Raw genomic sequence first — 57,671 nt, forward strand, 5'->3', positions numbered from 1 at the left:
GCCGTGGCCAGCACGCCGAGCACCAGCTCGATGCCGATCATGGTTAGAAGGTTGGGCGATAGGTTCAGCAGTATGAACAGCGGAACGCCGAGCATGAGGGTTCCGGCGGCGGCCCAGGTCATCACTCTGGCCGGCCCTACCCGGTCGGCAAGCTTACCGATGAATGGCGAGCCGACGCTCATGATCACGCCGAACACCAGCGTGGAGACGAATGCCGCCGCGGTGGGCATGCCCAGATTCACGATGGCGTAGGTGGGCATGAACAGTGCGGTGTACACACCCACCGACCCGAGCGCTACGACACCCACCATCGTCCAGAGGCGTCCGGCGTTCGCGATGAAGGTCTCCTTCAGCGGTGACGTCGACGGCGTCATGGTCAGAAATTCCGGGGTGTCCTGCATCTTTGAGCGGATGTACCAACCCACCGGCCCGATCAGGAGCGCGAAGATGAACGGCACCCGCCAGCCCCAGCTTTCGAGGCTCTGCTGGCTCAGGTAGTTGTTCAGAACGAAACCGAACAGCCCGGCCAGCAGTATCGCGGCGCCCTGCGTGGCCACCTGCCAGCTTCCATAGAACGCCTTGCGGTGCGGTGCGTACTCGATGAGGAACGCGGTGGCGGTGCCGAATTCCCCGCCGGCGGCGAAGCCGGTCAGCAACCGGGCCACGAGAATGATCGCGGCCGCGGTCACCCCGATCATTGCGGCCGTGGGTGCCAGCACGATCAAGAGCGTGCCGACGAACATCACTGAGATGGACACGAGCATGCCCGCCTTGCGCCCGGCGCGGTCGGCGTAGCGTCCAATCAGGATTCCGCCGAGCGGCCGCATGATGAAGGAAACGCCGAACGACGCGAAGGCGAGCAGCAGCGACGCCGTCTCGTCGGCCGTCGGAAAGAACAGCTTCGCGATGGTCACGGCGAAGGTGCCGTAGACGATCACGTCGAACCATTCCAGCCCGTTGCCAATGGATGCGGCCACGACCGCCTTGCGGGCCTGTCGCCGCTTCTCGGCGAGGGCAGGGCCATCCGTTTGGGACGTGCCGGTAACGGCGGGGACTGCTGACGCGTTGCTCATGGGTTTCTTTCTGTGCGAGGAGGGGTGCGATCAGGTCAATGCTGGTGCGCGAGATGCCCAGCGAGTGCGCGCATGAAATCTTCACAGGCACTGACTTGCGCCAGGTCGATGTACTCGTTCGCGGTGTGACCCTGGCGGATACTGCCCGGACCACAGACCACGGTGTCAATGCCGGCCAGCTGAAACAGGCCACCCTCGGTGCCGTAGCCGACAGTCCCTTCAGAGCTTGTTCCGGTGAGCTCGTGCACCAGCTGCAGCGCGGCGCCGGTTCCGGCCGCGCTCAGGGCGGGAACGGCGCCGATCGGGGCGAACGACACGTCGGCGGTTGCATGTTCGGCCCGCATCGCGGGGCGTAGTTCCCCGAGTACGAAGTCTTCGATGCGGGAGAAGATCGCGGAGGAGGACACTCCCGGGATCGCGCGAAATTCGAATTCGAAATCGCATCGCTCGGCGACCGTGTTCACGGCCGCCCCGCCCGAAATCGTGCCCACGTTAATGGTTGTGTACGGTACCTCGAAGCTTGTATCGAAGGGCCCGTTCACTCGGTGCTCGTCGGCGATCGAGCGTATGAACGCTATGGCCCGGGCCGCGTACTCGATAGCGTTGACGCCATTGGGTGTGTTGGAGGAGTGCGAGGCGAGCCCGGTGAAACTCACCCGATACAGGTGGCTGCTCTTATGCGCCGAGACCGCCCGCATGCTGGTCGGCTCCCCCACTATGCAGATCTCCGGTCGGATGCCCCGCGCGGCCAGGTCGGCCAGCAGGGTGATGGCCCCGTGACATCCCACCTCTTCGTCATAGGTCCACGCGAGGTGCAGCGGTGTGGCAAGCGGCCGTGACACAAGCTCGGGCAACAACGCCAGGATGACACCGCTGAACGCCTTCATGTCGGCGGCGCCCCGGCCATACAGCCGGTTGTCGCGCACCTCGGCGGTGAACGGGTCGCTGCTCCACGCCTGCCCGTCCACGGGAACCACATCGGTGTGGCCAGCGAGCATCACGCCGCCCGTCGTGGACCCATCGTGAGCCGGGATCGTGACCACGAGGTTGGCCTTCGTACCATCGGAGTTCGGCACGAGCACCGGCTCCAGCCCATGCACCCGCAACTCCGCGTCGATCACGTCGATCAATTCCCGGTTGGAGTTGCGGCTGGTGGTGTCGAAAGCGATCAGGCGGGTGATCCACGCGAGGGTGGTGGGCGCGAGAACAGCGGATTCAGTGATGAGAAAACCTTTCGAGAGAGGAGTGCTGATTAGCCGATGCCGAGCTGCACGAAGCAGAGCCACACGAGCACGGGCACGACGGCGATCATGACGATAGCCCAGACCAGCAGCGCGCGGAAGAACAGCCGCTCGTCCTTGGGCGGGGCGCTGGCCATGAGCAGTGCCCCACTCGTGGACATGGGGCTGACATCCACCACGGACGCGCTGATAGCGATTGCCGTGATGACGCCGATGGGGCTGAGCAGCGGGTCGACGGCGATGGGCGTGACGAGTGGACTGATCACGCTCAGGGTGCCGGTGGTCGACGCGAACGCCGAGACAATCGCTACGACGTAGCTCGTCACGAGGGCCGCGAGCGAGCTGTTACCGAGCCCGGCGATACCGTTCTGCAGTTCCTCGAGCGCACCGATGGCTTCGAGCATGCCGACATAGGTGACGATGCCGGTGACCAGCAGAATGGCCGACCACGGCATGCTCTCCACGGCCGCCTTCTGCACGCTCGAATTCACCACGATGAGCGCGAGGGCGATCACGAACGACGCCACCCCCACATCGATGCCGAGCACGGTAGTGAGTACGAGCAGCGCCCCGAGGCCGATGAGCGTGAACACGCGAATCGGCGTTGCGGCAACCTTCACCGGTGCTGTCTTCGGGGGTGCCACCTTCACCGGTCGGGTGAGAACGGATGTCCCCGCCTGTTTCGCGGGGGTGGGGCCGCTGACGCCGGCGCCCGTCACGATCTCGCGGGTACCTTCGCCCGACAGCGCGGCCGCGCGGCGAAGACGCCCGCCCATGATCTTCTGCGCTGCCGCATAAGCGACGAGGGCGAGAAGCGCATTGAACACGAAGCAATATATGAAGAGCTTGAGTGAGTCGGCGCTGGCACCGGCATCGTCCAGCATCACGTTCGCGAGCACCCCGAACGGGTTGACCGGCGAGAACGCGCCGGCATTTGCGCCCTGCACCACCACGAGGCCCATGGCCAGGGTGCTGATTCCAAAGCGGCTACCGAGGGCAAGCGCGACCGGGGCCACGATAGCGATCGCGGCCGGGGTGAAGGCGCCCGCCGTGGCGAGCACGGCCGTGAGCAGGAACATGAGCACCGGCACCAGTAGCTTGCGGTGGCCCGCGAGGCGTTCGGCCCAGTAGGCGAGTAGGTCGATCGTGCCGTTGATACGCACGATGGCAAAGAGCAGCGTCGCTCCCACGAGAACGAAGAACAAGCCAGACGGGAACTCGCTAATCACCTCTGTGATGGGCAGGCCAGCCACGAGCGTGCCAACGCCGAAGGCCGCCACGAGCGCGATGAGTCCGGCGTTGATCTTGGTGAACGAGCCGATGGCGAAGGCCGCGATCAACACGAGGAAGGCGAGGAGTGGGATGGACATGACCCTGCCCTACGCGTCGGTGCGAATGCGCGGAACCAGAGATGCCAGGGTGCCGGCCAGCAGCCCACCGGCGTTCGGGATCGCCGGGGTATGGCCGAGCAGCTGGAGGATTTCCCAGGTGGTCGCGGTCGCCGCAGTGATCACGGGCAGACCCAGCTCGTCTTCGACGGCCTGCACGGCGGGTAGCGAGGGCATCTGTACACAGGCTGAGAGCACGATGACGTCGGCTCCCTCATGCTTCAAGTTGCGCGCGAACTCGGGCAGATTGAGCGGATCGAGACAACCCACGGCCAGGTTGTCGTCTACGCCCAGGCTCACAGTGTCGAGCACCTCGATACCCGCCCCCTCGATGTAGTCGCTCACCATTTGGGTGAGCGGTTCCATATACGGGGCGACCATCACCACGCGGCGGGCGCCGAGTTGCTGCAGGGTGCGCACGAGAGCGCCGGCACTACTCGTCACCTCGGCCGGGTGACCGTTGTCCAGGGCCGCCTGGCGGATGACGTTCTCGGCGGGCTCGTGCGCGCCGGGGCCCTGCGCCATGACGGCCACGAGGCAGGCATACGCGATCACGTCCACGTCGGCGTCGGAGACGGCCGTGGCGCAGTCGGCAGCCTTCGCGGCCATAGCGAGCAATTCCTCCGTCGTCACGTTTTTCAGCGCGGCGCGGGCGGAGTGAAAGGTGTAGTTGTGTCCGGTTGCCGCGGTCTGACGGCGAAAGAGCTCCGGCAGTTCGGTCTCCATGGTCGTGTTGGAACTCGGGACGATCAGGCCGATTCGCGAGGAGCCGAGCCGGCTCGCAGTCACCATGGGGTCCGGTGTGAGGTTGGACGGTGTCATTGCTGTCTCCACGTCGTTGTGTGCTGGGCTGAGCTGAGCGAGCTGAACTTACAACCCATCAGATAGGTTGCATTCCCATCATGTGGGTTACGTTGGATTCTGTCAAGACGCTGCAACTCGTCGGAGCCGGCACGGCTCTATTCTGGAGTTGATGCCCACAGCAGCGAAGTAGGAGCAACGATCGTGTCAACGGAGCAGGTCAATCGCCGGTCACCCACGCTGGTGCTGCACAAAATCACCGAGATTCTCAACTGTTTCCGGGTGGATGCGCCCGAACTCACCCTGCAGCAGGTGATCAGGAAAACCGGCCTGCCATCGAGCACCTGCCAGCGCCTCGTCCAGGACATGGTGCATGAGGGTCTACTTGATCGCGATCAGGATCGGTACCGCATTGGAATCGCAGTGGTGCGCTGGGCTGCGCCCGGCACGCTCGGGCTCGACGCAGTGCAGCTCGTGAAGCCGGTGCTGCAGGACCTGCGCGACGAGACCGGCGAGACGGCTTGCTTCTACGTTCGCGACGGCGCCTTCCGCACGATCGTGGCCGTAGCCGAGACGCGGCACGTGGTGATCCGGCCGTTCATGGTCGGCATGGTCATGCCGCTGCACGCCGGCGCTCCCGGAAAGATTTTTCTCGCCTTCGATCCGGACGCCCGCGCCGCCATCGAGAAGTCTGACCTCGAGGCATTCACGGGTTCCACGCCAACCGATTTAGCAACCCTCGATGCCCAGGCCGCGAGCGCCCGCGCGCAGGGCTACTACGCCGCCTTCGGCGAGCGCAACCCCGGCGTGGGCTCGATCAGCGCACCCGTCTTCACACACATGGGCGAACTAGCCGGTGCTATCGGCCTGGGCTTTCCCACCCAGCGGGTCACGCCCGACGACGTCGACCGACTCGGCCCTCTGGTGGCCCGGGCGTCGGTCGAGGCGAGCCGCCGCTTGGGCTACGACTCGGCCGTGCGCGGGTAACGCCCCCGCCCCGTGACGGACTGTAGCCGAGAGGCCAGGTCTTGATGCCGGAGGCTTCTGCTAGAAGATGCGAACGAGGTTGCGACGCTCGACTTGGCGGTAGCCATCGCGATACACCTCGACGACGAGGGCAATGATTGAAACAACGGCAACGAGCACGATGGCGATGAGGATGAACACGAGGTGCCTTTCACAAGAAGTGGACTAGCCCGGCACGGAGGCGACGCTGCTCGTGTGAGACTCTCTTATTCGACCACCCCTGACCGTGCAGCACAATCGCTTTTTTCTGCATCAATTATTTAGATTAGCTACATGGACGTGCAGCGACTCGAACTGCTCCGTGAACTCGCCGACCGCGGCAGCATCACGGCCGTCGCCGTCGCCCTGCACCGCACACCCTCGGCCGTCTCCCAGCAACTCAAGGTGCTCGAGCGCGAGGCCGGCCTGCCGCTGACCCAGCGGCACGGGCGTGGCCTCGTACTCACCGATGCTGGCCGCGCCCTGGCTCGCAGTGCGACGGATGTCGCGGTGTCGCTCGCGAAGGCAACCGCGCTCTGGGACGAATTTCGCAATAATGCCACCGGCGAGGTGAGCCTCGTCACCTTTCCAACGGCCGGTCAGATGCTGTTGCCCGGTGTCATTAAAGACCTGGGCCCCGGGCTTGTACTCAACTGCGCCGACGAAGACCCCGAACTGAGCGACTTTCCCGCCCTCACCGCCGAGTATGACATTGTGCTGGCCCACTCGATGAGCGGGCAGCTGTCCTGGGCCGGCCGGGGCCTCACGGTCGTTCCGCTGATGACTGAGCCGCTGGATGTGGGACTGCCGGTGGGGCATCCGCTTGCTGATCGCGCCTGGGTGCGCCCGAGCGACCTCATCGGGGAGACCTGGATCGGGGTGAGCGACGGTTACCCGTTCGAGCGTATTCTGCACGCGATCGAGCAGAAAGCTGGCGCTCACTTGTCAATGGCGCAGCGCTTTGCCGACCTCGCCTTGATCGAGTCGTTTGTGATTGCCGGGCTCGGCATCGCCCTCGTGCCGCGCTACACCTCCAGCGGGGGCCAGCCCGGTCGACTCGTGTTGAAGCCCTTGCGGGGCGTCGAATCCCAGCGCCAGATCGTGGCGCTCATGCGCCCCGACCGAGCGGAGCGCTTAGCGGTGCGCACCGTACTTGACGCCCTTCGAGCCCAAGCGTTGCAGGTGCAACAGTCTCACACGGTGAAATAGGTCGGCTACCTCGGCGTTACTGGTTCTGAGGGAAGCCCAGGTTGATACCACCGTGGCTTGGGTCGAGCCAACGGCTCGTCACGGCCTTCTCGCGCGTGAAGAAGTTGACCCCGGCAGGGCCGTAAGCCTTGGCGTCACCGAACAGCGAGTTCTTCCAGCCTCCGAAGGAGTGGTACGCGACCGGCACGGGAATGGGAACGTTGATGCCGATCATGCCCACCTGCACCTCGTTCTGAAACCGGCGAGCGGCGCCGCCGTCGTTGGTGAAGATCGCGGTGCCGTTTCCGTACTGGCTGGCGTTGATGAGGTCGAGGCCCTCCTGGTATGTCGCCACGCGCACGATCGACAGCACGGGTCCGAAGATCTCGTCGAGGTAGACGGCCGAGTCGACGCTGACCTTGTCGAACAGGGTCGGGCCGAGCCAGAAACCGTTGGGGTCACCGTCAACTGTGACATCCCGACCGTCGATGACGATGTCAGCTCCGTCTTTCTGGGCGATGTCGATGTACCCGGCAACTTTGTCGCGGTGCACCTTCGTGATCAGCGGACCCATGTCGCAGCCGCGGGTGCCGTCTCCGACCGTGAGGCCCTTGACCCGTTCGGCGATCTTCGCGATGAGGTCGTCGGCGACTGGCTCGACGGCCACGATCACGCTGATGGCCATGCAGCGCTCACCGGCGGATCCGAAACCGGCGTTGACGGCGGCATCCGCTGTGAGGTCGAGGTCGGCGTCTGGCAGCACGAGCATGTGGTTCTTCGCGCCGCCGAGGGACTGCACACGTTTGCCGTGCTTGGCCGCCGTCTCGTAGATGTAGCGGGCGATGGGCGTCGAGCCGACGAAGGAGATCGCCTGCACGTCGGGGTGCACGAGCAGAGCGTCGACCGCTTCTTTGTCACCGTGCACGACGTTGAGCACTCCCGCGGGCAACCCGGCTTCGGTGAACAGTGCGGCGAGCCAGTTCGACGCGGATGGGTCTTTCTCGCTCGGCTTGAGCACGACGGTGTTACCGGCCGCGATGGCGATCGGAAAATACCAGAGCGGCACCATCGCCGGAAAGTTGAACGGGCTGATGATGCCCACGACGCCGAGCGGCTGGCGCAACGTGTAGACGTCGACGCCGGTCGAGACGTTCTCGGAATACTCGCCCTTGGACAGGTGCGGCATGCCGAGCGCGAATTCGACGACCTCGAGCCCGCGAATGATCTCACCGAGCGCGTCGGAGGTCACCTTGCCGTGTTCGGCGGTGAGGATGTCGGCCAGGTCACCCTTGCGCGCATTGAGCAGCTCGCGAAAGTTGTACATGATGCTCTGTCGACGGGCCTGGCTCGTATCGCGCCAGGCCGGGTAGGCCGCCTGGGCGACCTCGACGGCGGTATCGAGGTCGCGAGTGCTCGCGAGCAACACGTTCTTGGCGACTGTGCCGGTGGCCGGGTTGAACACCGGCGCGGTGCGCGAAGAGGTACCGACGGCTGCTGCGCCGTTGATGTAGTGCGAAATGGTGGGGACGTCGGTCATGGTTGAGCCTTTCCGTGGATCGGTTAGGAAAGCAGGGCGAGGCTGAGAACCTCGTCATAGATGGCGAGCGCTTCAGCCACCTCGGCATCGGTGACGACGCAGGGCGGCACAACGTGGATGCGGTTCTCCACGAGGAACGACAGCAGGCCGCGGCCGAGCAGTTCGCCCTTCACCCGGGTCATGACGGCGGCACTCACCGGCTCTCGGGTCGCCGGGTCAGCCACAAGTTCGAGCGCCCAGAAGACGCCGACACCGCGCACTTCGCCGATAATCGGGTGTCTCGCCTGCAGCGCCTTCAGGCCCGGCTCGAGAACGTCGCGACCGATGCGGGCGGCATTTTCGACGATGCCCTCGGCCTCCATCGCGTCGAGGGCGCCGACGATCGACGCCATGGCGAGCGGATGCCCACTGTAGGTGAGTCCGCCGGGAAAGACCGTCTCGTCGAAGGTGGCCGCGATGGCATCGGAGATGATCACCCCACCGGTGGGTACGTAACCGGAGTTGACACCCTTCGCGAAGGTGATCAGGTCGGGCACGACGTCGTACGCTTGAAACGCGAACCAGTGGCCGGTACGGCCAAAGCCGCACATGACCTCGTCGAGGATGAGCATGATGCCGTACTTGTCGCAGAGCGCGCGCACACCGGGCAGGTAACCGGCCGGCGGCATCATGATGCCGGCGGTGCCGGGAATGGACTCGAGCAGAATGGCGGCGATCGAGGCGACGCCCTCGCTCTGGATGACGCGTTCGAGGTGGTGCAGGGCACGCGCGCATTCCTCGGCCTCGCTGGCCGCCCAGAATTCGCTGCGATACAGGAACGGGCCGAAGAAGTGCACGTGGCCGCGCGAATACTCGTTGCGCATGCGGCGCCAGTCGCCGGTGGCGACGATGGCCGCTCCGGTGTTGCCGTGGTACGACCTGTAGAGCGAGAGTACCTTGTCGCGGCCGGTGTAGAGGCGGGCCATGCGTATGGCGTTCTCATTGGCATCCGCTCCGCCGCTGGTGAAGAAGACCTTGTTGAACCCGGCCGGGGCACGGTCGGTGATGCGCCTGGCCGCTTCACCGCGGGTGAGGTTGGCGGTGGACGGCGCGATGGTCGTCAGCAGGGCGGCCTGCTCGGTGATGGCTTTCACGACAGCCGGATGCTGGTGGCCGATATTCACGTTCACCAGCTGACTGGAGAAATCGAGATACGTACGTCCGTCGTGATCCCAGACGCGGCAGCCGAGCCCACCGGCGATGACGAGCGGCTTCAGCGCCGCCTGCGCCGACCAGGAGTGGAAAACGTGCGCGCGGTCGAGTTCGCTGGTGTGCGCATTCAGGCTTTTGGTGCTGGTGTCAGTCACGTATATCGCTGGCTTTCTGTATTGGTGGTGGAGATGAAGAATGCTATTTTCTGGCCGTAATGGTGTCGGTCAGGCCCGGAATCACGGTTTCGCCGTAGACGCGCATCGTTTCTTCTTTATTGTCGTGCTGCAGGTACCCGGCAAACTGGTCGACACCGAGTTCTTTGAGCGCCTCGAGCTTCTCGATGTGGTTTTTTGCGGTGCCGAGCAGGCAGAACCGGTCGACGATCTCGTCCGGCACGAAAGCGGCGTGCTCATTGCCGGCCTTGCCATGCTCGTTGTAGTCGTAGCCCTCACGGTCCTTGATGTAGTCAGTGAGCGCCTTCGGCACGGTCGAATCGGCGCCGTACTTGGCCACGATGTCGGCCACATGGTTGCCGACCATGCCGCCGAACCAGCGGCACTGGTTGCGCATGTGCTCCCAGTCCTCTCCGATGTAGGCGGGGGCGGCGACGCAGAACTTGATCGACAGGGGGTCCCGGCCGGCATTGGAGGCGGCGGTGCGCACGCTCGCTATCATCCACTCGGCGACATCGAGGTCGGCCATCTGTAGGATGAAGCCGTCGCCGACCTCTCCGGCGAGCTTGAGCGCGAGCGGACCGTAAGCGGCGACCCACACGTCGAGGCTGGAGCCACGGCTCCACGGAAACTGCACCGTGGCGCCGTTGTATTCGACCGGGCGGGAGTTGGCGAGCTCCCGAATGACGTGGATCGACTCGCGCAGGGTCTTCAGTGTGGTCGGGGTGCCATTGGTGGTGCGCACGGCCGAGTCTCCGCGGCCGATGCCGCAGATGGTGCGGTTTCCGTACATCTCGTTGAGGGTTGCATAGGTCGACGCCGTAACCGTCCAGTCGCGCGTGGCCGGGTTGGTGACCATGGGACCGACGATGATCCTGCTGGTCTCGGCCAGGATACGGCTGTAGATCACATAGGGTTCCTGCCAGAGCAGGTGCGAGTCGAAGGTCCAGACGTGGCTGAAGCCGTGTGCCTCGGCCAGTTTGGCCAGTTGCACGGTGCGCGCCGACGGCGGGTTGGTCTGTAACACTGCTCCAAAATCCATGTCATCGCCTCAGATCAGACTGTCACTAGATCAAATACTGGCTCAGGCCGCGCTTGATGAAACGACCGTCGCTCTTGGTGCCGAGGTAGGCGGAATCGTTGATGATGACCTTGCCTCGGGAGATCACGGTGTCGACGTGGCCGTCGATCTCGTAGCCCTCCCAGGCCGAATAGTCCATGTTCATGTGGTGTGTCTTTTCCACACCGATGGACGTGTGCCCGTTCGGGTCGTAGATCACCACGTCGCCGTCGGCGCCGGGCGCGATGACTCCCTTCCGGCCGTACATGCCGAACATGCGCGCCGGGGTGGTTGAGCACACCTCGACCCAGCGTTCGAGCGAGATCTTGCCATCGACGACGCCTTGGTACAGGAGGTCCATGCGGTGTTCGACCGAGCCGATGCCATTGGGAATCTTGGAGAAGTCGGTCAGTCCCAGGTCTTTCTGACCCTTCATGCAAAACGGGCAGTGGTCGGTGGAGACCATCTGGATATCGTTGGTGCGCAGGCTCTGCCACATGTGGTGCTGGTGCCCCTCGGCCTTGGCGCGCAGCGGTGTGGAGCAGACCCACTTGGCCCCCTCGAAACGGCCCCACTCGTCGCTCTCGGCACCCAGGTTGTCCTCGAGCGAGAGGTAGAGGTACTGCGGGCAGGTCTCGCCGAACACGTTCTGACCGTTGTCCCTGGCCGACGCGATTTGGACCACGGCCTGCTTGGCTGAGACGTGCACTATATAAAGGGGTGCTCCGGTGAGGTCGGCGAGCATGATCGCCCGGTGCGTGGCTTCTTCCTCGGCCTGCCAGGGTCGAGTGAGCCCGTGGTAAAGCGGACCCGTCTGGCCGGCAGCGACCGCCTGCTGCACGAGCAGGTCGATGACGCTGCCGTTCTCGGCGTGCATCATGATCATGCTGCCGTTCTGGGCGGCCCGCTGCATGGCCTTGACGATCTGGCCATCGTCGCTGAGGAACACGCCCTTGTAGGCCATGAACAGTTTGAAGCTCGAGACGCCCTCGTTCACGAGTTCGTCCATAGCGGTGAGGGAGCTGTCCTGCACGTCGGAGAGAATCTGGTGAAAACCATAGTCGATGGCACACTCGCCGGAGGCCTTCTCCTGCCAGGCGGCGTAGCGCTCGAGCACACTCTCGCCGGCATACTGCACGACGAAATCGACGATGCTCGTGGTGCCACCCCAGGCGGCGGCGCGTGTGCCGGTTTCAAAGGTGTCGCTGGCCTGGGTGCCGCCGAACGGCATCTCCATGTGGGTGTGGGCGTCGATGCCCCCGGGAATGACGTACTTGCCGCCGGCGTCGATGACGAGGTCGACATTGCCCGCCACATCGAAGCCGAGCAGGTTCGCGCCGGGCGCGAGCACCGCGGCGATTTTCTCACCGTCGATCAGCACATCGGCGAGCCCTCGGCCCGTGGCGTTGACCACGGTGCCGTTCTTGATCAAAGTCTTCATGGCATCCGCTCTAATCAGTAGCAGCTAGGGCGCGACGAGGGGCTCGTAGGAGTCGGGGCGGCGATCGCGGTAGAACTGCCAGGAGTTGCGCACCTCACGGATCACGCCGAGATCGAGGTCGCGCACGACGATCTCCTCGGTGTCAGTGGACGCGATCGCGCCCACGTAGTTGCCCGTGGGGTCGACGAAGTAGGAGCTGCCGTAGAACGTCACGGCCTCAGCGCCGAACTCGGCCTGTTCGTTGCCGATGCGGTTGTTGGCGCCGATGAAGTACTGGTTGGCCACGGCGGCGGCCGGCTGCTCGAGCTCCCACAGGCGGTTGGACAGGCCGGGCTTGGTGGCCGAAGGGTTGAATACGATCTCGGCGCCGTTCAAGCCGAGTGCGCGCCAGCCCTCGGGAAAGTGGCGGTCGTAGCAGATGTAAACGCCGATCTTGCCGTACTTCGTGTCGAAGACCGGGTAGTCGGTGTTGCCGGGGCGAAAGTAGAACTTTTCCCAGAACTGCGGCAGGTGGGGGATGTGGTGCTTGCGGTATTTGCCGAGGTAGGTTCCGTCGGCGTCGATGACCGCTGCGGTGTTGTAGAGCACGCCGGGCTGTTCTTCTTCGTATATCGGCACGACGATGACCATCGTGAATTCGGCGGCGAGCTTTTGAAAGCGCTCGACGATAGGGCCCGGCACGGCCTGAGCGTAGTCGTAGTATTTGGCGTCCTGCACGATGCCGAAATAGGGGCCATGAAAGAGTTCCTGAAAGCAGATGACCTGTACGCCCTGAGCAGCCGCGGTACGCACGAAACCCTCGTGCTTTTGGATCATGGATTCTTCGTCGCCGGTCCACGTGGCCTGGGTGATCGCTGTTCGAACGATGTTTCCACTGTCAACACTCATGCTGTGCCTTCCACTTGCTTTCGTTAGTCAAGGAGCAAGACGAACCGCGCTGTTCGTGTTGTTATTCATTGACGTAAACATTTCAAATGTGTTTTTCTGTGTAGTGCACGCATTAGTTATCCTGTCGGCCAGCGCACCCGGAGGCAAGGGCAATGCAGAACTTTATCGACGAGATCGAGCAGCGCTCCCCCGCAGGGATTGCCGCGGCCATCGGCCGGCTGATTGCCTCCGGTCGGCTCGCACCGGGCGACCGCTTGCCCACCGTTCGAGTGCTGGCCGGCGAGCTCGGCGTGAGCCCCGCCACGGTCAGCCACGCCTGGAGGGCGCTTTCCGCGGTCGGCCTGGTCACGTCACGCGGGCGCGGCGGCACCTTCGTACAGGACACCGCGCCCAAGTGGCTGCCGGCCCGCAGCCAGTCCATGATTGGCGCGGTTGGCGCGGTTCGCCTCGATCTCTCGCGCGGCACGCCCGACCCGCAGTTGTTGCCGAAGCTGGGGCCGGCGCTCTCCCGGGTTTCCCAGCGGGCGGTGACGCCGAGCTATCAGGATCTGCCGATTATTCCCGAGCTGCTCGATGTGCTGCGGGTTTCGTGGCCCTACCCGGTCGAGACCATCACCATCGTCGACGGCGCCCTCGACGCCATCTCGCGCAGCCTCGACGCGGTGACCCACTTCGGTGACCGGGTCATCGTGGAAAACCCGTCGTTTCCGCCGTTCTTCGACCTGCTCGACCAGCTCGGGCTCGAGCGGCTGCCGGTCGCCGTAGACGAGCACGGTATCGTTCCGGCCGGCTTCGCTGCAGCACTGCAGCTCGGCCCGGTCGTCGTGCTGTTGCAGCCGCGCGCGCAAAACCCCACCGGAGCGTCGATGACGGCGCATCGGGCTGAAGAACTGGCCCGGCTGCTGCGCATGACTGCGGCGAGCGCTGACACCATCGTGATCGAAGACGACCATTCCGCCGAGATCAGCATCGCACCCGACGTGAGTCTTGGAGTCTGGCTGCCGGAGCGCACGCTGCACGTGCGCAGCTTTTCCAAATCGCACGGGCCCGACCTGCGCATTGCTGCCCTCGGCGGACCGGCCGCGCTCATCGACCCGATCGTGTCACGGCGCATGCTCGGCCCCGGCTGGACCAGCCGCATGCTGCAGACTATTTTGCACGACCTGCTCACCAACGGCGAGAGCATGGCGCAGGTCAGCGAGGCCCGCCGCATCTACTTCGCCCGCCAGCGTGCCCTCGCCAACGCCCTGGCCGAGTTCGGGCTCGACGTGGTGCAGGCCGACGGTATCAACACCTGGCTGCCGGTGCCAAGCGAACGTGACGCCATGGTGTGTCTCGCCGCCTCGGGCATTCGCGTGGCCGGTGGCTCGCCGTTCCTGGCAAACACCGGTGGCCCCGAGTTCATTCGAGTGACCGCCGGCGCCCTGCCCGACGACATACGACCTGTAGCCGAGGCCCTCTTCGCCGCGGCGCATCCGCGTGATGGCGCTGTGCACCCGGTCGCTGCACGCTGGTCGTAGCCCTGCCGGGGGCCTAGGAGCCCTGCCGGGGGCCTAGGGTTGAGGCAGACCACCGGTTTGCTTTGACCGGTTCTGCTGGCCTGGATTTGGGCTGAGGTCCACCACTGCTGTGTCACCAACAGCGTGCCAGTTTGCGCCTTATTTGCCTGGAGCATGGGGCCGCACAGAGTCGAAAGAAACCCCATGCCACGAATTGTCGCGCGCCTCGCCGCGCTGACCGCCGTATCACTGTTGCTCAGCGGATGCGCTGCCACGGTCGCCCCCGCCGCCACCAGCACTGACGCGCCGGCGGCCAGCGCGAACTACCCGATCACCGTCGACAATTGCGGCACGAGCGTCACCGTCACGACCGCCCCCGAACGCATCGTGTCGATCAAATCGTCGGCGACCGAACTACTACTGGCCCTCGGCGTCGGTGACCGCATCGTGGGTTCAGCCTTTCTCGACGGCCCGCTGCCAGAGTCGCTCGAAACGATAGGCGCCGACCTCAACGTGATCAGCGACTTCCTGCCGGGTCAGGAGGCCGTGCTCGCGCTCAACCCCGACTTCATCTACGGGGGCTGGGAATCCAACTTCACTGCGGACGGTGCGGGAGAACGTGACGCCCTCACGGCGCTCGGCGTAAGCACCTATGTCTCCCCCGCGGCCTGCAAGGGCGAGCGAATGCCGAACCCACTCACCTTCGACACCGTGTTCACTGAAATTGAGGAGGCCGGCGCAATCTTTGGGGCAGCGCCCGTCGCTGCCGACCTGGTCAGCACCCTGCAGGATGAATTGGCCGCGCTCGAACCGACTTCCACGGACACCACCGCCCTCTGGTACTCCAGCGGCACCACCACGCCCTACGTCGGCGCCGGCATCGGCTCGCCGGAAATGATCATGCAGGCCGCCGGCCTGAGCAATATCTTCGCTGACGTGAGCGACACCTGGACCTCGGTGGGCTGGGAATCGGTCATAGAGGCCAACCCGAGCGTCATTGTGCTGGTCGACGCCACGTGGAACACGGCCGCCTCGAAGATCACCCACCTCGAATCGGACCCGGCCACCCAAGTGCTCGATGCCGTGAAGAACCAGCGCTTTATCATCCTGCCGTTTGCCTCGACCGAGGCCGGTATCCGCAATGTAGAAGCGGCGTCCTCCGTGATCACCCAGCTAGCCGACCTGAACGAGTGATCTTGTCCAGTCGGGAACTGCGGTGACCCGGAGCAGATACCTCGGGTGGCTCCTCGCGGCCACCATCACTTTGATTCTGGGGTGCGGGGTGGCGGTGACCATTGGGCCGGCCGCCGTGTCCCCTGCGCAGGTCATGGGCAGCATCGGCGCCCACCTCGGCTTCGCGACGGAACCGGTTCCGATCCTCATCGACTCCATCGTCTGGCAGCTGCGACTGCCGCGCGTGCTCACGGCTGCGCTGGTCGGCGCCGGCCTTGCGCTGAGCGGCGCCGTGATGCAGAGCGTGACGCGCAACCCTCTCGCCGACCCGTACCTGCTCGGGCTTTCGAGCGGGGCATCCGTCGGCGCGGTCTGCGTTGTGATTCTCGGAATCGGCTTTTTTCTGCCGGCGGCGGCTTTTGCCGGCGCTCTACTCGCCCTCGTAGTGACGCTGAGCATCGCCAAGGTCGGCGGCACTATCACCCCGGTGCGAGCCGTATTGGCGGGGCTCGCCATCGCGCAGCTCGCCGGCGCCCTGACGTCATTCATCATCTTTTGGGCCGCCAAGGGCGACTCCTACCGCGAGATCCTCAACTGGTTGCTCGGCTCGGTGGCTGGCGCCACCTGGCAGAGCGTTGCGATCGCCGCGACGGCCGTGGCCGTCGTGGGCATGGGCATCCTGCTGTCGGCGACCCGGCTGGACGCCTTCGCCTTCGGTGATACCTCGGCGGCAAGCCTCGGAATCAACGTGAACCGCACCCGCTGGGCGCTGCTCGGATCGGTCGCGCTGCTGACCGGCGCGATGGTGGCCGTCAGCGGGTCGATCGGATTCGTCGGGCTTATTCTGCCCCACCTCGTGCGCGGCGTCAGCGGCCCGGGGCACCGCCGGCTCCTGCCGCTGGTAGCGGTCTGCGGCGCGCTATTTCTGGTTATCGCCGATACGCTCGCGCGCACGGTGTTCGATCCGCGCGAGCTGCCGGTGGGCATCATCACCGCATTCATTGGCGTGCCGGTCTTTATTCTGCTGATCAAGAGAAAGAAGTCGCACCTGTGGGCGTAGACCTCGACCAGCTGTCGTTCGCCATCGACGACACCAGAATTCTGCGGGATATCTCGGCGTCACTGCCCACCGGCAGCGTCACCGGTCTGCTCGGGCCGAACGGTGCCGGCAAATCCACCCTGCTGCGGCTCATCGCCGGCATCGACAAAGCGGATACCGGCGTTGTTTCCCTCGACGGCACCTTGGTCGGGTCGTTGTCCCGGCGCGAAGCGGCCCGCCGTATCGCGCTGCTCGAACAGAATGCGGCGCCGAGCGTGGAACTGACCGTGCTCGACGTCGTGCTGCTGGGCCGCATCCCGCACCGCACCAAGCTGATGGGGTCGTTCGGCGGTGACGACGACCGCGCCGTCGCCTTCAGCGCACTCGAGGCCGTCGGCGCAGCAACGTTGGCCGGCCGGTATTGGCAGACCCTGAGTGGCGGGCAGCAGCAGCGCGTGCAGATTGCCCGGGCCATGGCGCAGCAGCCGAGTCTGCTGCTGCTCGACGAACCGACCAACCACCTCGACGTCAGCGCCCAACTCGCTCTGCTGGGGCAGGTGCGTGAGCTCAAAGTGACAGCGATCATGGCCCTGCACGACCTCAACCTCGCGGCGGCGTACTGCGACCAGCTTCTGCTGCTCGATGGCGGCCGGCTCGTAGCCACGGGCACCCCCGACGAGGTGCTCACCCCCGAGATCATCGGCGAGGTCTACGGCGTGGACTGCTTCATTTTGCAACACCCGCGCGGCGGGCACCCGGTCATCGTGTACTCTGCCGCCACGTCGAAGGGCAACTCATGAGGAATGTGACCGTGTTGGCCGGCGGCGTCGGCGGTGCCCGATTCACCCGCGGACTGCTGGCCCACCTCGCCGCGGCCGCCCCCGACGCAGCCGTGACGGTGATCGTGAACACCGGCGACGACATGTGGCTCGACGGGCTGCGCATCTGCCCCGACCTCGATACCGTCATGTACACCCTCGGCGGCGGCATCAACGAGGATCAGGGATGGGGCCGTCCCGAGGAAACCCGACGGACCTCATCGGAGATCGCCGCCTATGGCCGGGGCTGGTCGTGGTTCACGCTCGGCGATCTCGACCTCGCCACGCACATCGTGCGTACCGATCTGCTGCGAAACGGGTCGACTCTCAGCGAAGCGACCGCGTTTCTCTGCCAACGCTGGCAGCCGGGAGTGCAGTTGCTGCCGATGAGCGACCAACCCGTCGAGACTTACGTATGCCTCGCTGAGAATGTGGATGAGCATGCAGCCGGTGACTATATTCATTTTGAGGAATGGTGGGTGCGTTACCGGGCACGGGTGGCCGTAACCGGTTTCGAACAGCGCGGGCTAGCCGACGCGGTCGCAGCCCCCGGCGTGCTTGGAGCCATTCGAACGGCCGACCTCATCGTGCTTCCGCCCTCAAACCCGGTCGTGTCGATCGGCACAATTCTGGCCGTACCCGGCGTTCGCGACGCCCTGCGTTCCACGACCGCCCGGGTGGTCGGGGTATCCCCGATCATCGGCGGCGCGGCCGTGCGCGGTATGGCCGATGCCTGCCTACGCACGATCGGAGTCGAAACGAGCGCCCTCGCCGTCGGACTGCACTACGGCTCCCGCAATCGAGGTGGACTGATCGACGCCTGGCTCATCGATGAAACGGATGCCGCGGCGCTGCCCGCGCTGGCGGCCGCCGGCATCCGTTCTACTGCTGCGCCACTGTGGATGAGGGACCTGAACGCCACGACCGCGATGGCCGCCGCCGTGCTCGCCCTGTGAACTAGAGCCCGGTGAACTAGAGCCCGGCGAACTAGAGCCCGGCGAGCAGCGCTCTCGTGTGCGGGCCGAACCCGAACGCCCGGGCCACATCGAGGTCGACAACCGTATCGACATCGTGGCGCAGCGTCGAGGTGGACGACAGGTCGAGCACAACGTGCCCGGCAGCCTGGTGCGCGGCGCGTGACCCGACACCGAACTGCGGCGTGAACGAGATTCCAGCACGGGCGAACAGACTCGTCGTTCCTACGCCTGCGGCGTCCGGCACGACCGACCGGGGGTGCTGGGCGGCGAGCGTGAAAGCGTCGTCGAGGTCGGCCGGGCGCAGGGCGGGCAGGTCCCCGGTCAGTACGGCCAGGTGCGCGTCGGGCTGGCTGAGTCGGGCGGCAGCGATGCCCTGCATGATCGCAGTATTCAACCGGGCATGCCCCGTTTCAGCTCCCGGCGCCTCGAGCACGATGACCGCGCCGAGCCCGGCGAGCAGCGCGCCCACACGCGCATTCGGGGTCACCACGAATACGCGCTCCACAGCGGATGCTGCCACCAGAGCCGCCACAGTGTCGAGCGCGAACGCATCGGCGAGCGCTGCCCGTTGGGGCCCCGCCCCGAGTCGGCTCTTCGCCTCCGGGCTGCCCTTTATGGGAACGACGACCACCCAGCTCGCCGAGCCCGTAAGCAGCGACGGCGTTCGGTCGACTGCGCCGCGGGTCTGGTCCATAGCAAAACGCTAGCAGCGTCGTGCACACGCGGCGCGCGGTACCCTCAAGGGTCGACTGCAGCCATACGTCGACCGCCGTCCCCCGCGTCGAGGGCAACTTTCCGGGCCGCAGCGTCGACCTGAACCACCGTTTCACGCTGCACGTCGAGAGCGGCCTGATCGAGGCCCTCACGATCTCGATCTAGGCCCTTCCGGCCGCGAACCCGGCGGCGTACCCCTCGGCGTACCCCTCGGCACAGGCCTCCGCCGTGCCGAGACGGAACATGTCGCTGTCGCTCGGACGCTGCAGCGCCCGAGCGCCGGGAAGCGCCAGGTCACCGACCAGGCGGCCGAGTCCGCGTACCACGGCGACCGGGTTGCCACTGGTCTTGCCCTTGACCAGGTCGGCAGCGGCAGCGATCTCGTCGGCGACGGCCGCGACGGTGACGTCGAGGCGGCGGCCGGAGGTATCCGCTGTGCCGCGCAGGTCGTCGAGTACCGCGAACCCGGCTGCGCCAATGGCCAGGTCGGTCTGGCCTTCCCGCCAGGGGCGCCCGGCGGTATCGGTCACCAGCACGCCGAGCCGCAGCCCGGTGCGTTCACGAAGGGCCGCGCAGATGATGCGCGCGGATGAATCCGGATCAACCGGCAGTAGCAGCACGACGCCATCGGGCGCGTTGCTGGTGTCGACGCCCGCTGCGGCCATGACCAGGCCCTGGCGGTTTTCGACGATGCGAGTGACCCCGCCGGGGTACGACCGCGACGCCACGACGCGCACCGTCTCGTCGGTGATTGCCTGCTCCCGGTCCACCGCCGCGACGACGCGACCCTCGGCTTTCGAGACGATTTTGCTGGTGATTGCCACAATGTCGCCATCGAGCAGGCGCGACTGCGCCGCGTCCGCGATCAGGCCGGCAAGGTCGTCGCCGGCCTGGATCTCGCCGAATCCACCGAGCGTGAACACCTTGAGGCCGAACAGCTCCATAGCGCCCACTTCGGCGGCGGCAGCGTCGGGCTGCGAATCGTGCGCCATCTACCGAACGAGCTTCGGCAGAACGGATGCCCCAAAAACGTCGATCCACTGCTTCTGGTTGCGGCCCACGTTGTGCAGGTAGATGCGATCGAAGCCGAGGTCGACGAACTTTTGGATGTACTTGCGGTGCTCGTCGGGGTCGGCTGAGATGATCATGCGACCCTCGAAGTCTTCCGGGCGTACCAGCTTGGCCATCTGCTCGAACTCGAACGGCGAACGGATATCACCCTTCGGAAACTTCATGCCCCCGTTGGGCCACTCGTGCAGCGCGCTGGCCATGGCCTCTTCGTCGGTCTCGGCCCAGCTCATGTGCAGCTGCAGCACCTTGGGCATGATCGAGGGGTCCTTGCCGGCTTCGCGGGCACCGTCGTCGAACTTGCCGAACAGCATCGAGATCTTCTCCAGTGGGGCACCGACCGTGATGAGGCCGTCGGCGAGCCTACCGGCACGCTTGGCGGTGACCGGGCCGGCGGTGGCGACCAAAATCTCGGGGGCCACCTCGGGCATGGTCCACAGCCGAGTCGACTCGAGCTTGAAGAACTGGCCGGAGTGCTTGACATCCTTGCCCGCAATCGACCCGGCGAACAGCTTCGAGATGATTTCGATTGCCTCGAACATGCGGTTGATGCGCTCGGGGGCTTCCGGCCAGTATCCACCAACGATGTGCTCGTTCAGGGCCTCGCCGCTGCCGAGACCGAGCCAGTGCCGGCCGGGATACATCGAGGCGAGGGTCGCGGAGGCCTGGGCCACCATGGCCGGGTGCCAGCGAAAAGTCGGGGCGGTCACGCCGGGACCGAAATCGCCCTTAGTGCGCTCGGCGATCGCGGCGAGGACGCTCCAGACGAAACTCGACTGGCCCTGGGCCGGTACCCACGGTTGAAAGTGATCGGCCGCCATGACACCGGTGAAACCATGCTCCTCGGCGTACGACGAGAGCGCGACCGCCTCAGCCGGTGCGAACTGTTCCAACATGGCCGCGTAGCCAATCTGCAACTGCGTCATTGTGCCCTTCCTGCGCCAAAAGATTTTCTATCCATTCAATCGCACCCCATTCAATCGCACCCTGAGGAGAACTGCATTCGATACCGCGGGGGGCGGCATCCGCTCGGCGCCTTATAGGCTGGAAGCATGCGCATTGCCACCTGGAACGTCAACTCCGTTCGTGCTCGTTCCGGGCGTATCGTCGATTGGCTGGAACGTGAGGACATCGACGTTCTCGCCATGCAGGAGATCAAGTGCAAGCCCGAACAGTTTCCGTTCCAGGTGTTCGAAGACGCCGGCTACGACCTCGCCATTCACGGTCTGAGCCAGTGGAATGGCGTGGCGTTTGCCAGCCGCGAACCGATGACGGATGTCGTCACCGCTTTTCCGAATATGCCCGGCTTCCAAAAAGGTGCCGTCGGTCCAAATCAACCACTCGAGGCGCGCGCGCTCGGTGTGACCGTGAATGACCTGCGGCTGTGGAGCCTGTACGTGCCGAACGGGCGCGCTCTCGGCGACCCGCACTTCTCCTACAAACTGGCCTGGTTGAATGCCCTCGAGGCCCACGCAGCCGAGGAACTTAGCCGGCACCCCGCGCTCGCCCTGGCGATGATGGGCGACTGGAACGTCGCGCCCCGCGACGAAGACATGGGTGACCCGAGCTTCGTGCCCGGCACCTCGACCCACATCTCGCCGGAGGAACGCGCAGCGTTCGACGCCTTTGAGCAGGCCGGCCTGACCGACGTCGTGCGGCCGATCGTGCCGGAGGGTTTTACCTTCTGGGACTACAAGCAGCTGCGGTTTCCGCGCAACGAGGGCATGCGCATCGACTTCATCCTCGGCTCGCCAGCCTTTGCCGACCTTGTGACGGATGCCAGCATCCACCGCAACGAACGCAAGGGCGACGCCCCGAGCGACCACGTGCCGGTGCTCGTCGACCTCGACCTGGGCGGCGATGACGACGATCGCCCGATGATTTTCTAAACCCTTCGACGGCCGCGCCCCGTCAGCATCCGTGGCCCGGATGCTGCGCCGGCAATACAGGCACAGGCACAGACACAGGCGCAGGCACAGGCGGCACCTGTCCCCAGCCGTGAGGCCGAGGGCGGGTGCCGTCGCGGTGCGAGTTCGTCTAGACGGAAACCTTCTCGGGAGCCCTGTAGTTCGGGTGGGCCTGCTCGGCAGCGGCGTCGAATTCGGCGTCGATGCCGGCGTTGGGCTTGTAAGTCGCGAGGGAAACCACGACGGCAACGATCAGACTGGCAGCAAAGCCGGGCACGATCTCGTACAGACTGTCACCGAGCGCGGAGTTGCCCCAGATGAAGACGACGACGGCTCCGGTGATCATGGAGGCCAGCGTGCCCGCGGTAGACAGCTTCTTCCAGTACAGCGAGAGGAGGACGACCGGTCCGAAGGCAGCACCGAAACCGGCCCAGGCGAAGCCGACCAGGTCGAGAATGGTCGAATTCTGCTGCAGCGCGATGAGTCCCGCAACGACCGCTACGAGCAGCACACCGAGGCGTCCCAACATGACCAACTGCTTCGGGGAGGCATCCTTGCCGACGATACGATACAGGTCCTCGACCAGTGCCGAGGATGACACGATCAGCTGTGAAGAGATGGTGCTCATGATGGCGGCCAGTACCGCAGCCAGCACGAGGCCGGCGATGAACGGGTGGAACAGCGTCTGCGACAGCAGCAGGAAGACCGTTTCCGGGTTCGCGAGCGACACGTCGGGGTTTTGCTGGAAGTATGCGATGCCGATAAGTGCCGTGGCGACTGCACCAAGAGCGGTGAGAATCATCCAGCCGATGCCGATGCGGCGACCGGCCTTGGCATCCTGCGGGGTGCGCATAGCCATGAACCGCACGATGATGTGCGGCTGGCCGACGTAGCCGAGGCCCCAGGCTGCGGCCGAGATAACGCCCAGCACGGACCCACCAGCGGTGAGGGAGAGCAGGTTCGGGTCAACTTCGCGGATGGAGTCGAGGGTGGCGGTGATGCCGCCAGTGGCGTTGAGCGCCACCAGCGGAACCGCGATCAGCGCGATGAGCATGAGGATTCCCTGGGCGACGTCGGTGAGCGTCGCTCCGAGGAAGCCGCCAAACAGCGTGTAGAGCAGGGTGACGCCGGCCACGATCAGCATGCCGGTGAGGAAGGTGGAACCGAAGGACTCCTCGAAGAACACGCCGCCGGCCACCATGCCGGACGATACGTAGAACGTGAAAAACACCAGGATGATGACACCGGAGACGACGCGCAACAGGCGCGAGGTGTCCTTCAGCCGGTTCTCGAAGTAGCTCGGAATGGTAATCGAGTTGTTCGACACCTCGGTGTACGAGCGCAGCCGCGGGGCTACGAACTTCCAGTTCAGCCAGGCACCGATGGTGAGGCCGATGGCGATCCAGGCCTCGACGAGGCCGGACACGTAGATGGCTCCGGGAAGTCCGAGCAGCAGCCAGCCGGACATATCGGAAGCGCCGGCACTCAGCGCAGCGGTACCGGGTTTAAGGCCGCGGCCAGCGAGCATATAGTCGTCAAGATCTTTGGTCTGCCGAAATGCAAAATACCCGATGGCCACCATGCCAGCGAGATAGAGAACGATCGCGATTATCTGAAATGTTTGATCCGTCAATGGGATTCCTTTGTTGGGATGCCCGACTTACAGGACGTGATTACCCGCGCTGCGGGCAAGGTAAAGGCGCCAGTCTCGCAGAAATCCGGGCTTTTTACCATTTCCTTCTCTCCATTTGCCCACCCAAACCGGCATGACGGCGGACCTCACCGACCGAAAGACGACTCATGCGTGCTGCAGCCTTGATCGACGCCGACCCGACCGACGCCGCCGATTTGGTGGGCATTGATTCCCTGCTGACTGCGGCCGAGATTGCCCTGCACAACGAGGTGCGCGCCTTCGTCAACACGACCATCAAGCCGACAGTGCCGGGTGGTACGAGAAGGCGGTCTTTCCGCTGAGCTTGCGCTCAGACCACGCGAAAGGTGAGGTCACCGACCCCGTCGATGCCGGCGGTGACGACGCTTCCCGGCTCAATTCGGCCGACACCGGCGGGAGTGCCGGTAAAGATGAGATCACCGGGCCGTAGGGTGACAAACCGCGATAGGGCGGCGATCACGTCGGGCACGGGCCAGATCTGGTCGGCAAGGTCGCCGTCCTGATGGGCCTCGCCGTCGACGTGAAGCCAGATGCGTGCCGAAGCGGGATGGCCGATAGCGCTGGCGGCAACGAGCGGCGTACAGGGTCCTGAGAAATCGAAGCCCTTGGCGAGATCCCACGGGCGACGCAGTGCCTTGGCGGCATCCTGCAGGTCGCGCCGGGTGAGGTCGACGCCGGCGCCGTAGCCGACGACGTGGGTGAGGGCATCCGCTCTGACGATATCGGCGCCGCCAACGCCGATCGCGACCACGAGTTCCATCTCGTAGTGCAGGTTGTCGGTCTCTGACGGAAAAGGAACCGTGTGCGAAGCGACACCGTATGCGGGAACGCCCTCGTCGACGGCGAACACGGCGTCGGTCGGCTTCGCGAAGAAGAACGGCGCCTCCCGATCGGGGTCGTTGCCCATCTCCCGGGCATGCTCGGCGTAGTTGCGGCCGACGCAGTACACCCGGTGCACGTAGAAGCGCTCAGCCGAGCCGACGATCGGCAAGCTCGTGGGTTCGGGTGCCGTGAACGGGCCAGAAGCAGACATGCGGTCCTTTCGGGACTCAGGCGAGCAGAGCCGCGATCACGAGCAAAGCGGGCATCGACAGAATCGTGGTGAGTAAAACGGTGTCCCGCGTGACGACCATGGCTCGATCGTAACGCGAGGCGAAGTTGAAGATGTTCTGCGCCGTCGGTAACGCCGACACGGCGACTACGGCGAACAGTTCGGCGCCATCAAGGTCGAAGACGAAGTGTCCGAACAGAAACGCGATGGTCGGCATCAGTACGACCTTGATCAGGGTGGCTGCTACGACCTGTTTGCGCCCGGTTCCGGCCTTCAGCAGTCGTTGGCCGTGTAGCGACATGCCAAACGACAGCAGCACCAGGGGAATGGCGGCTCCGCCGATCAGTTCGAACGGTGCGAGTATCGGGGCTGGAACCGTGATCCCGAAGGCCGCCACGAGTACGCCGGCAAGCGAGCCGAGAATCATCGGGTTTCGAAACGGCTGCGTCACGATCGACACGAACGAGGCCCGTCCTCGGGTGGCCATATCGAGCACGGCCAGGATGGCAGGTGCCAGAATCACCAGCTGCAGCAGCAGCACGGGAGCCACATACTGGGCGCTGCCGAGCACGTAGATGGCCACGGGCAGACCGATGTTGTTGGCGTTGACGTACGTCGCGCTCGACGCACCGAGCACAGTCTCGGCCAGCGGCGTTCGAAAGAACAGCCGCGCGAGGACGAGGTAGATGAATACCCCGACCACGATGGTACAGACGATGGCGACCAGAAATTCAGAGAAGAGCACCGACACGTCCGCGTGGGAGAGCACGGTGAACAGCAGCGCGGGAGTTGCGACGAAGAAGGCCATCCGGTTGAGTATTCGGCCTGCGCCCGCCCCGACAATACCGAACCGCTCAACAAAGTACCCGATCAGGATCACAAACCCGATAATCGAAAAACCGATCAAAACACCGCCCATTCTGACGAGCCTAAGGCGTGCCCGAGCAGAAACCGGCGCGGCCCTTTCGGCCGCGCGATCGACGTTGCTACGCTCAACGCATGCCCCGACTCGACGTTCCTGGCGCTTCCCTTTACTACGAGACCCACGGATACCCCGAGTCGCCAGCCCTGCTCCTGTTCCACGCGGGCATCGCGACCCTGCGCATGTGGGACCCGCAGATCGCCGCCCTCTCTGCCCACCACTACGTCATCCGCTTCGATACCCGTGGTTTTGGCCAGACAACGACCGAGAATGTTGAATTCTCCAACCGAGCGGATGCCACGGCATTGCTCGATCATCTCGGCGTAGCCCGGGCCACCCTGATTGGGTGCTCGCGCGGAGGCACGATTGCAATCGATCTTGCCGTGGAAAGCCCCGAGCGCGTCGCGGGCCTGGTCACGATCGGGTCAGGACCCAGCGGATTTCCCGATGTGGAGCTCACCGAACGTGAAGATGCCCTGTTCGACAAGCTGGATGCGGCCTTCGCCGGCCGCCAATGGCCGCGGCTGGCGCGGCTCGAAGTTGCACTGTGGGCGGTCGGGCCGACCCGCAAGGCGGCCGACGTCGACCCCGCTTTTCTGGCCCTCGCGCAGGAGCTCAATCTGCGCAACGTCATCCACGCCACGGAAGCGCCGATCCCGATTCCGCTCGAGCCAGCCGCGCTCGACCGGGTCAGTGACATCGACGTTCCGGCGCTGGTGACCGTGGGCGAGCTCGACGTCACGTCGTCGCTGGCCCACTACGAATTTTTGTTGGAGATGCTGCCGCAGGCCAGCGGCTGCACGTTCCGCGACACCGCTCACCTGCCGAGCGTCGAGCATCCGCTGGAATTCCAGCGCGTGCTGGTCAGCTGGCTCGCGACCAACAGCCTCTGATCCTTCCGTCTCCTCCCCCGCCGTCCCCTGCGACAATTGTCCACACCCTGCGGTGGGGTCTGCCCAGGTTTTCTGTGCCCGGTAGCCTGTGGGCAGAGTGACCGACCGCGGGGAGATCGATGTCAGAGCACGAGCCAGTCCAGAGCGGAGAATTCTACCTCCGGCATACCGGTCGCATTATTTGGCCGCGCAATGCCAGGGACCTTATCGACTCGGCGCTGTGCCCGGCCTGCCACACACCGCTGAGGTCGCCGGTCTGTTCCAGTTGCCGACTCGACCTGCAGCACGGGGCCGCAACCGAGTTACTGGCCAGTTCAGCGGATGCCGCAGCAGCGCTGCAGCGTCGCGCCGAGCTGATCGGGCGCATCCGCTACGAAACGAAGACCGGCCGGGTCGCCGTACCCCGTCCTTTCAGTACATATTCGGTCACTGCTGACTCGAGCTCCCTCAATTCAGTCGCCACGACGTTGGCGTCACCGGTTCTGCCTGTTCTGCCTGTTCTGCCGGTTCTGCCTGTTCTGCCGGTTCTGCCGACAGCCGCTCCCGCCGCGCCGCGCGCCGGGCTCCCCGCCGCACCATCGACGTTCGACCCAACGGCCAGCACGCGGGGTCCCGGGGCGATGGCACCGCCGCAGGCGCCAGCGCTGCTCTACCCAGACCGAAGTGCTGCGTCACCCCTGCCCACAAAGCCCCGGCGTTCCAGCGTGCAGGTCGTACTTCTCTTCATCGGTGTGCTGTTGGTCTCGGTTGCTGCGATCTTCTTTCTCACCGTTGCGTGGATCGTCGCCGGGTTGGGATTCCGCTTTGTTGTCGTCGCGCTGCTGACCGTGGCGGCTCTCGTGGTCGCCGCCCGGATGCGTCGTTCGCGGCTGACATCCACCGCCGAGGGAATCGGAAGCTTCGCAGTGGTTCTCGTGCTTCTCGACGTCTGGGGCATGCGGCAGAACAACCTCTTCGGCCTCGCCGCTGGAGATGGGGCGCTCTACTGGGGAGTCGCCCTGATAGTCTGCGCGACGCTCTTTCTCGGCTGGCACAACCGATCGAAGCTGCGCGTGGGCAGTATCGCCGGTTTCGTCGTCGCGGTTCCCGGTGTCGGACTCTTCGCGGCCGGTCTCTTGCAGGGCCAGAACACGCTCACTCGCGTTTTCGTCGGTTTTCTCGGTGCCGCCATCGCAGCCCTGCTGCATCGTGCAACGTTGTCCCGGCCCGCGGATGGGCGCCGCTCGCCGGCCTTCGATCGATTCCCCGAGCGGATACTGCTGCTCGCGCTGGGCGCGCTGGCCTTGGTCACGGCGGCCGCCGTCGCGGTCTTCGTAGAGTCCGACAGCCTGATCGCGCCGGTCTGGTCCCTCGGCGCGGTCGCGCTTGTTGCCACGGCCCATGCCGTGCTCGTACTGAGTGCGCCGCGGTCCGCGCTGATCGTCGAGAGCGTCGACGTGGCGCAGCCGGCCCGACCCATGGGGGAATACCGAGCTTTCGCCTATCTGGCGGCGTCTCTGGCCGCGTTCGCGGCGGCTGGCATCGCGCCGGTCGTTGCCGGTCGCTCCGACAGTCTGCCATTTTCACTCACCGTGCCCCTCCTCGTCGCCACCGCTTTGGCCGTGGCACTCGAACTGTTCGCACGTCACCTTGCTGCGTCCTCAGCCGCACGCATGGCCGGGTTGGTGGCAGCCCTTTCGGCCGGCACGGTCGCGGCCATTCCGCTGCTTCTCACTGCCGGGTATGCCGCCTGGCCACTCATCCAGGCCATAGCAAGCGGGCTACGCGGCCATGAGGTCGTCCTTGACCTTGCCAACGCCGACAACGTCTGGGCAGTGCTCGCGCTGGTCGGGGTCGGCGCGACACTGCTCATCGGCTGGGCCCTGGGCGGTTTGCTGCGCGCCCGGCGCCAGATCGTGACCGCGCTCGCACTGGCCGTCGTCATTCTCGCTGTGCCGCTCTCCCCCTCCATCGGGGTTATCGTCGCGCTCTACCTGCTGCTGGGCGCCGGCGCACTCATCAGCCTGCTCCTCGCTCGATCACCTGAGCCAACTTCAGTGCCGCCTACAGTCAATGACGCCGGTCGGTTCTCGCTCGGCTTTCTGGCACCGGCCACCATCGTGTTTCTGGTCGTCGGCGAGACGTTGGGCTATGTCATCAGTTGGGCACACCCCACAACTTGGTGGTTCGGCACGGTATCGCTCATAGTCGCGCTCTGGTTTGCCCGCCTGTTGGTCACGCACAGGGCTGCAAGCCCCGCGCTCACCAGCCCAGCACTCGCGAGTGCCTCCCACGCTCACGCGCGCGGAGCTCTGTTGGCCGCGGCGATCGTTATCACCTTGGTCGGGGTTGGTCACGTTCCACTGGCCCTCGCGCCGGAACAGCAGTGGTTTGAAGCGATCAATCTGGCCAACGTCACGGCAGCCATCGCCCTCGCAACGGCCCTCCTGCACCTGTTCGTCGCTGCGGCAGCACTTCGGCCAACGGCGCTCTCCCTTCTCGATCGGCGCTGGGCATTCTTCACCCTCCTCGTTCCAAGCGTGGTTGTCTTCGTCCTTCCGATTCGAATGTGGTCGCTTGCCGCCGGCGAATCCCTGCTGCAGCCCGAACCTCTCGGATCCATCCTGCGCGCCAGTATCCTGGTCGCCGCGTCCGCTTCATGGGTCTTTCTGCGCGCCAACCATGGCGGGCTGCACTTGGAACGTGCAATCGCTGCCATCGCCTTGGCCCCGGCGGTGTATTTACTGACACGCGAGGTTCTATTCATAACGGCTGCCGTCACATCTGTTTTCATACTCGCCGCACCGGCTGTCGCCCTCGTAGTCTGCTCGCTCGCGCTGTTGCGCGGTACAAATCGTCGTGGCGGTGCAACCCTGAGCGGCGGTGCTGGCCGCGTCACGTCCGGCACCGTTGCCATCGGTGCGACCGGCACACTGAATGTGGACTCGACGGCACGCCGCGACCGGATTGCCCTCGAAATCGGCGCCGCGATTGTGCTCGTGCCTGCCGTGTTCGCCGCGGTAGGCACGGCAGACAAGTTAGGCACCGCAGGCACGTTCCGCTCCCTCGGCTGGCTCGTGATCGTGTTCGCCGGCATCGTGGCGCTCATCATGGCGATCGCGCCCGACGGGCTGTTCGGCTCCCGGTCGAATCGCCGCCACTTCGGCTGGCTTGCCCTGTTGCTCGGCACGGCCGGCCTCTGGCTCGGCCTCGATCAGGCAGGTATCGTGGCACTCGAACCGTATGTGCTGCCCGTCGCCGGTATGGTGCTCACCACGGCCGCGCTGATTCGCCGCTATGGCACAACCGATCGCTTGAGCGAACCAAGTCCGGTAGCCGGCGTGCTGACTTTCGCCGCGCTGCTCATTGCTCTGGTACCGCTTGCCGTGTCGTCCGAGTCGGGGTCGCTGGTGCGCCCCCTCGTGCTGGCCCTCGTATCTGTGACCCTTATGATCGGCGCCGCACTGGTGCGATGGGCTCCGCCGTCGTCAACCTATCTGGCTGCCGCCGGTCTGGCCGGCGCGATAGCCCTCGTCGTCACAGCCTTCGCACAGACGCAGCGGCTGGCGGGGGCGCCCGGCGCCCCCGATGGGCGACTCGAGCTCTGGCTGGTACTTCCCACCATGGCGGCGAGCATGACCGCGGTTTTACTGGTGCGCCAAACGGATGCTCAAACCACCGCACTTCGACGCGGCACGGGCATCGCGCTTGTGCTGGTGTGGGCATCCGTTCTGACCTGGGTCGAACTCACCGTTGTCAGTGCCCCCGCAGATGCCGGGCTGTCAACGCCCCGGGCCGTTCTGCTCGTGCTTGCTCTCTCTGCGGTGCATGTGATCGCCCTCGCGCAGCCCCGAGCGCCGTTGGGGGCAATCACCGCCTGGATTGTACTCGGGCTGGCCGGCTTGGCCGCTATCACGGTGACCAGCTCTGGCAAGGTCGACCCGTTTGAACTCGTCACCGTACCGGTAGCGTTGGCGCTGATCGGGTCGGGCTGGCTGCGCCTGCACGGCGATCCACGAGCGCGCAGTTGGCCCTGGTTTGGTCCGGGACTGTCTTTGCTGCTGGTGCCGTCGCTACTCCTCGATTTCACGTACAACGACCTGTGGCGCATCGTCAGCCTCGGAATTGCAGCGATCATTGTGCTCGTGATCGGTAGCTCGCGGCGACTGCAAGCGCCGTTCGTGATCGGTGCTGTCGTGCTGCTCATCCACGGTGTCGCCCAGCTCTGGCCGTGGATCGCCCTCGCCTACAGTGTGATTCCGTGGTTCCTCTGGCTCGGTGGCGGCGGTATTCTGCTCATCGTGCTCGCTGCACGCTACGAACAGCGCATCGCGAACCTCAAGTCGGTTGCCCTGCGCATCAGTGCGCTGCGGTAGCTGGGCAGTGCTGCGCAGGGCAGTGCTGCGCTGCAACGGGGGTGCTGCGCTGTTTCGGGCGGTGCCGTTGTGCTGCGCCCTGCCAGGCCATGCCGTTGTGTGCGCCCTGCCAGGCGGTGCCGTTGTGCTGCGCCCTGCCAGGCCGTGCCCTTCGGTGCGGTGTGGTGCCGTACGGTGCCGAGCGATTGCGCCCAGCACGTGGTTCACGATCGGACCGGTCTTCCAAACGGGCGGGGGCTACGAGCCCCGCACCTAGAACGGCTGCGGGTCGAGGTCGACTATGTCCCAAGCAGAGGCTGTCGGGTCGGGCTGGGTAGAACCGGGCGGAGTCGGGTCGAGTGTGGTCGGGTCGGCTGTGGGCCCGGGTCGCGGTGGTGATGTGTCGGCCTGTTGTCGCGGTGGACTGATGCGGGTGGCGGGATCGGTGGCGTAGTGCTTGCCAGCCGGACTGGTCCAATTCAGGGTGCCGTCGGGGTCGCCGATGACGGTCCACGCGGAGTAGTGCTTGAGGTTGTGGTGGGCAGGAGAGAGGAAGTGCAGGTTGGTGGCGGTGGTGGGGCCACCGAATTGTTTGTCGCGGGTGTGGTCGAGGTCGCTATGCCCGGCGGAGCGGTTGCAGCCGGGAAACCGGCACGTTCCATCACGCAGGCGCAGGTATTTCTTCAGGCTTGCTGGCACTCGGAACGGTTCTGCGCTGACGTCGAGCACGATGCCGGTGTGCGGATGCGTGAGGATGCGCAGAAAACTCGTCGCGGTTCCCGCCAGCCGGCGGGCGGTCTCCGGTTCGATCGGCCCGTACCCTTCGAGTTCGCCCGGCTCCTCGCTCTTCCCCATCAGTGTGAGAACCGGCACAGTGATGTTGACGTTGGCCGTCAGGCCGGCGCCGAGACCGGTGCTGGTGACCCCTTGGGCGAGCAGGTCGACGGCGACATCGGCGCGGAGTTGACTGAGCGTTCGGGGCTCGTCGGGGCACTGCAGACTGATGGCGGCGTCGGTGACGCGGGTGTAGATGCCGTGGAGGTCCTCACCGGCGGCGCGCAGCCAGAGCGTGGCCATGCCGTCTTTGTCTGGAAAAAACATGACTTTGCGGTCGGCCAGGCACTTGGTACGGCGAACGGTGATGCTGTCGGGGTGGAATCGTTCACGCAGTTTTCGGGCCTTACCGTCGAACTGTGCCGGAGTGAGCGTGCAGGCGTGCGGCAGTAACACCGCCTCCAGCTCGGCCCGGGCGGGAGGGGGCACGGAGTCGAGTTGGTCGAGCACCCGCCGCGCATGACGCAGGGAGATCTTCCCCGCGCGGAGCGCAGCAAGGGTCTGCGGACGCGATTCGACCAACACGCGGCTCTCGTGCAGAAGACCGGACGCGGTGCCGGACGGGATGCGCAGCGCACACGCCATCTCCGCGACCAAACCCTGCTGGGCGGCGAAGGTGGCGTCCCAATCGTGTTCGTGTTGCGGCCCAGCCTGCGGTCGGCCGGTCTCGGCGGTGTTGGTGGTGTAATCCCACGCCTCGGTGAGAACCTCGGCCTTGCTCGTTTGCGCCCAGGAAATGACCCTCTCGAGATAAAGCACCCGGTCGACGAACTGCGCCTGCCTGCGCTGGAACGGGTTCACGTCACTGGGCAAGTCCTGCGCGGGCAAGTCCTGCGCGGGCGGGTCAGCGCGGAGCTGGTGAGCGGTGTACTCGGCGTAGAGAAACTCCTCGCGGAGGTTCTCGTCGAACAGGTGCTCGGGCGGGACGGCGGCGAACACTTCAGCCAGGTCGAGGTCGGCTGGGATGGTCGGACCATCGGCGAGCTGCAAGTCCTGCCGGATTTTTACCGCAGCGGTCGCGGCGGCTTGTGCCTCGACTTCGTCTTCGGCCTGCCACTCGGACAAGCACTGCAGCCGAAACGCGTCGAAGAATGCGCGGTCTTCAACCGAGAACGACCACTCGGCGAATTCTCCCTCGGACACGCCGACGAAGTCGGAATCGGAATCGGAATCGACTGAGCCCGCATGGGGGGTCTCGCCGCTCTGGCTCATGCTTGAATTCTACCAAAATCAAGGCTGTAAGTCGAGGAAGTCTCAGTATGCTTTAGATTTCAGTACGAAGTTATATTCGGGACATCATTCGCGTTTTGAGACCGTTTCGCCTTCGTTGACGGAGTCTCGACGGACTCGACCGGCGGCGGCAACCACTGGCCGACTCGCCCAGGACGACTCGAGCTGGCCGACTCGCCCAGGACGACTCGAGCCGGCCGACCCAAGCAGGCCGACGGCGGTCGACCCAGAGTCCCCATTTGTTTCGGCTTGCGTCAACGCTGAAGTGACGTCGGACGATGGTTTGGCGACGAACAAATCGGTTCGGCACCAGTGCTGGTCTACCTGGAGCCTGTCAGCCTCACCGAAGCTGGGCAGCTACCCGCGACCGACCCAGCGGTCCATTGACCGGTAGACACCGAAAACGCGACCAGCCACGGCGTCCCAGGCGGCCAATGGCAGTACGCCGCGAAGCACCTTCGACAGGTTCACCGTCCACGGCAACAGCAGTTGCGGCTTGCCGGCCAGCATCGCCCGCCAGACCCGATCAACGACGTATTCCGGCGTCATCAGCGGGGTGAGCAGCGGCCCGCTGGCCCCCGTGAACATGCCGGTGTCGATGTAGCTCGGGCAGACCGTGGTCACCTTGACATAGCCGTGCCCCTGCTGCACCAGTTCGAGCCGCAGCGAATCGCTCCAGCCGATCATGGCCGCTTTCGAGGCGGCATAGACGCTCATGCGCGGGGTGCTGAGGGTGCCGGCGGCCGACGCGATGTTCACGATGCGTGACTCGCGCCATCCGCTCGCAATCATCGCCGGCAGAAACTCGCGCGCGATGTACATGGGCGCAAGCGCATTGATCTGCATGGTCGGGCGGGTGTCTGCACCGTTGTCGTGCTCCCAGAAATACTTGCCACGCACGATGCCGGCGTTGTTGATGACCACGTCGGGGTCGCCGATCTCCGTACGCACCCGCTGCGCTGTCTGCGCGATGGCGCCGAGGTCGGCGATATCGACGACGTAGGGGGCGACCCGCGTGCGTCCGTGGGAACGTTCAGTCAGGATGGCGGTGGTCGCGGCGAGCCCGGAACCGTCGCGGTCCCACAGGATGACGGTTTTCGCCCCCTCGGCGACGCAGCGTTCGGCATACAAGCGGCCCATTCCCCTGGCGGCTCCGGTAATCAGCACGCGGGCTCCGGCTACGGTTCGACTCATACCTCCATCATGCCGCCTGCGCCTTCTCTTGCGGGACTACGCTCGAGCTAGCAGCAGAATCGGTGAGGTGCCTATGGACTTTCATACCCTCGCGATCATCTCCGTGATCGCACTGCTCGGGCCGCTGCTGGCGACACCGCGCCGGTGGAACATTCCCGTCGTGATCGGTCAGCTCGGTGCCGGTGTGATCGTCGGCCGCACCGGTTTCGGCTTTGTCGACGCAAGCGACCCCACACTGACCCTTCTAGCGGATGTCGGCTTCGCGTTGATCATGTTCGTGGCCGGCACGCACGTGCCTGTTCGCTCCGGCGCAATTCGCGCAGCACTGGCGACCGGCCTGGTGCGGGCAATTCTGGTGACCCTCTCGGCGATCGCCCTTGGCGTGGCCATCGCGTTGATCTTTGGCACAAATCATGCACTCCTATATATAGTCTTGCTCGCCTCCTCGTCGGCCGCGCTCGTGCTGCCTCTTATTCATTCGCTGGGTTTGCATGGCCGATCGATGCTCGAGCTCACCGCGCAGGTCGCGATCGCCGATATTGCTGCGATCGTGGCGCTGCCGCTGGCCATTGACCCGCCGAATGCCGACCGCGCCGCGCTCGGGGCCGCGCTCGTGGCGCTGCTGGCCGTGGCGCTCTACGTTGTGCTGGCCTGGTTGGAACGAAACGGCTACCGCCTGCGCCTGCACAAGTTGTCGGCGAACCGCAAATTCGCGCTCGAGCTGCGCATCCAGCTGGCCATTCTGTTCGCCCTGTCAGCGGTCGCCGTGTTCAGCCACGTTTCGGTCATGCTCGCCGGGTTCGCTTTCGGCCTCGCCGTCGCGGCCGTCGGCGAACCGCGCCGCCTCGCCCGGCAGCTCTTCGCCCTCGCCGACGGATTCTTCGGACCCCTTTTCTTCGTCTGGTTGGGCGCCTCCCTCGCCCTGGGCGACCTCGCCGACCACCCGCAGATGATCGGCCTCGGCCTCGTGCTTGGCGTTGCCACCCTGCTCACCCACGCGACCACGCGCGTGCTGGGCCTCCCGCTGTCGTTTGGAATGCTCTCAGCCGCCCAGCTCGGCATTCCGATCGCGGCCGCGACCATCGGCACCAAGCTGCAGGTGCTCGCCCCCGGGGAGGCAGCGGCCCTGCTCCTCGGAGCACTCGTGACTATCGCGGTGACCGCGGTGGCGAGCGGATGGGCCAAGCCGCGCGCGGCATCCGCTGCGCCGGCCTGACCTGCCCAGCCGCGCACGGCATCCGTTTCTGGGCCGACGGGCGGCTAGAGAAACATGAGCACGATGCCGGTCACACCGGCGAGAACGCCAATGCCCAGCAATACCAGGCCGATCAGGCGCAGTCCCTTGCCATCGAGGTCGGGGTCGTGCGTGCGGCACTTCTCCGGCCGGCGATCGCGAAACCAGACGCGCACGTCATCGCCCGCCACCAGATGCTGCGTCTCGTGGGTGTCGGCCGGGCACTCGTGCACATCGCCGTCGTTATCAAACCAGCGGATGACCGTGGCGGGCCCCGATGCGGCCGTACTCGATGCGGCCGTTCTCGACGCGGCAATCACGGCGGTCGAGCGAGTCCAGCGGCCACTGATGCCGCGCACGGACAGGCCGACCAGATAAAGGAGCGCTCCGATGATGAGGCCGACGAAAGTGAGGATCTCGCTCATAATACCGGCGAAGTCGAGAGCGTGCACTGCCACCGCCGTCCGTTGTCTATCGTCTGCTCGCGGCGCTTACCCCGATGGCTAAAGCGTATCGTTTAGCTTCGCACCGACGGGCCTCTAGGCTGAATCCATGCGATTTGGACTCTTTGTACCTCAGGGCTGGCGACACGATCTGGTCGGAATCGAACCGGCCGCGCAGTGGGCGACAATGAGTGGCCTAGCCGCCCACGCTGATGCCGGTGCGTGGGAATCGATCTGGGTCTATGACCACTTTCACACCGTTCCGGTGCCGAGCGAGCAGGCCACCCACGAGGCCTGGTCGCTCATGTCCGCTTTCGCGGCGACGACGAAACGGGTGCGCCTCGGACAGATGTGCACCTGTATGAGCTACCGCAACCCGGGATACCTGGCGAAGGTCGCCACAACCGCCGACATCATCTCGGGCGGACGCGTCGAAATGGGCATCGGCGCCGGTTGGTACGAGCACGAGTGGCGAGCCTATGGCTATGGTTTTCCCCGTGCCGGCGAGCGCCTGGCCCGCCTCGACGAAGGCGTGCAAATCATGAAACAGGCCTGGACCACGGGCACAGCCACCCTTGACGGTGCGCACTACCAGATGGACGGCGCCATCTTTCAGCCGCTCCCACTGCAAGCGGGGGGCATTCCTATCTGGATCGCCGGCGGCGGCGAAAAGGTCACCCTGCGCATTGCCGCGCAGTACGCCGACTACACCAACTTCGACGGCTCACCCGAGGGCTTCTCACACAAGAGCGCGCTGTTGGCCGAGCACTGCACGGCCCAGGGCACCGACTTCGATCGCATTGTTCGCTCGGCGAACTACAACACGGTGATCGGTGCGACCGAGGCCGAGGTTGCCGAGCGGCTCGACGCGATTGAGGCCCGGGTGACCCCTTATCTCGGGGCTGAAGGGGCCGCCGCGTTCATGGCCGAGTACCGTGACGGTGACGCACAGGGTGTTGGCACGCCGGAACAGATCGTAGAGCGCCTGACCGCGATGAAGAAGCGTGGCCTCGGTTACGCGATCCACTACTTTCCAGAGGCCGCCTACGACCGGTCGGGGATTGAATTGTTCGAGCGGGAGGTCATGCCCGCCCTGAGTTAGCGGGTCACCTGGAGTTGGGCGAGTCCCGCCTCGAGCCGGTCGTAGCCTCTGCCCCAGGCCCAGGCCCAGGCCCAAAAAGATCGAGTGGCGCGAGAAGACAGCCCCGGGCATCCGCTCGTCACGAGGCGTTCTGACAGACTGGATGAAATGATGCTCACCGACAACGATGTCCCGGCCTGGTGGCGTCGCCTCGGCCTGCCCGGACTAATCGACCTGCACACCCACTTTTTACCCGAACGGATGCTGCGGCGCGTGTGGGCCCACTTCGACGAGATCAAACCATTGATCGGTCACGAGTGGCCGATCCAGTACCGAGACGATCAACAGTCGCGCCTGGCGACGATACGCCGGCTGGGCGTGCGCCGATTCACCGCGCTGTCCTATGCTCATCGACCGGGCATGGCGGCTTCCCTGACCGATTTCTCGCTCGGTCTGGCCGCCGAAAACGCCGATTGTGTGCCGAGTGCCACGTTTTACCCGGAAGAGGGCGTGCTCGAGCAGGTTCAATCCGCCCTCGACCGCGGCGCTCGGGTGTTCAAGATTCACGCGCAGATCGGCGCATTCGACCTGCGCGAACCCCTGCTCGATCCGGTCTGGGGGTTGCTCGCAGACGCCGGGATTCCGGTCGTGATCCATGTCGGCAGCGGGCCAGTGTCGCGGCCGGGAATCACCGGGCCGGACAAGCTTGCGGGGGTGTTGGCGCGGCATCCCCTGTTGACGGCCGTCGTCGCCCATCTCGGCGCCCCGGAATACGGGGAGTTTCTCGATCTCGCTGAACGCTATCCGTGGGTGCACCTCGACACCACAATGGCATTCACCGACTTTTTCGAGCGGCTCGCGCCGTTCGACCCCGCGCTGCTGTCCAGGCTGGCCGACTTGCCCGACCGGGTAGTGCTGGGCAGCGACTTTCCCAACATTCCGTACCCGTACGCGCACCAGCTGGAGTCGCTCGAACGCCTGCGTGACCGGGAACCGCGCCTCGACGACGACTGGCTGCGCGCCGTCTGCTGGTACAACGGGCTACGGCTGATCGGCGAGTAGGGCGCCGCGCACCTCGGTCAGGCCGCGGTCACTGCGGTCACCAACGCCGGGGCGACCAGACCGGCGTGCGACGCGGAGCGAAGGATACGGTTTGGTCCGGCTGCTCCACCGTGGAGCAGGACCAAGCCGTATTTGGGCATCTTCGGGTAATACTGCCGGTACCGGCTATATGATCCACCTTGTTGCTTTATCGAGCATTGATCATCTAATCACTATGCCGAATCCGAGGACGACCATGACACCGGCCACCGATCTCTCCCGCCGCGCCGTTATTTTGATCGGAAGCGCGGGTACCGCTGCTGCGCTTGCCGGTTGCTCGACCGACGCCTCCGCCGGAGTGGATGCTGGCAGCCAGACGCCGACGCCCGCGGGCGGGAGTGCGCCCCAAGAGGTCGCCAAACTTGCCGACATCCCGGTCGGAGGCTCCATTTCAGCCACCCTGGACGGGAAACCGATCCTGGTTTCCCAGCCGAAAGAGGGCAGTGTCGTTGCCTTTAGCGCCATCTGCACGCACCAAGGCTGTGTCGTCAAATCCGGCAACGGTGAATTCGATTGCCCGTGCCATCAGTCACGCTTCAACACTGCCACCGGCGAGGTACTCGATGGCCCCGCGCCGTCACCGTTGGAAAAGATTCCAGTGCACGTCACCGGCGGCGTCGTGCTCTCCGGTTCCTGAACGTACGGGCGGCCACCCGAGCGCGCATCCGAGAGTGAGCATCCACGATGATCTGCCCGGTCGAGAAGGTGATTGTCTATGTGGGAGTTCTGCGGACCCAGCGCGGGACAGCGCGCCCCAAGACGGAACGCAGAACGGGCTACCGACTCGTCTGAGTCGATAGCCCGTGGGGAGTATCTCGGCGCCAGCCGACACTAGGCGACGTTGCTTCCTTTTCCGTGGCCAGAGCCGCCACTACCGTCCTCCGTCGCTGTCATCCGGAGCGTCGTTGATGTCGTGAGCGATGTCGTGAGCGGGGTCGTGCGCGGGGTCGTGCGCGGCGTCGTCGTGGCTATGATCCGAAGGAGCTTCGGTGGCTCCGGGCGAGGATGCCGGCTCGTTTGCCATGTCCACACCAACCCCGGCAGTCGAGCGGGAGGAAACGGTGACGGCTCCCGGCTTGGTGTGCGCCGCGCGTGCCATGCCGTTTTGTACCGAATTTATCAGCTCATCGCTCAGCAGCGGGCCGGTATAGGTAACGTCGAGCTCACCGGTGCGCAGGGTGGTGGAATAGTTGCCGAGCGCGTCCGACAAGATGCCTTCCTTGGCGATGGACTCCTCCAGTGCGGCAGGGCTGGTCGTTCGAACCGCGAACCGGAGATCGTGCACCAGGACCTCGGCGACGTGGTAGTGGTCCACCCCGGAAACCGCTGGGTCTTGGAAGTAGGCACGATTGACCAATTCCCCAGCTTCGGCAACGGTACCCCCCGCCGGCAGAGCTACGATCAGCTCCGGCACGAAGTGCTCGAGCGAGGCGGGGTCCAGCACGTCGGGAGAGATATCGAACAGGTTCGTCTGGCTCTGGTTCGCCGCTTTCTCCAGCACCGTACGGAGCGCGGTCACATCGGCGTCGGGAGTCGAGTGGATTGCGATCACTACCCGACGTCGAACCATCAGCCCGTCGTAGTTCACGATAGGTCGGTCGTTCCCCGCATCGGTACCCCTCTCAGCGGAGCCGATCAATCCGGTCGAGACCGGAGTGCTGGTAGGGGGTGGAGCCACGGCGGTGCATCCGCTCAGTGCGAACGCAATGAGTACTGCCGTGGCCATTCTGGTGGCGTTGTTCATCTCAGGTTCCCGGGGCAAACCCCGGCCGGTACACCGGCGGATACGAATTCATGGGGGTGGTATCCACGACCGGATAGTCCGAGGTGACCGGGTCGTTGTTTCGCGAGTCCCCCACCGAGAACTGCACCATCATGTCGTGATCTTCGTGCACCAGGTTGTGGCAGTGCACCATGTACCGCCCGCCAGTGTGCGCACCGGTGTTGAACTGCATCAGCACGGTGATGGATTCGTTCTCACCCGCATAGAAGACGTCTTTCGGCCCACCCTCCCAGGAAAACGGCTTGCCGCCATTGGTGTTTCGGGCGATGATCTTGCCGTCGATCAGGTGAATGTGTAGCGGGTGGAACCAACCTCCAGACTCGTTCGTGATGGTCCACTGCTCAACGGAGTATGGCTGAGTGCTGGCAAAGCACCGGGAGAACCCGGAGGCCTCCACGTCCTCCCAGGTCTCATCGTTGATGGTCCACTCTCCGTTCTGGCGCTTCACCCGAAGTATCCGCTTCGCCACCGCCATGTCCGGAGTCAGCTTCATCACGTCGAGGCCGCCGAGCTCGGGGTTCGGCGAGCCGCCGTCGTCGAGAGTGGTCGGGATGGCGGAGATCGATCCGGTCGTGGAACCTGAGTCGGCCACCACCTGGAACCGCATGATCTTGTTCGTGTTGACGAAGTTGACGTTGTTCTTGTTACTCAGGTTGCGCATCTCGATCATCTGGCCGACCTTGTACTTGCGAAAGTCGATCAGGATCTCGTAGCGCTCCGCCGTACCCTGCCGCCAGGACTGCACCGCCTCCACCTTGGGCGTCATGCCGCCGTCAGTGCCGACGATGTAGAACGGGTCACCGGTGGACAGTGTGGGCCGATAGGAGCGTGTGATCGAGGCCACGAGCACGCGGAAGCGATAGATGCGCGGCTTGACCTTCATCGTCGGCCACGGCACCCCATTGACCATGATCACGTCACCCCACAGACCCGCGTGGCCGTTGTCGTTGAATCCCAAAGAGCCGTCGGCATTGAACGTTGCGTCCGAAATCATCAGCGGCACGTCGAACTCGCCCTGAGGCAGCTGCGCCTGCTCGAACTGGTCCGACATCGGGTAGAAACCTGCGAGCCCGGAATACACGTTCTGGCTCGTGACCAGGTGGTCGTGGTCGTGGTACCAGAGCGTGCGCGCGGACTGCCAGTTGGGGTACTGGTAGTTCTTGACTTTGCCCGGAGCAGTGAAGTCGTTGGCATACCCGTCGTACTGGGGCAACGACGCTGAGCCATGCAGGTGAGTGACGGAGTTGAACGCCGACGCGTGCAGGAGCCCCGTAGCCGGCAAAGCGTTGCGGATGCGTATCTCGGATCGGGTTCCCTGCCGCACCCGAATGGTCGGACCGGGAAAAACACCGTTGTACCCTGCCAGAGTGGTGGAGAGCCCCGGAAGGATCTGGGCCTGTCCTACCTTCGCGGTGAGGGCGAATTTGGCGAACGGCCGAGCCGGGTCACCGTCATCGAAGCCCGTAGCGTACGGCACCAGCTCGGGCGGGCGACGGAACACACCCCGATACGGGACCGGCATATTCGCCGGGGCCAGCACGCCGGGGACCGGGTCCGCCATCTTCGCCATTCCGACGGCGCTCATCGCACCGACGGCGCCCACTGCGCCCAACTGCAGCACTTCCCTACGTGTGGTCATAATCACTCCAGAGTGGTGCATCGATGTGAGGTCGCACATAAGAGTGCAGTGGCGGCCTTGTAAAAACCTTGCCCACTCAGATGTGCTGGTGAGCACGCTCGGGAACTGACCCGTTGCCCTGATAACTGGTCACAATCGAACAGCGTCGTCGTGTCTCGGCTCGCCATTCAATGGGCCACGATGAATTCGAGCGCCACTACGCCCCACGAGCGACGATTCGTTGCGAGAAATCGCAAGAAAACGCCGGGCATCGCCCGATATTCTGAAGTGGCACGCCCGCCGCAACCGCGACACTCATTCGAATCGGAGGTTCCCATGTCGATATCTGTTGAAAAAACACACGTAGCTAACGCTCTAGTCGGAGAGCCCGAGGTTCTTGAAGACGGCCTCGCGCAACACCCCTCCTGGCTCAGCCTCAAGGCAGCGGCGACCTCGCTGCAGGCGGTGCAGTCGCAGAACGGCTCCATTACCGACGTGGGCCGGCACGCGGATGCCGCGGCATCCGTTGCGCGCATCACCGCGGCCGTCACCGACCTCGCCCCGCACTTTGCGCACGACGCCGCGTACCTGGCCGCCCTGGTCGTGGACTTCGACCGCTGGACGTCAGACGGGTTCGGCGTACCCGACTTCTACGACTCCCTGCTGGCCTTCCAGCCGCAGCAACACCGCGTAAACGGGCTGCGCCACCTCGTGGTGTTCCCGATGTACACGCAAAACGGCAGCGCCAATCGCCTGGTCGAAGCCGTGCTGATCGAGGTCATCTGGCCGGAATTCATCGGTGAGCTCGAAGCCGGGTACACGAACAAACTGTTCGTACCGATTCGTTTTCTCGACTTCACCCCTGGCTACGACACCAACTCGGCCGTGTTGTTTCCCGAGACGGTCGCGATGCGCGAGATTCCCACGTTCACTTGGGGGGCGATCTTCGCCGACCGCGAAGCCGCCCGTTTTCGCCGGGTCGTACGCGCAGCCGCCGAGATCACCCGGCTCGAGCTGCCCGCCGATGCGGCCGTGCTGCTGGACGACCAGCACCTCACTGAAGAAACCTTCGTGATGTGGGACCTCATCCACGACCGCACGCACATGCGCGGCGACCTGCCCTTCGACCCGTTCATGATCAAGCAACGCATGCCGTTCTTTCTCTATTCGCTCGAGGAGTTGCGCTGCGACCTGACCGCTTTTCGTGAATCGGTCACGATCGAGCGCAGTGAGCTGGCGAGCCCCGAGGCACGTCGGCACGCGAAACTGGTGCAGTACGCGGTCATCTTCGACCGCATCTTTCGATTCGCGATCACCGGAAACCGGGTGCGTAACTATGACGGCCTCGGCGGTCAACTGTTGTTCGCCTGGATGCACCAGCACGGCGTGCTGCACTGGACCGACACCCGGCTCACCTTCGACTGGGAAGCCGTGCCCGACGTGGTCATCGCGCTCGGAGCGCAGATCGACGAGCTGTACTGGGCGTCGATCGACCGGCCGAAGAAGGCGCACTGGCTCGCGGCCTACGAGATGATCTCGAAGACCCTCACGCCGAATCCGGCCTCGACCTGGGCCCGCGGGCTGCCGCTCGAGGTGCTCGCCGGTTCTCCCAAGGGCTACACCGACCAGGTTCTTGACGACGAATTTCCGCTGTCGATGTTCTTCGAAGCGCTCGAGAAGAAGATGCGCACGGTCATCGAGTCCACGGCCGGCATCACCGGCAGCGTGGTCGACTGATGGGTGCCAGTTTGGCCGTCGCTGGCCGCACCGTGCTGATCGCCGGGGCGTCCAGCACGGCCGGTCTGGCCGTCGCCGCTTCACTAGCGGAGGCCGGCGCGCGAGTCGTCGCCGTCGGCTCCAATCTCAAACGCCTCCAGTCGGTGCTCGCCGTGGCACCGGAGGCGGCGCTCTACGAGTGCGACCTCTCAGACTTTGATGCGGTGACCGCGCTCGCCTCAGCGACCGGGCCAATCGATGGCTTGATTCATCTGGTGGGCGGCTGGCGCGGCGGCGGCGGCCTGGCCGGCCAGAGCGACGAAGACTGGGATTTTCTGCACTCGCACGTGGTCACCACGCTGCGAAACACCACCCGGGCGTATAACGCCGACCTGCTGGCCTCTTCGGCCGGGCGGCTCGCGATCGTGTCGAGCGTGTCGGTCGACCAGCCCTCGGTAAGCGGCGCGAATTATGCGGCGGCGAAGTCCGCAGCCGAAACGTGGGTGCGCGCGGTCGCATCGGGATTTGCACAGGCCGGCGACACCGCCGCGGCAGTGATTTTCGTCGTACGTTCCCTGGACGGCTTGGAAATAGAGCTGGCTACCGGCGTGACGCGTCTGTGGGATGAGGCGGCGGCATCCGTCAATGCCGGCCGGGTTGTGCTGGCTCGAAAGGCCCCCGAAACCTGACACATACTCGTCCGCTGGCACCGTCGCACCTTTCGGCTCCCCCCTCGTCGGCAGCCCCCGGCTCCCGACGGTCCGCGCTACCGTGAAGATACGCACGACGAAGGGGCGCGAATGCTCGACATCAGGGGAGTGACCAAGCGCTATGGCACAAGAGAGGTGCTCACCGACGTGAGTTTCACGGTCGGGGACGGCCGCATGACCGGCTTTGTCGGCGCGAACGGCGCCGGTAAGACCACCACTATGCGCATCATTCTCGGCGTGCTGTCACCGGACTCGGGCACCGTACTCATCGACGGAGTGCCGGTGACGGCGAGCGATCGCCGCCGGTTCGGGTACATGCCCGAGGAACGCGGCCTCTACCCGAAGATGAAGGTTGCCGAACAGTTGGTGTACCTGGCGCGCCTGCACGGGCTGGCACCAGCATTCGCCCGGCGCAATACCGACGATCTGCTGGAGCGCCTCGGCCTCACCGAACGCGCCAGTGACACCGTTGAATCACTCTCGCTGGGCAACCAGCAGCGCGCTCAGATCGCCGCTGCTCTCGTGCACGACCCCGAGTTTCTCGTGCTCGACGAACCGTTCTCCGGCCTCGACCCGCTCGCAGTGGAGGTGGTGATGAGCGTGCTCACCGGCTACGCCGCGCAGGGCGCGCCCGTGCTGTTCTCCTCGCACCAGCTCGATATCGTCGAGAGGCTCTGCGACGACCTCGTCATCATCGCCGACGGCGAGATTCGTGCGCACGGCTCACGCGAGGCGCTGCGGGAGCAGCACAGCAGCCCCCGTTTTGAGATTCGCACCGCGGGCGACACCGGCTGGATCCGCTCCCAACCCGGCGTCACCGTCATCGACTGCGACGGCGACTTCGCCGTCTTCGAAAGCGAAACGGATGCCGCCAGCCAAGCCGTTCTGCACCGTGCGATCGCGCTCGGCGCGGTACACGCCTTCAGCCAGCAGCGACCTTCGCTCGCCACCATCTTCAAGGAGGTCATCGCATGAGCAACGTGACACGTCCGCTGCACACCGCGCCCACCTTCGCCCAGAGCGTCTGGCTGGTTTCCAACCGCGAGATCACGGCACGCCTCCGCAGCAAATCCTTTCTCATCGCGACCGGCATTCTGCTGCTCATCTCCGTGGCATCGGTCATCGTCGGCAGTCTGGCCAGCCAGAATGAAAGCCTCACCAAGGTGGCCGTGGTCGGCACGGCCACCAGCGTCGTCGAACAAACCAACGCCTTCGATATCGTCGAATCCGACACTGTCACAGGCGCCGAAGCGCTCGTGCGCGACGGCACCGTCGACGCGGCCGTAGTGCCATCGGACAACGCCGATTCGCTGCTCGGCATCACGGTGATCGCCCTGGATTCGGCGCCGCTCGATGTTCTCGGCACGCTCAGCGTGGGCCCCGATGTGAAAATTCTCCAGCCGGCCTCGCAAAACGGTTTTCTCGCCTACCTCGTTGCCATCGGCTTTGGCATCATCTTTCTCATGTCGGCGACCACCTTTGGCGCCACCATCGCCCAGAGTGTGGTCGAAGAGAAACAAACCCGCATCGTCGAGATCCTCATGTCGACCATCTCGGTGCGGGCGCTGCTGGCCGGCAAAGTGCTCGGCAACAGCTTGATGGCGTTCGGACAGATCGTATCCATCGGCCTGTTGGTGTCGATCGGCCTGGCGGTGACCGGGCAACGGCTGCTCCTGGCCGACGTCGGCCCGGCCATCATCTGGTTCGCCGTGTTCTTCGCCTTCGGATTCGTGTTGCTCGCCGCGCTCTACGCGGCAACGGCGTCGATGGTGTCCCGGCAGGAAGACGTGGGCTCAGCGACTTCACCGGTGCTGTTCCTCGTCATGATCCCTTATTTCATGGTGGTCTTCTTCAACGACAACCCGCTCGTGCTGGCAATCATGTCGTATGTGCCGTTCTCGGCGCCGGTCGGGATGCCGGTGCGTATCTTCCTCGGCCAGGCCGAATGGTGGGAACCCGTGCTCTCTCTGGTCGTGCTGGCACTGTCGACAATGGTGGTGATTTTGATCGGGTCGCGCATCTACTCCAACGCGCTGCTGCGCATGGGCGCCCGCGTGTCGCTGCGCGACGCCCTGAAAGGCTAGCGGGAGGCAGAGGCGCACCGGCTCGCTAGTTTCGACTCCCGAGGAACTCCGCCAGTGCGGTGAGATCATCGGTGTTGATGTGGTCAACGCCGGCCGAGTGCAGCTGGGTCCAGATGGCCTCGCGGGCTGCGCCGGGCACGTCCAGGGTTCCCCAGAAGCGCACGCGGTAACCGTTGGCATGCGCCAGCTCCACATAGTCGCGCAGCTTGACCTTCTCGCTCTCCGGCATGGGACCCGCACCCTGCCAGGCGAAGAGCTTGTTCCAGTTCTCACTGACCAGCGGCATAAGGTCGGCCGGTAGCCCGGACGCCAGGTCGGTGGAACGCCCATCGTAGAAGGCGAACCGCGACTTCAGATTTTGCATGGTTTCCAGGGGCCGGTTGCCGCTGACGACGGCGATCACCGGTCCAGTTTGTGTCTTGCCGTTGCTGTACCGGGTCATCATGGAGCGGTGCCCCGCCAGCTCTTTCTCGATCGCGGCGTAGCTGCTCTCACCGTCGCTTTTGATATCGATCAGCAGTTGGAAGCTGCCATCCCATCCGGGGTAGACGCTGCGGCCGTGCCCGCGCAGGAGTTCGGACAGGGGATCAAGGTAGAGGCTTTCCAGGGTGACCCCCGGTTGAACATCCACGAGATCGTGGGCGACGAGAAGTTCACCGTCCACAAGCCAGACATCGGCTTCCACGCTGGTGAAGCCTTGTTCGAGGGCATCGAAGAGAGGGCGGTCATGCTCGTAGTCATTGTGAGCATGGGCGGCATCCTGCGGGACGCCGAGGGTGACCCGTGACGGCACCTCCGCCACGCGTGGGGAGGCACCGGTAACGGTTGTGACGGCGACGAGAGCGATGAGGGCCGAAGCGGCAACTCTGAAATACATGGGGTCTCTTTCCGAGCGGAGGAAGCTACGCGAAGGCGTATAGCTATATGGTTTATCCGCACTCTGTGTCCGCCCGGCAAACGAATGATGAACCGGCCATGACCATAGACGTTGCTCGTACGCGAGGCGTCGATGCGCAACGAATCGCGGGAAAATACCGCGAGCCTGAATCGCTCAGCCGAATGCGGCAGGATGGACGAGTGACCCAACTCCATGATCTGTCTTCCCGCGGTTTCGCCTCCGACAACTACTCCGGAATCCATCCGGAAATTCTGGAGGCGATTGTCCAGGCCAACGGCGCCCACCAGATCGCCTACGGCGAAGACGTCTACACGACCCGGCTGCAGGAGGTCTTCGCCCGACAGTTCGGCGAGGGCGTCGAAGCTTTTCCGGTGTTCAACGGCACCGGGGCCAACGTCACCGGCCTTCAGTCGATGCTGCCACGTTGGGGCGCCGTGATCTGTACAGCCACCGCGCACATCCACAACGACGAGGGCGGCGCTCCGGAACACGTCGGCGGGTTCAAACTGCTTCCGGTGATCACCTCAGACGGCAAGCTCACCCCTGAACTCATCGATCAGGAAGCCTGGGGCTGGGGCGATGAGCACCGCGCCCAGCCGCTCGTCGTGGCCATCACCCAGACTACCGAGCTCGGCACCGCGTATACGGTCGACGAGGTGCGCGCGATCGCCGATCACGCCCACTCCAAAGGCATGACGCTGCACATGGACGGTGCTCGCATCTCCAACGCGGCGGCGAGCCTCGGAGTGCCGCTGCGTGCCTTCACGCGCGATGCCGGGGTCGACGTACTCAGCTTCGGAGGCACCAAGAACGGCATGATGCTGGGTGAGTGCATCGTGGTGTTGAACCCGGCTGCATCCACTGGTTTGAAGTTTTTGCGCAAGTCGAACATGCAGCTCTCGAGCAAGATGCGTTTCATCTCGGCGCAGCTCATCGCGCTGCTCGACGGGGACCTGTGGTTACACAACGCCTCCCATTCCAATGCGATGGCCGCCCGTCTGCGCGACGCGCTCGAAAGCGCAATCACCCAAGGCACCATCACCGGGCTGGATTTCAGCCAGACCACGCAGGCCAACGCCATTTTCGCCACCCTGCCCGCCGGCGTCGCCGACCGGCTGCGCGAACATTTTCGCTTCTACGACTGGGACGCCACCAAAAACGAGGTGCGCTGGATGTGCGGCTTCGATACCACCGAAGACGACGTCGACATGTTCGTGGCCGCGATCACCCGGGAGTTGTCGTGACCTTCACGCACCGGCCGTGGCTCGCCTCGTACGCGCCCGGCGTTCCCGGCACAATCGCCGAGACCACCGAAACCCTCACCGACATGATGGAGACCTCGGCTGAACGGTTTGCGCCGGCGATCGCACTGGACTTCTTCGGCTCCAGCACCACCTACGCCGAGCTTGGAGAACAGATTTCCCGGGCCGCGAACGGCCTGCGCAAACTCGGCGTGAGCCCGGGCGACCGCGTTGCCCTCGTGCTGCCGAACTGTCCGCAGCACGTCGTCGCGTTTTATGCAGTACTGCGCCTCGGTGCCATCGTGGTCGAGCACAATCCGCTCTACACCGACCGGGAACTGCGCCATCAGTTCGAAGATCACGGCGCCCGCGTCGCAATCGTCTGGGACAAAGTCTACGAGTCGGCGCGCAGGTTCCCCAAAGACATGCGCGTAGCGGATATCGTCACCGTCGACCTCACGCGTGCGATGCCGTTCTCGAAACGGCTGGCCCTCAAACTACCGATCAAAAAAGCCCAGGACGCTCGTGCCTCTCTTACCGCCGGGCCCGGAAAGGGCGCAATCAGCTGGGAGTCGATCGTGGGTGCCCGCAAACTGCACCCGTCGCACCAGCGGCCCTTGCTCACGGATACGGCCGTGCTGCAGTACACGAGCGGCACGACCGGCACCCCGAAGGGCGCCATCCTGAGCCATTACAACCTGCGCGCCAACGCCGCGCAGGGTTCCGCTTGGGTAGCAGGCCTCCGCCCCGGTGGCGAGACCGTCTACGGCGTTCTTCCGATGTTCCACGCCTACGGCCTCACCCTCTGCCTCACCTTTGCGATGAGCATCGGCGCCCGTCTCGTACTGTTTCCCAAGTTCGACGAGAAGCTCGTGCTCGACGCGGCCAAGCACGCACCGCCCACCTTTTTGCCGGCGGTACCGCCGATCTACGACCGCTTAGTCACGGCCGCAGCGAAGAAAAAAGTGAGCCTTGCGGGCGTTCGCTTTGCTATTTCGGGCGCGATGAACCTGCCGGTGTCCATCGTGGAACGCTGGGAGGAGGCCACCGGCGGGCTATTGGTCGAAGGTTACGGCATGACCGAGGCGTCACCGATCGTCGCCGGCAACCCGATCGGCCCGAGCCGTCGCCCCGGAACGGTCGGTGTGCCGTTTCCGAGCACCGACATTCGTGTGGTCGACCCGGAAGACCCCACGATCGAGCGCGGCTTCGACGAGGAGGGCGAGCTGCTCGTAGCCGGCCCTCAGGTCTTCTCCGGCTATTGGGACCGCCCGAGCGAGAGCGCCGAGGTGCTGCTCCCCGGTGGCTGGCTGCGCACCGGCGACATCGTGCGAGTCTCGGCCGACGGCTTCATCACCATCGTCGACCGCCTGAAGGAACTCATCATCACGGGCGGTTTCAACGTGTCGCCGTCCGAGGTTGAAGAGACTCTGTTGTCGCACCCCGACATCGACGACGCGGCCGCGGTCGGGCTGCCGAGCCCGACCGGCGGCGAAGACGTCGTGGCGGTCGTGGTGCTGCGGCCCGGCGTCGACCTCGATGTGACTGCGGTGCGTGAGTACTGCCGCACCCGGCTGTCGTCCTACAAGGTACCGCGGCGCATCGTCGAGGTCGACGACCTGCCGCGCAGTCTGCTCGGCAAAGTGCTGCGCCGCGAGGTGCGTAACCGCCTGAAAGGCAAATAGGCTGCCCGGTCAACCGTGAAGCCTTAGATGGAATAGTACGCGCTCCGAATTAGATCGCTCCGGCGCAAGCAAAATGCCCGTTGGCCTAAGCCAAACGGGCATTTTTTTCGCTATCGCGGGCGGGTTATGGTCGCAGCAGCACCTTGATGGCTCGGCGTTCATCCATCGCGGCGTAGGCTTCGGCCACCTCGGACAAGGGAAGTTCCAGGTCGAAGACCCGACCGGGGTTGAGTTGGCCTGAAAGAACCTCGGGCAGTAGTTCCTCGATATAGCCGCGAACGGATGCCACGCCGCCGTTCACGCCCACGTTGCGTCCAAAGAGCGAGCGGATGGGCAGCTCGGCGCCGCCGTTGGGCACGCCGACGTAGCCGACCATCCCACCGGGCCGGGTTGACCGGATGGCCTGATCCATGGATTCCTTAGTGCCGACGCACTCCAGCACGCAATCGGCGCCGATTCCATCGAACAGTGCCTGCACCGCGGCAACACCCTCATCACCACGTTCTTCGATGATGTCCGTCGCACCGAATTCGCGGGCCACGGCCTGGCGATCAGCGTGACGGGACATGGCGACGATGCGGCTCGCGCCGAGTCGCTTGCTCGCGAGTATGGCGCAGAGCCCGACGGCTCCGTCACCGACGACGACAACGGTACTGCCGGCGGTGACGCCGGCAGACACGGCCGCGTGGTGTCCGGTGCCTAAAACGTCCGAGAGGGTCAACAGTCCCGGAATCAGAGCGTCATCCGGCACCTCGGCGGTTGCCACGAGCGTTCCATCGGCATGGGGAACGCGTACCCGCTCGCCCTGAGCGCCGTCGGCGAAGCCGCCCATGTCGTCTTTCTCACCCCACGGAACAAGGTGGAGGCAGGAAAAGCTCACGCCATTGCGGCAGTTGACGCAGGTGTTGTCGCAGTCGTAGAAGGGCGCAATGACGAAGTCCCCGACCTTGACGGTCGAAACGTCTGGGCCAATTTCCTCGACGATGCCCACAAACTCATGGCCAATACGGTGTGGCTCTTTGGTGGCGGTCACGCCGCGGTAGGGCCACAGGTCAGACCCACAGACGCAAGCCGCGACGACCCGAACGATGGCGTCGCCACCGGTCGAAAGTACAGGGTCAGGAACTTCTTCGAGGCGAATATCTCGTTCACCATAAATCACAGTTGCTTTCATTGATAAACCCTAACCCGCCCAACCCGGATCTACCCCCCCTTCGGGTCACATTGTCGCTGCGAGCGACGGAGCGGATGCCACGGTGAGCGCGTCACCGTCGGCCGCCAGCGCCACCAGCACCGTGTCGCCGTCACGAATGTCGCCGGCCAGCAGCGCCCTCGCCAGGCGGTCGTCGATCTCACGCTGCATGAGACGCCGCAACGGACGCGCACCGTAGATCGGGTCGTAACCACGCTCGGCCAGCCAGCGGCGGGCATCCGGTGTTACGGCGAGGTCCAGCCGGCGTTCGGCGAGGCGCTTCTGTAATCGGTCGACGTCGAGTTCGACGATTTCGCCGAGCTCATCGGTTGTCAGCGAGGAGAACACCACGATGTCGTCGAGCCGGTTGACGAACTCCGGCTTGAAAGCCTGGCGCACGAGGCCCTGCACTGCCGCCTCTTTCTGTTCCACCGACAGGGTCGGGTCGATCAGAAACTGCGAACCGAGGTTCGAGGTGAGCACGAGAATGGTGTTGCGAAAATCTACCGTGCGCCCCTGGCCGTCGGTGAGGCGGCCGTCGTCGAGCACCTGCAACAGTACGTCGAACACCTCGGGGTGCGCTTTCTCCACCTCATCGAACAGAATCACCGAGTACGGGCGACGCCGCACGGCCTCGGTGAGCTGGCCGCCCTGCTCGTAGCCGACATAGCCAGGAGGCGCTCCAACCAGGCGGGACACCGAGAACTTCTCGCCGTACTCACTCATGTCGATGCGCACCATGGATTTTTCATCGTCGAACAGAAACTCGGCGAGCGCTTTGGCCAGCTCGGTCTTGCCGACGCCGGTCGGGCCGAGGAAGAGAAAGGATCCGGTCGGCCGGTCGGGGTCGGAGATGCCGGCACGCGAACGCCGCACGGCGTCGGCGACCGCGCTCACGGCGCGCTTCTGTCCGATCAGGCGGTGGCCGAGCTCGTTTTCGAGGTTGAGCAGTTTGTCGGTTTCGCCCTGCAGTAGCCGGCCGACCGGAATGCCCGTCCACGCAGCGACCACTGCGGCGATATCCTCGCTCGCGACCTGGTCGTTCACCATGCGCGGGCCGACGGATTCTTCCTGTTCGGCGTCGGCGAGCGCGCGCTCCATCACCGGAATGTCACCGTAAAGCAGCCGGGACGCCTTCTCGAGGTCTCCCTCACGCTGCGCCCGGTCAGATTCAATGCGGGCGGCGTCCAGCCGCTCACGCAGCTCGCCGACCCGGTTCAGCGAGGCCCGCTCGTTGTCCCATCGCGCCTGCAACTCTTTGAGGGTGGCCTGGCGCTCCACCAGATCGCTACGCAGCTTCACCAGACGTGCCTTCGAGGCATCGTCCTTCTCCTTCTTGAGAGCGAGCTCTTCGAGCTTGAGCCGATCGACGCTGCGCCGCAGCTCGTCGATCTCCACCGGCGAGGAATCGATCTCCATGCGCAGCCGGCTCGCAGCCTCGTCGATGAGGTCGATGGCCTTGTCGGGCAGCTGGCGGGCGGTGATGTAGCGATTGGAGAGGGATGCCGCGGCCACGAGGGCAGAATCGGCGATGGTCACCTTGTGGTGGGCTTCATAGCGTTCCTTGAGCCCGCGGAGGATGGCCACTGTGTCCTCAACCGACGGTTCGTCGACGAGCACCGGCTGGAAGCGGCGCTCGAGCGCGGCATCCTTTTCAATGAATTCGCGGTACTCGTTGAGGGTCGTGGCACCGATCAGGCGAAGTTCCCCGCGGGCGAGCATGGGCTTGAGCATGTTGCTGGCCGCGACGGAGCCTTCGCCGCCGCCAGCACCCATCAGAGTGTGCAGTTCGTCGACGAAGGTGATGATCTGCCCGTCGGCGTCGTTGATCTGCTTGAGTACGGCCTTGAGCCGTTCCTCGAACTCACCGCGATACTTGGCGCCGGCTACGAGGGCAGCGAGGTCGAGGGAGACCAGTTGCTTGTCTTTGAGTGAGTCGGCAACGTCTCCGGCCACGATGCGCTGGGCCAGCCCCTCGACCACGGCCGTCTTGCCGACGCCGGGTTCTCCGATCAGCACGGGGTTGTTCTTGGTGCGCCGGGTGAGCACCTGGCTGATCCGGCGAATTTCGGCGTCACGCCCGATCACCGGGTCGAGCTTGCCACTGCGGGCGATGTCGGTGAGGTTCACCCCATACAATTCGAGGGCCGTCTTGGCGTCTTGCTGCGGTGGTCGCTGACCGGCTTGCATCGCTGTCTCCTCTAAAGTTGAGCCTTGCTGGCTCAAGTTTAGTACCCCGGCCATCTCCCCGGCGTCGAATATTCGAGGGCTGAACATCTCGTCTGCCCCATACGGCTGACACCCGTCATCCGCCGGTGTCGCGGCACTCGTCAGAGTTCGGGGCACCCCGGGTTAGGAGTGCCACCGCCACCGACGAGTGCCGCGAAAGCGGCGGATTCAGCGCGGGGCCGGGCAGCCTCCCGTGAGACAATAAAGGTTGGTCCCATTTTCTTACGGAGCTCCCCCACCTATGGCTCATTCCCTCAGCACTCACGAGATCGCCCGCATCGTTGGCAGCCAGTCGTTCTCGCGCGGTGAACGGTACGCCCGCAACGGGCACGTCACCGAGCAGTCCTGGGCCTCGTCGGGGACACACCTCACCGGTCGAGTGAGTGGCACCAGCCCACAGCCGTACACCGTACTCGTTTCGTTCACGCTCAATGCTGCCGGCCAGGCTGTGCGGGCCAGCGGAACCTGCACCTGCCCCATGGGCAGCAACTGCAAGCACGTCGCCGCCCTGCTCCTGGCCAGCCGCAGCACGCCCGCCGAACTGAACGCTGAGCGCGCCGCCTCGAACGTGCGCGCCATCGGCGACCGTCGCACGCCGGTGTTCGAATCAACCTTTGTGCCGGGCGCATACCAGCCGACCACCCCGGCACCGGTCATTCCCATTCGCCCGCCAGTGCCCGCGTGGCGCGCCGCCCTGGCGCCGATCGCCAAGCCGACTGCCGGCGCCACCGTCACAAGCACGGCCCTCGCACTGCAATTCGACCTGCTCGACCCGGCCTACAGCCCGAACAAACGCCCGGCCCCCCGCCGTCTCGGCGCACGCCCGATGGTCATGGGAAAGAAGGGCAAATGGATTCGAGGCTCCCTCACCTGGGACAACCTGTCCTGGACCGCCGGCACCTATAACCGCGCCCACCGCAAAATACTGAACGCCCTCTACGCCCTCTCGGCCACCGGCCAGCGCTATTACAGCTACACCGACCACTGGCTCTACCTCGACAACTTCGAGAACAAGGCCCTCTGGGACCTGCTGCACGAAGCACAGTTGAGCGGGCTGCCCATGGTCTGCGCTACGGATGCCCAGAATCCCGTTCTGCTCTCGCCCACGCCGGCCGCGCTCGAGTTGAACATTCGCCGCGACGACGAGGGCCTGCAACTGACCCCGTTGCTCATGCTGGGCGAACAGCTGCACCGCGGCGCCGAATTCGGATTCATTGGTGACCCGGCGCACGGCGCCTACACGTTCACGAGCCCCGCTGACCCGCTCGCAACCGGCAGGCAGCTCGTTCTCGCACCACTGAATGTACAGGTCAGCTCTGAGATCCGCGCGCTTGCTGTCACCGGGGGCTTTGACATTCCAGCCAACGACGAACCTTCATTCCTAGCTGATTACTACCCGTTTCTGCAGCAAAAATTGACCCTGACCAGTCACGACGCCTCATTCGAGCTGCCCAGAACGGCCCGACCCCAGCTGGCGCTGACGATCACCCACCAAACGGATGCCCGCATCACCGTCGCGTGGGAATGGCACTACGTCGCGCCCACCGAATCGGTCCCGGAGTCGATCAGCACGGACGCGGTCGAACCGGCCCCCGTGCTGTACCGCCACCCCCTGCGCCCGACGCCCGGCGACACCCACTTTCGCGACCTCACCCGCGAACACGACACGCTGCAAGCGGTCAGCCGAGAAATCGCCTCGTTCCCGGAGCTCTGGCAACCTGCCACACCGATCAGCCCGGCCCGACTCCTTGAGCAGTCAGAACTGCGCAGCGCCATCATGATCACGTTTCTCGGCGAGGCCGTGCCGAAACTCGAGGCCGCCGGCATCGCCGTGCAGGTCTCGGCCGACGCCCCGAGCTACCGTGAAGCCGACGCAGCGCCGGTGATCAGCCTCGCCACCACCGAAAGCACCGACACCCGAGACTGGTTCGATCTTGCCGTCACCGTGACGATCGAGGGCGAAGACATCCCCTTCGACGACTTGTTTCGGGCGCTGGCCACCGATCAAGACCTGATGATCCTCGACAGCGGCACGTACTTCAGTCTCGACCGGCCCGAACTGCAGCAGCTGCGGCGGCTGATCGAAGAAGCCCGCGGCCTGCAGGAGAGCAACGCAGGCACGCTTGGTCTCAGCCGTTTTCAGGCCGACCTGTGGGACGAACTTCAACTGCTCGGTGTCGTCGCCGAGCAGGCTGCGTCCTGGCGCAGCGCCGTCGAGGGTCTCGCCGCCCTGCACGGCTCGGCTGAGGCCGCACCCATCGCCGAACGCCCGCTCCCGCCGGCCGTGCACGCCACCCTGCGTGCCTACCAGCAGACCGGATTCGACTGGCTCAGCTTTCTCTACGACCACCAGCTTGGCGGCGTGCTCGCCGACGACATGGGACTCGGCAAGACGCTGCAGGCCATCGCCCTCATTGCCCACGCCCGCGACAGCCAACGCGCTGCTGAAGGCTCCACTCGCAAGCGCTTTCTCGTGGTCGCTCCCACAAGCGTCGTCTCCAACTGGGCCACCGAATGCGCTCGATTCGCGCCCGACCTGACGACAACAGCCATCACCCAGACCACCGGCAAACGCGGCTCCAGCCTGCTCGATGAAATGGGCCAAGCAGACGTCGTGATCACCTCATACACGCTGTTCCGACTCGATTTCGAGGAGTACAACGCTCACGACTGGGCCGGGCTGCTGCTCGACGAGGCCCAGTTCGTCAAGAACCACCAGAGCAAGGCGCACGTTTGCGCCCGCCGCCTGCGCACCCCGTTCAAGCTCGCCATCACCGGAACCCCGATGGAAAACAACCTGATGGAGCTGTGGTCGCTGCTCTCCATCACCGCGCCGGGCCTGTTTCCGAGCCCGAGCCGTTTTGCCGACTACTACCGCAAGCCCATTGAAACGGATGCCGACGCCGACCGGCTCGCGCAGCTGCGCCGCCGCATCCGACCCTTCATGCTGCGGCGCACGAAGGCCGAAGTCGCCAGCGACCTGCCCGAGAAGCAGGAACAGGTGCTCGAACTCGACCTGCACCCGAGGCACCGCAAGGTCTACGACATGCACCTTGCCCGCGAACGGCAGAAGGTGCTCGGCCTGATCGAGGACATGAACGCGAACCGGTTCGAGATTTTTCGCTCACTCACCATGCTGCGCCAGCTCAGTCTCGACGCCAGCCTGTACGACGCGAAGTACGACAGTATTCCCTCGACCAAGCTCGACGCCCTGCTGGAACTTCTGGAAGATACCGTCGCCGAGGGTCACCGAACCCTGATCTTCAGCCAGTTCACCCAGTACCTCGGCAAGGCACGGGACCGGCTCGACGCCGCCGGCATCAGCTATTCCTACCTCGACGGCAAGACCCGCAACCGGGCCAAGGCCATCAGCGACTTCAAAGAGGGCTCGAGCTCCGTCTTTCTGATCAGCCTCAAGGCCGGCGGATTCGGCCTCAACCTCACCGAGGCCGACTACGTCATTCTGCTCGACCCGTGGTGGAACCCGGCGACGGAAGCCCAGGCCGTCGACCGCGTACACCGCATCGGACAAACAAAGAACGTCATGGTCTATCGCCTGGTATCCAAGGACACCATCGAAGAAAAAGTCATGGCCCTCAAAGCCACCAAAGCGCGCCTGTTCGAAAGCGTCATGACCGACGGAGCGCCGCAGGGCACCGCCCTGACCGCGGCCGACATTCGCGAACTCCTGGCCTGAGGCGACACCAACAGTTCATTTAGCCCCCCTAGACTGCACGCGACGGCACCACGTCGCACACTGCAGAAACGGTCCTATGTCCACCATTTTTGATCGGGTCGACGCTCGCCTGGCTCGTACACTCACTCCGGCTCGCCGCCTCACGCTGCAACGCCCACGCACCCTCGCGCTCGGTTTTCTCGGTCTGCACGCGGTGTTCCTGTTCGCCCTGCTGCCCACCATCCTGACCGGCCAGGTACTCGGCGACCTTCCGCTGTACCGAACCTGGGCTGAACTCGGCCTGGAGCACGGCATCTGGCAGGGTATCGATACCGGGTGGGTGTACCCGATCGGCGCCATGCTGCCGATCGCGTTCGCGGGCATCGCCGGTCCGCTCCTGTACCAACTCCTGTGGTACCTGCTGACCACCGCGTTGAATGCCGTCGCGGTCGGAGCGCTCACCGACTGGGGACGTCGCCGCGGCGGCTTCAAATCGGCCTGGTACTGGCTGTTCGCGTCGTTTCTACTGAGCCCGGTCGGGCTACTGCGACTGGAAGGACTCACAGCACCGCTCGTCATTGTCGGACTCGTGCTGCTCGCGCGCCGGCCGGCCGTCGCGGCGGTTGTGCTGACCCTCGCCACCTGGATCAAGGTGTGGCCAGCGGCCGT

At 64.9% G+C, this 57,671-nt stretch carries 47 protein-coding genes (2 of these 47 only partly in view); 24 read left to right on the forward strand and 23 right to left on the reverse strand.

Going from position 1 to position 57,671, the window contains the following annotated elements; genetic code table 11:
* The 4 genes in view from E3T38_RS07730 to E3T38_RS07745 are tightly spaced (at most 35 nt apart) and all read right to left on the reverse strand, a layout consistent with a single transcriptional unit that may run on beyond the window.
* Positions 1–1,073 carry the 5' portion of an MFS transporter gene (locus E3T38_RS07730; RefSeq protein ID WP_134547668.1) on the reverse strand. The gene continues 241 nt to the left of window position 1, outside the view, so 1,073 of the gene's 1,314 nt are visible here — the first part of the coding sequence; it begins with the start codon at positions 1,071–1,073; the stop codon falls past the left edge of the window.
* Positions 1,074–1,108: 35 nt separating this feature from the next.
* Positions 1,109–2,359 (reverse strand): acetylornithine deacetylase, encoded by a 1,251-nt coding sequence (gene argE, locus E3T38_RS07735; protein ID WP_241984363.1) that lies wholly within the window; start codon positions 2,357–2,359, stop codon positions 1,109–1,111.
* Positions 2,326–3,684 (reverse strand): SLC13 family permease, encoded by a 1,359-nt coding sequence (locus tag E3T38_RS07740; RefSeq protein WP_134547670.1) that lies wholly within the window; start codon positions 3,682–3,684, stop codon positions 2,326–2,328. The genes argE and E3T38_RS07740 overlap by 34 nt, the downstream gene beginning before the upstream one ends.
* 9 nt (positions 3,685–3,693) lie before the next feature.
* Positions 3,694–4,524: an Asp/Glu racemase gene (locus tag E3T38_RS07745; RefSeq protein ID WP_304563180.1), complete on the reverse strand. Its 831-nt coding sequence runs from the start codon at positions 4,522–4,524 to the stop codon at positions 3,694–3,696.
* 183 nt (positions 4,525–4,707) lie between these two features.
* On the opposite strand from E3T38_RS07745, the gene E3T38_RS07750 reads away from it, so the two are divergent.
* Complete coding sequence (locus E3T38_RS07750; RefSeq protein ID WP_134547672.1) at positions 4,708–5,490, forward strand: IclR family transcriptional regulator; 783 nt, start codon at positions 4,708–4,710, stop codon at positions 5,488–5,490.
* Positions 5,491–5,802: 312 nt separating this feature from the next.
* Positions 5,803–6,717 carry a LysR family transcriptional regulator gene (locus tag E3T38_RS07755; protein WP_134547674.1) on the forward strand — a complete coding sequence of 305 codons (915 nt, stop codon included), beginning with the start codon at positions 5,803–5,805 and terminating at the stop codon, positions 6,715–6,717.
* Positions 6,718–6,733: 16 nt separating this feature from the next.
* Here E3T38_RS07755 and E3T38_RS07760 read toward each other — a convergent pair whose 3' ends face one another.
* From E3T38_RS07760 to E3T38_RS07780, 5 genes are read right to left on the reverse strand one after another with little or no spacing between them, the layout of a single operon-like run.
* A complete protein-coding gene (locus E3T38_RS07760) occupies positions 6,734–8,233 on the reverse strand; it encodes a CoA-acylating methylmalonate-semialdehyde dehydrogenase (protein ID WP_134547676.1) in 1,500 nt (499 codons plus the stop codon).
* A gap of 23 nt (positions 8,234–8,256) precedes the next feature.
* Complete coding sequence (locus E3T38_RS07765; protein WP_134547678.1) at positions 8,257–9,579, reverse strand: aspartate aminotransferase family protein; 1,323 nt, start codon at positions 9,577–9,579, stop codon at positions 8,257–8,259.
* Between the two features lie 43 nt (positions 9,580–9,622).
* Positions 9,623–10,639, reverse strand: a complete 1,017-nt coding sequence (locus tag E3T38_RS07770; protein ID WP_104199548.1) for a TIGR03842 family LLM class F420-dependent oxidoreductase — start codon at positions 10,637–10,639, stop codon at positions 9,623–9,625.
* A 25-nt stretch (positions 10,640–10,664) separates the two neighbouring features.
* Complete coding sequence (hydA, locus tag E3T38_RS07775; RefSeq protein WP_134547680.1) at positions 10,665–12,098, reverse strand: dihydropyrimidinase; 1,434 nt, start codon at positions 12,096–12,098, stop codon at positions 10,665–10,667.
* Between the two features lie 24 nt (positions 12,099–12,122).
* Positions 12,123–12,986 carry a nitrilase-related carbon-nitrogen hydrolase gene (locus E3T38_RS07780; protein ID WP_134547682.1) on the reverse strand — a complete coding sequence of 288 codons (864 nt, stop codon included), beginning with the start codon at positions 12,984–12,986 and terminating at the stop codon, positions 12,123–12,125.
* A gap of 152 nt (positions 12,987–13,138) precedes the next feature.
* Here E3T38_RS07780 and E3T38_RS07785 point away from each other — a divergent pair, with 152 nt between their 5' ends.
* From E3T38_RS07785 to cofD, 5 genes are all read left to right on the forward strand, one after another.
* Positions 13,139–14,506, forward strand: a complete 1,368-nt coding sequence (locus E3T38_RS07785) for a PLP-dependent aminotransferase family protein (protein WP_134547684.1) — start codon at positions 13,139–13,141, stop codon at positions 14,504–14,506.
* 183 nt (positions 14,507–14,689) lie between these two features.
* Positions 14,690–15,679 carry a putative F420-0 ABC transporter substrate-binding protein gene (locus E3T38_RS07790; protein WP_134547686.1) on the forward strand — a complete coding sequence of 330 codons (990 nt, stop codon included), beginning with the start codon at positions 14,690–14,692 and terminating at the stop codon, positions 15,677–15,679.
* 22 nt (positions 15,680–15,701) lie between these two features.
* Positions 15,702–16,718, forward strand: a complete 1,017-nt coding sequence (locus E3T38_RS07795) for a putative F420-0 ABC transporter permease subunit (protein ID WP_134547688.1) — start codon at positions 15,702–15,704, stop codon at positions 16,716–16,718.
* Positions 16,709–17,497 carry an ABC transporter ATP-binding protein gene (locus tag E3T38_RS07800; RefSeq protein WP_134547690.1) on the forward strand — a complete coding sequence of 263 codons (789 nt, stop codon included), beginning with the start codon at positions 16,709–16,711 and terminating at the stop codon, positions 17,495–17,497. The genes E3T38_RS07795 and E3T38_RS07800 overlap by 10 nt, the downstream gene beginning before the upstream one ends.
* The gene (gene cofD, locus E3T38_RS07805) at positions 17,494–18,471 is read left to right on the forward strand and encodes a 2-phospho-L-lactate transferase (RefSeq protein WP_134547692.1); all 978 of its coding nucleotides are present in this window, start codon (positions 17,494–17,496) and stop codon (positions 18,469–18,471) included. The genes E3T38_RS07800 and cofD overlap by 4 nt, the downstream gene beginning before the upstream one ends.
* A gap of 31 nt (positions 18,472–18,502) precedes the next feature.
* On the opposite strand, the gene cofC is transcribed toward cofD, so the two are convergent.
* Entirely contained in the window at positions 18,503–19,186 is a 684-nt protein-coding gene (gene cofC, locus E3T38_RS07810) for a 2-phospho-L-lactate guanylyltransferase (protein WP_134547694.1), read from the reverse strand.
* Between the two features lie 20 nt (positions 19,187–19,206).
* On the opposite strand from cofC, the gene E3T38_RS16705 reads away from it, so the two are divergent.
* Positions 19,207–19,371, forward strand: coding sequence for a hypothetical protein (locus E3T38_RS16705; RefSeq protein ID WP_166805470.1), 165 nt, complete (start codon positions 19,207–19,209; stop codon positions 19,369–19,371).
* On the opposite strand, the gene E3T38_RS07815 is transcribed toward E3T38_RS16705, so the two are convergent.
* Together E3T38_RS07815 and E3T38_RS07820 are read right to left on the reverse strand one after the other, a co-directional pair.
* A complete protein-coding gene (locus E3T38_RS07815; protein ID WP_134547937.1) occupies positions 19,368–20,150 on the reverse strand; it encodes a coenzyme F420-0:L-glutamate ligase in 783 nt (260 codons plus the stop codon). The two genes, E3T38_RS16705 and E3T38_RS07815, sit on opposite strands and share 4 nt — an antisense overlap.
* 48 nt (positions 20,151–20,198) lie before the next feature.
* Positions 20,199–21,200, reverse strand: a complete 1,002-nt coding sequence (locus E3T38_RS07820) for a TIGR03557 family F420-dependent LLM class oxidoreductase (RefSeq protein WP_134547696.1) — start codon at positions 21,198–21,200, stop codon at positions 20,199–20,201.
* 126 nt (positions 21,201–21,326) lie between these two features.
* Here E3T38_RS07820 and E3T38_RS07825 point away from each other — a divergent pair, with 126 nt between their 5' ends.
* Positions 21,327–22,163: an exodeoxyribonuclease III gene (locus E3T38_RS07825; RefSeq protein WP_134547698.1), complete on the forward strand. Its 837-nt coding sequence runs from the start codon at positions 21,327–21,329 to the stop codon at positions 22,161–22,163.
* 148 nt (positions 22,164–22,311) lie between these two features.
* Here the strand turns inward: E3T38_RS07825 and putP are convergent, their stop codons facing one another.
* Complete coding sequence (gene putP, locus E3T38_RS07830) at positions 22,312–23,814, reverse strand: sodium/proline symporter PutP (protein WP_134547699.1); 1,503 nt, start codon at positions 23,812–23,814, stop codon at positions 22,312–22,314.
* Between the two features lie 167 nt (positions 23,815–23,981).
* On the opposite strand from putP, the gene E3T38_RS16710 reads away from it, so the two are divergent.
* Positions 23,982–24,155 carry a hypothetical protein gene (locus E3T38_RS16710; RefSeq protein WP_166805471.1) on the forward strand — a complete coding sequence of 58 codons (174 nt, stop codon included), beginning with the start codon at positions 23,982–23,984 and terminating at the stop codon, positions 24,153–24,155.
* A gap of 8 nt (positions 24,156–24,163) precedes the next feature.
* Here the strand turns inward: E3T38_RS16710 and E3T38_RS07835 are convergent, their stop codons facing one another.
* The gene (locus E3T38_RS07835) at positions 24,164–24,886 is read right to left on the reverse strand and encodes a fumarylacetoacetate hydrolase family protein (protein ID WP_134547701.1); all 723 of its coding nucleotides are present in this window, start codon (positions 24,884–24,886) and stop codon (positions 24,164–24,166) included.
* 16 nt (positions 24,887–24,902) lie between these two features.
* Positions 24,903–25,823 carry an AEC family transporter gene (locus E3T38_RS07840; RefSeq protein ID WP_134547703.1) on the reverse strand — a complete coding sequence of 307 codons (921 nt, stop codon included), beginning with the start codon at positions 25,821–25,823 and terminating at the stop codon, positions 24,903–24,905.
* A gap of 80 nt (positions 25,824–25,903) precedes the next feature.
* On the opposite strand from E3T38_RS07840, the gene E3T38_RS07845 reads away from it, so the two are divergent.
* Positions 25,904–26,719, forward strand: coding sequence for an alpha/beta fold hydrolase (locus E3T38_RS07845; protein WP_134547705.1), 816 nt, complete (start codon positions 25,904–25,906; stop codon positions 26,717–26,719).
* 119 nt (positions 26,720–26,838) lie between these two features.
* Positions 26,839–31,074: a DUF2157 domain-containing protein gene (locus tag E3T38_RS07855; RefSeq protein ID WP_166805472.1), complete on the forward strand. Its 4,236-nt coding sequence runs from the start codon at positions 26,839–26,841 to the stop codon at positions 31,072–31,074.
* Positions 31,075–31,326: 252 nt separating this feature from the next.
* Here the strand turns inward: E3T38_RS07855 and E3T38_RS07860 are convergent, their stop codons facing one another.
* Positions 31,327–33,099, reverse strand: coding sequence for an HNH endonuclease signature motif containing protein (locus E3T38_RS07860; protein ID WP_134547711.1), 1,773 nt, complete (start codon positions 33,097–33,099; stop codon positions 31,327–31,329).
* A 375-nt stretch (positions 33,100–33,474) separates the two neighbouring features.
* A complete protein-coding gene (locus tag E3T38_RS07865; protein WP_134547713.1) occupies positions 33,475–34,311 on the reverse strand; it encodes an SDR family NAD(P)-dependent oxidoreductase in 837 nt (278 codons plus the stop codon).
* Positions 34,312–34,384: 73 nt separating this feature from the next.
* Here E3T38_RS07865 and E3T38_RS07870 point away from each other — a divergent pair, with 73 nt between their 5' ends.
* A complete protein-coding gene (locus E3T38_RS07870) occupies positions 34,385–35,527 on the forward strand; it encodes a cation:proton antiporter (protein WP_134547715.1) in 1,143 nt (380 codons plus the stop codon).
* A gap of 44 nt (positions 35,528–35,571) precedes the next feature.
* Here the strand turns inward: E3T38_RS07870 and E3T38_RS07875 are convergent, their stop codons facing one another.
* Positions 35,572–36,003, reverse strand: a complete 432-nt coding sequence (locus E3T38_RS07875) for a DUF3592 domain-containing protein (RefSeq protein ID WP_241984364.1) — start codon at positions 36,001–36,003, stop codon at positions 35,572–35,574.
* A 94-nt stretch (positions 36,004–36,097) separates the two neighbouring features.
* Here E3T38_RS07875 and E3T38_RS07880 point away from each other — a divergent pair, with 94 nt between their 5' ends.
* The 3 genes from E3T38_RS07880 to E3T38_RS07890 all read left to right on the forward strand — a co-directional run bounded on the left by E3T38_RS07880 (position 36,098) and on the right by E3T38_RS07890 (position 38,807).
* On the forward strand, positions 36,098–37,090 hold the full coding sequence (locus E3T38_RS07880; protein ID WP_134547717.1) for an LLM class F420-dependent oxidoreductase: 993 nt from the start codon (positions 36,098–36,100) through the stop codon (positions 37,088–37,090).
* A 147-nt stretch (positions 37,091–37,237) separates the two neighbouring features.
* Positions 37,238–38,131, forward strand: a complete 894-nt coding sequence (locus E3T38_RS07885) for an amidohydrolase family protein (protein WP_134547719.1) — start codon at positions 37,238–37,240, stop codon at positions 38,129–38,131.
* Positions 38,132–38,366: 235 nt separating this feature from the next.
* Positions 38,367–38,807, forward strand: a complete 441-nt coding sequence (locus E3T38_RS07890) for a ubiquinol-cytochrome c reductase iron-sulfur subunit (protein ID WP_134547721.1) — start codon at positions 38,367–38,369, stop codon at positions 38,805–38,807.
* Positions 38,808–39,041: 234 nt separating this feature from the next.
* On the opposite strand, the gene E3T38_RS07895 is transcribed toward E3T38_RS07890, so the two are convergent.
* On the reverse strand, positions 39,042–39,914 hold the full coding sequence (locus tag E3T38_RS07895) for a hypothetical protein (RefSeq protein WP_134547723.1): 873 nt from the start codon (positions 39,912–39,914) through the stop codon (positions 39,042–39,044).
* Position 39,915: 1 nt separating this feature from the next.
* Positions 39,916–41,592, reverse strand: coding sequence for a multicopper oxidase family protein (locus E3T38_RS07900; RefSeq protein ID WP_134547725.1), 1,677 nt, complete (start codon positions 41,590–41,592; stop codon positions 39,916–39,918).
* A 315-nt stretch (positions 41,593–41,907) separates the two neighbouring features.
* Between E3T38_RS07900 and E3T38_RS07905 the strand changes: the two genes are divergently transcribed.
* The 4 genes from E3T38_RS07905 to E3T38_RS07920 all read left to right on the forward strand — a co-directional run bounded on the left by E3T38_RS07905 (position 41,908) and on the right by E3T38_RS07920 (position 46,081).
* A complete protein-coding gene (locus E3T38_RS07905; protein WP_134547727.1) occupies positions 41,908–43,308 on the forward strand; it encodes a DUF6421 family protein in 1,401 nt (466 codons plus the stop codon).
* Positions 43,308–43,976 (forward strand): SDR family oxidoreductase, encoded by a 669-nt coding sequence (locus E3T38_RS07910; RefSeq protein ID WP_241984365.1) that lies wholly within the window; start codon positions 43,308–43,310, stop codon positions 43,974–43,976. The genes E3T38_RS07905 and E3T38_RS07910 overlap by 1 nt, the downstream gene beginning before the upstream one ends.
* A 111-nt stretch (positions 43,977–44,087) precedes the next feature.
* Positions 44,088–44,972, forward strand: coding sequence for an ABC transporter ATP-binding protein (locus E3T38_RS07915; RefSeq protein ID WP_134547729.1), 885 nt, complete (start codon positions 44,088–44,090; stop codon positions 44,970–44,972).
* Positions 44,969–46,081 carry an ABC transporter permease gene (locus tag E3T38_RS07920; RefSeq protein ID WP_134547731.1) on the forward strand — a complete coding sequence of 371 codons (1,113 nt, stop codon included), beginning with the start codon at positions 44,969–44,971 and terminating at the stop codon, positions 46,079–46,081. Before E3T38_RS07915 ends, E3T38_RS07920 begins: the two co-directional genes overlap by 4 nt.
* Before the next feature lie 25 nt (positions 46,082–46,106).
* Here E3T38_RS07920 and E3T38_RS07925 read toward each other — a convergent pair whose 3' ends face one another.
* Positions 46,107–46,958 carry a phosphatidylinositol-specific phospholipase C/glycerophosphodiester phosphodiesterase family protein gene (locus E3T38_RS07925; RefSeq protein WP_134547733.1) on the reverse strand — a complete coding sequence of 284 codons (852 nt, stop codon included), beginning with the start codon at positions 46,956–46,958 and terminating at the stop codon, positions 46,107–46,109.
* Positions 46,959–47,158: 200 nt separating this feature from the next.
* On the opposite strand from E3T38_RS07925, the gene E3T38_RS07930 reads away from it, so the two are divergent.
* Together E3T38_RS07930 and E3T38_RS07935 are read left to right on the forward strand one after the other, a co-directional pair.
* Positions 47,159–48,223: a low specificity L-threonine aldolase gene (locus tag E3T38_RS07930; RefSeq protein WP_174775220.1), complete on the forward strand. Its 1,065-nt coding sequence runs from the start codon at positions 47,159–47,161 to the stop codon at positions 48,221–48,223.
* A complete protein-coding gene (locus E3T38_RS07935; protein ID WP_134547735.1) occupies positions 48,220–49,905 on the forward strand; it encodes a long-chain-fatty-acid--CoA ligase in 1,686 nt (561 codons plus the stop codon). Before E3T38_RS07930 ends, E3T38_RS07935 begins: the two co-directional genes overlap by 4 nt.
* A 124-nt stretch (positions 49,906–50,029) precedes the next feature.
* On the opposite strand, the gene E3T38_RS07940 is transcribed toward E3T38_RS07935, so the two are convergent.
* Together E3T38_RS07940 and E3T38_RS07945 are read right to left on the reverse strand one after the other, a co-directional pair.
* A complete protein-coding gene (locus E3T38_RS07940; protein WP_134547737.1) occupies positions 50,030–51,079 on the reverse strand; it encodes a zinc-dependent alcohol dehydrogenase family protein in 1,050 nt (349 codons plus the stop codon).
* Positions 51,080–51,124: 45 nt separating this feature from the next.
* Positions 51,125–53,287: an ATP-dependent Clp protease ATP-binding subunit gene (locus E3T38_RS07945; protein WP_134547739.1), complete on the reverse strand. Its 2,163-nt coding sequence runs from the start codon at positions 53,285–53,287 to the stop codon at positions 51,125–51,127.
* A gap of 280 nt (positions 53,288–53,567) precedes the next feature.
* Between E3T38_RS07945 and E3T38_RS07950 the strand changes: the two genes are divergently transcribed.
* On the forward strand, positions 53,568–57,023 hold the full coding sequence (locus E3T38_RS07950; RefSeq protein WP_134547741.1) for a DEAD/DEAH box helicase: 3,456 nt from the start codon (positions 53,568–53,570) through the stop codon (positions 57,021–57,023).
* Between the two features lie 76 nt (positions 57,024–57,099).
* A protein-coding gene (locus E3T38_RS07955; RefSeq protein ID WP_134547743.1) for a glycosyltransferase 87 family protein crosses the window boundary here: on the forward strand, positions 57,100–57,671 show its 5' portion. The gene runs 751 nt beyond the window's last position; the window shows 572 of its 1,323 coding nt (coding positions 1–572); it begins with the start codon at positions 57,100–57,102; its stop codon lies off the right edge, out of view.

The sequence above is a fragment of the Cryobacterium sp. Hb1 genome (assembly GCF_004403585.1).
GTDB lineage: Bacteria > Actinomycetota > Actinomycetes > Actinomycetales > Microbacteriaceae > Cryobacterium > Cryobacterium lyxosi.

Bases quoted from the DNA above. Each gene is read 5' to 3' on its own strand.
- E3T38_RS07740 (WP_134547670.1), bottom strand. From the start codon at position 3,684: ATGTCCATCCCACTCCTCGCCTTCCTCGTGTTGATCGCGGCCTTCGCC.
- E3T38_RS07745 (WP_304563180.1), bottom strand. From the start codon at position 4,524: ATGACACCGTCCAACCTCACACCGGACCCCATGGTGACTGCGAGCCGG.
- E3T38_RS07755 (WP_134547674.1), top strand. From the start codon at position 5,803: ATGGACGTGCAGCGACTCGAACTGCTCCGTGAACTCGCCGACCGCGGC.
- E3T38_RS07760 (WP_134547676.1), bottom strand. From the start codon at position 8,233: ATGACCGACGTCCCCACCATTTCGCACTACATCAACGGCGCAGCAGCC.
- E3T38_RS07770 (WP_104199548.1), bottom strand. From the start codon at position 10,639: ATGGATTTTGGAGCAGTGTTACAGACCAACCCGCCGTCGGCGCGCACC.
- hydA (WP_134547680.1), bottom strand. From the start codon at position 12,098: ATGAAGACTTTGATCAAGAACGGCACCGTGGTCAACGCCACGGGCCGA.
- E3T38_RS07780 (WP_134547682.1), bottom strand. From the start codon at position 12,986: ATGAGTGTTGACAGTGGAAACATCGTTCGAACAGCGATCACCCAGGCC.
- E3T38_RS07785 (WP_134547684.1), top strand. From the start codon at position 13,139: ATGCAGAACTTTATCGACGAGATCGAGCAGCGCTCCCCCGCAGGGATT.
- E3T38_RS07790 (WP_134547686.1), top strand. From the start codon at position 14,690: ATGCCACGAATTGTCGCGCGCCTCGCCGCGCTGACCGCCGTATCACTG.
- cofD (WP_134547692.1), top strand. From the start codon at position 17,494: ATGAGGAATGTGACCGTGTTGGCCGGCGGCGTCGGCGGTGCCCGATTC.
- cofC (WP_134547694.1), bottom strand. From the start codon at position 19,186: ATGGACCAGACCCGCGGCGCAGTCGACCGAACGCCGTCGCTGCTTACG.
- E3T38_RS07815 (WP_134547937.1), bottom strand. From the start codon at position 20,150: ATGGAGCTGTTCGGCCTCAAGGTGTTCACGCTCGGTGGATTCGGCGAG.
- E3T38_RS07820 (WP_134547696.1), bottom strand. From the start codon at position 21,200: ATGACGCAGTTGCAGATTGGCTACGCGGCCATGTTGGAACAGTTCGCA.
- E3T38_RS07825 (WP_134547698.1), top strand. From the start codon at position 21,327: ATGCGCATTGCCACCTGGAACGTCAACTCCGTTCGTGCTCGTTCCGGG.
- E3T38_RS16710 (WP_166805471.1), top strand. From the start codon at position 23,982: ATGCGTGCTGCAGCCTTGATCGACGCCGACCCGACCGACGCCGCCGAT.
- E3T38_RS07835 (WP_134547701.1), bottom strand. From the start codon at position 24,886: ATGTCTGCTTCTGGCCCGTTCACGGCACCCGAACCCACGAGCTTGCCG.
- E3T38_RS07840 (WP_134547703.1), bottom strand. From the start codon at position 25,823: ATGGGCGGTGTTTTGATCGGTTTTTCGATTATCGGGTTTGTGATCCTG.
- E3T38_RS07845 (WP_134547705.1), top strand. From the start codon at position 25,904: ATGCCCCGACTCGACGTTCCTGGCGCTTCCCTTTACTACGAGACCCAC.
- E3T38_RS07855 (WP_166805472.1), top strand. From the start codon at position 26,839: ATGTCAGAGCACGAGCCAGTCCAGAGCGGAGAATTCTACCTCCGGCAT.
- E3T38_RS07860 (WP_134547711.1), bottom strand. From the start codon at position 33,099: ATGAGCCAGAGCGGCGAGACCCCCCATGCGGGCTCAGTCGATTCCGAT.
- E3T38_RS07865 (WP_134547713.1), bottom strand. From the start codon at position 34,311: ATGAGTCGAACCGTAGCCGGAGCCCGCGTGCTGATTACCGGAGCCGCC.
- E3T38_RS07870 (WP_134547715.1), top strand. From the start codon at position 34,385: ATGGACTTTCATACCCTCGCGATCATCTCCGTGATCGCACTGCTCGGG.
- E3T38_RS07880 (WP_134547717.1), top strand. From the start codon at position 36,098: ATGCGATTTGGACTCTTTGTACCTCAGGGCTGGCGACACGATCTGGTC.
- E3T38_RS07885 (WP_134547719.1), top strand. From the start codon at position 37,238: ATGATGCTCACCGACAACGATGTCCCGGCCTGGTGGCGTCGCCTCGGC.
- E3T38_RS07890 (WP_134547721.1), top strand. From the start codon at position 38,367: ATGACACCGGCCACCGATCTCTCCCGCCGCGCCGTTATTTTGATCGGA.
- E3T38_RS07895 (WP_134547723.1), bottom strand. From the start codon at position 39,914: ATGAACAACGCCACCAGAATGGCCACGGCAGTACTCATTGCGTTCGCA.
- E3T38_RS07900 (WP_134547725.1), bottom strand. From the start codon at position 41,592: ATGACCACACGTAGGGAAGTGCTGCAGTTGGGCGCAGTGGGCGCCGTC.
- E3T38_RS07905 (WP_134547727.1), top strand. From the start codon at position 41,908: ATGTCGATATCTGTTGAAAAAACACACGTAGCTAACGCTCTAGTCGGA.
- E3T38_RS07910 (WP_241984365.1), top strand. From the start codon at position 43,308: ATGGGTGCCAGTTTGGCCGTCGCTGGCCGCACCGTGCTGATCGCCGGG.
- E3T38_RS07915 (WP_134547729.1), top strand. From the start codon at position 44,088: ATGCTCGACATCAGGGGAGTGACCAAGCGCTATGGCACAAGAGAGGTG.
- E3T38_RS07920 (WP_134547731.1), top strand. From the start codon at position 44,969: ATGAGCAACGTGACACGTCCGCTGCACACCGCGCCCACCTTCGCCCAG.
- E3T38_RS07925 (WP_134547733.1), bottom strand. From the start codon at position 46,958: ATGTATTTCAGAGTTGCCGCTTCGGCCCTCATCGCTCTCGTCGCCGTC.
- E3T38_RS07940 (WP_134547737.1), bottom strand. From the start codon at position 51,079: ATGAAAGCAACTGTGATTTATGGTGAACGAGATATTCGCCTCGAAGAA.
- E3T38_RS07945 (WP_134547739.1), bottom strand. From the start codon at position 53,287: ATGCAAGCCGGTCAGCGACCACCGCAGCAAGACGCCAAGACGGCCCTC.
- E3T38_RS07950 (WP_134547741.1), top strand. From the start codon at position 53,568: ATGGCTCATTCCCTCAGCACTCACGAGATCGCCCGCATCGTTGGCAGC.